This window comes from Agrobacterium sp. K11, from assembly GCF_059429395.1.
This window is the reverse complement of sequence record NZ_JCAHRB010000005.1, coordinates 1-54889: the sequence shown is the minus strand read 5'-3', so window position 1 is coordinate 54889 and position 54889 is coordinate 1. Positions and strand designations below refer to the sequence as shown.

Below are 54889 nucleotides of genomic sequence, written 5' to 3'. Positions count from 1 at the left end.
AACCAGGGTCAGGTCTACGAGAGCTTCAATATGGCCGCTCTCTGGAAGCTGCCGATCATCTATATCGTTGAAAACAACCGTTACGCCATGGGCACCTCGACCGCCCGCGCCACCGCACAGTCGAACTATTCGCTGCGCGGCCAGTCCTTCGGCATTCCCGGCATCCAGGTGGATGGCATGGATGTGCGCGCCGTAAAGGCCGCCGCCGATCAGGCGCTGGAACATTGCCGCTCCGGCAAGGGTCCGATCATTCTGGAAATGCTGACCTACCGTTACCGTGGTCACTCCATGTCCGACCCGGCGAAATACCGTTCGAAAGACGAAGTGCAGAAGATGCGCTCCGAACATGACCCGATTGAGCAGGTCAAGGCACGGCTTCTGGAGCAGGGCTGGGCAAGCGAAGACGAGTTGAAGGCCATCGACAAGGATGTCCGTGATATCGTCGCCGATAGCGCAGACTTCGCCCAGAACGACCCAGAGCCGGATGTATCCGAGCTCTACACCGATATTCTGCTCTGATCGGGAAAGGGAAACCCATGCCAGTAGAAATTCTTATGCCCGCCCTTTCCCCGACCATGGAGGAAGGCACGCTTTCCAAATGGCTTAAAAAGGAAGGCGACAAGGTCACTTCCGGCGACGTGATTGCCGAGATCGAGACCGACAAGGCAACCATGGAAGTGGAAGCTGTGGATGAAGGTGTTATCGGCAAGCTGCTGATCGACGCCGGCACCGAAGGCGTCAAGGTCAACACGCCGATCGCCGTTCTCATCCAGGAAGGCGAAAGCGCTGCCGACATCTCTTCTTCCGCCAAGAAGGAAGAGCCGAAGGCTGAAGCTGCAAATTCCGATTCGGATGCCGCAGGCGGCAAGACCCGCGAAGCATCCGAGGAGCCGAGCGCTGCCAAGGAAGCCGCAAAGGTTCCGGCAGCACCTAAGATCGAAGTCGCTGCCGATCCGGATATTCCTGAAGGCACCGAAATGGTGATGACGACGGTGCGTGAAGCGCTGCGCGACGCCATGGCCGAAGAAATGCGCGCGGACGAAAAAGTCTTCGTCATGGGTGAGGAAGTCGCCGAATATCAGGGCGCCTACAAGATTACCCAAGGCCTGTTGCAGGAATTCGGCGAACGCCGCGTTATCGACACCCCGATCACCGAGCACGGTTTTGCCGGTATCGGCGTCGGTGCGGCAATGACGGGCCTGCGGCCCATCGTCGAATTCATGACCTTCAACTTCGCCATGCAGGCGATCGACCAGATCGTCAACTCGGCTGCGAAGACGCTTTACATGTCGGGCGGCCAGATGGGCGCACCGATGGTGTTCCGTGGCCCCTCGGGTGCTGCTGCCCGCGTTGGCGCTCAGCATTCGCAATGTTACGCCGCATGGTACAGCCATATTCCGGGCCTCAAGGTCGTCATGCCCTACACGGCAGCGGACGCCAAGGGTCTCCTGAAGGCAGCCATCCGCGATCCGAATCCGGTCATCTTCCTTGAGAACGAAATTCTCTACGGCCAGAGCTTCGAAGTGCCGAAGCTCGACGATTTCGTGCTGCCGATCGGCAAGGCGCGCATTCACCGCAAGGGCAAGGATGCGACGATCGTTTCCTTCGGCATCGGCATGACCTACGCAATCAAGGCGGTTGCGGAACTCGAAAAGCTCGGCATCGACGTCGAACTGATCGACCTTCGCACCATCCGTCCGATGGATCTGCCCACCGTCATCGAATCGGTCAAGAAGACCGGTCGTCTGGTCACCGTCGAGGAAGGCTTCCCGCAGTCATCGGTTGGTGACTTCATCGCCAATCAGGTCATGCGTGCCGCTTTCGACTATCTCGATGCGCCGATCCTGACGATTGCCGGCAAAGACGTTCCGATGCCTTACGCGGCAAACCTCGAAAAGCTGGCTTTGCCGAACGTCGATGAAGTCGTTCAGGCTGTCAAAACCGTCTGCTACAAGTAAGGGGAGGCGTTTCGATGCCGATAAACATCACCATGCCTGCCCTTTCTCCCACCATGGAAGAGGGCAATCTGGCCAAGTGGCTGGTCAAGGAAGGCGACAAGGTCGCACCCGGTGACGTGATCGCCGAGATCGAGACCGACAAGGCAACCATGGAAGTGGAAGCCGTCGATGAGGGCACGGTCGCCAAGCTCGTGGTTCCCGCAGGCACGGAAGCGGTCAAGGTCAACGCCCTGATCGCTATCCTCGCCGCCGATGGCGAGGATGTGGCTGAGGCAGCAAAGGGCGGCAATGCTGCTCCTGCCGCGTCCCAGGCCAAAGCCGAGGCTCCGAAGCAAGAAGCTGCGAAGGCCGAAGCGCCAAAGGAAGAAGCTGCGCCAGCCAAGGCTGAAAAGCCAGTTGCCGACCAGTCCTCCGCACCTTCCACCCCGGCCCCGGTTGCAAAATCCGGCGAGCGCATCTTCGCTTCGCCGCTTGCCCGTCGTCTCGCCAAGGAAGCCGGTCTCGACCTCACGGCCGTGTCCGGTTCCGGCCCGCATGGCCGTATCGTCAAGACTGACGTGGAAAAGGCTGCCGCTTCTGGTGGTGCGAAGGCTGCTCCTGCCGCCGCAGCATCCGCAGGCGCACCGGCTGCCGCACTTGCCAAGGGCCCGTCCGAAGAAGCTGTTCTCAAGCTGTTCGAACCCGGTTCTTACGAACTGGTGCCGCATGACGGCATGCGCAAGGTCATCGCCAAGCGTCTGGTCGAATCCAAGCAGACCGTTCCGCATTTCTACGTTTCCGTGGATTGCGAACTGGATACGCTTCTGGCGCTGCGCGCCCAGCTCAACGCCGCCGCTCCCGAAAAGGACGGCAAGCCCGCCTACAAGCTTTCGGTCAACGACATGGTCATCAAGGCGCTGGCTCTCGCGCTACGCGATGTGCCTGATGCCAACGTCTCCTGGACGGAAAGCAACATGGTCAAGCACAAGCATTCGGATGTCGGCGTTGCCGTTTCCATTCCGGGTGGCCTGATCACGCCGATCATCCGCAAGGCGGAAGAGAAGTCGCTCTCCACCATCTCCAACGAGATGAAGGACTACGGCAAGCGCGCCAAGGAGCGCAAGCTGAAGCCCGAGGAGTATCAGGGCGGCACGACGGCCGTGTCCAACATGGGCATGATGGGCGTCAAGAGCTTCTCCGCCGTCATCAACCCGCCGCATGCCACCATTCTGGCAGTCGGCGCGGGCGAACAGCGTGCTGTCGTGAAGAACGGCGAGATCAAGATAGCCAATGTCATGACGGTTACGCTCTCTACCGACCACCGTTGCGTCGATGGCGCGCTCGGAGCCGAGCTGATCGGCGCCTTCAAGCGCTACATCGAAAACCCGATGGGCATGCTGGTTTGATCGGAGAGTGAGATGGTAAAGTCGGTCCTCTGCTTTGGCGATTCCCTGACATGGGGATCAGATGCGGAAACGGGTGGCCGGCACAGCCATGACGATCTTTGGCCGAGCGTCTTGCAAAAGGCGCTCGGGCCTGATGTGAAGGTGATCCACGAAGGGCTGGGTGGACGAACCACCGCCTATGATGATCATACCGCTGATTGCGATCGCAACGGCGCAAGGCTCTTGCCGACGCTTCTGCACAGCCACGCGCCGCTTGATCTGGTCATCATCATGCTCGGCACCAACGACTTGAAACCGTCGATCCATGGCTCGGCCATCGTCGCGATGAAGGGTGTGGAGCGGCTGGTCAAACTGGTGCGCAACCATGTCTGGCAGGTGCCGGACTGGGAAGCGCCGGATGTTCTGATCGTCGCGCCGCCGCAACTGTGCGAAACGGCCAACCCCGTGATGGGCGCTATCTTTCGCGATGCGATCGATGAATCGGCGATGCTCGCCCCGGTCTACCGGGATTTGGCCGACGATCTCGATTGCGGATTTTTCGATGCGGGATCAGTTGCCCGCACGACGCCCGTAGACGGCGTTCATCTCGATGCTGAAAACACGCGGGCTATCGGGCGCGGGCTGGAGCCCGTCGTTCGCATGATGCTCGGACTTTGACAACAATTCTCGTTTCGGAACGGCATGCCGTGACCCGATAGGACAAGGCAGGATACCTATGGCTCAATCTTATGACGTCATCATCATCGGTTCGGGACCGGGCGGTTATATTGCCGCGATTCGCGCAGCCCAGCTCGGCATGAAGGTTGCCGTGGTCGAGCGCGAGCACCTTGCAGGCATCTGCTCCAACTGGGGCTGCATTCCCACCAAGGCGCTGCTGCGTACTGCCGATGTCTTGCATACGGCTCAGCACGCCAAGGAATACGGCCTGACGCTCGAAGGCTCGATCAAGCCTGATGTCAAGGCGATCGTTGATCGTTCGCGCGGCATCGCGCACCGCATGAACAACGGCGTCGGCTTCCTGTTCAAGAAGAACAAGGTCGATATCATCTGGGGCGAGGCCAAGATCACCAAGCCCGGTGAAATCGTAGTTTCCAAGACCCAGAAGAAGCCCGTCGAACCGATGGGCCCGGTTCCGAAGAACACGCTGGGCGAGGGCACCTATACCGCCAAGCACATCATCGTCGCCACAGGCGCCCGCCCGCGCGCGCTTCCAGGCATCGAACCGGATGGCAAGCTGATCTGGACCTATTTCGAGGCAATGAAGCCGGAAGAACTGCCGAAGTCGCTGCTCGTCATGGGTTCCGGCGCCATCGGCATCGAATTCGCCAGCTTCTACCGCACCATGGGTGTCGACGTTACCGTCGTTGAAATCATGAGCCAGGTGATGCCGGTCGAAGATGCGGAGATCTCTGCCTTCGCCAAGAAGCAGCTGGAGAAGCAGGGCATCAAGTTCCATCTGGAAACCAAGGTTGCCAAGGTCGAGAAGGCTGCGAATTCGGTTACTGCGACGCTCGAGAAGAAGGACGGTTCGTCCGAGAAGATCACCGCTGACCGGATGATTTCGGCTGTCGGCGTCGTCGCCAACATCGAAGGCATCGGCCTTGAGGCCGTCGGCGTGAAGACCGATCGCGGCTTCATCGTCATCGACGGTTACGGCAAGACCAACGTGCCTGGCGTCTACGCCATCGGCGATGTCGCCGGCCCGCCGCTGCTCGCCCACAAGGCCGAGCATGAGGCCGTGATCTGCGTTGAAAAGATCGCCGGTCTGCCGAATGTTCACCCGATGGACAAGCTCAAGATCCCCGGCTGCACCTATTGCAATCCACAGGTCGCCTCTGTTGGTCTCACCGAAGCCAAGGCGAAGGAACTGGGCCGCGATATTCGCGTTGGCCGCTTCTCCTTTGCGGCCAACGGCAAGGCCGTGGCGCTCGGTGAAGATCAGGGCATGGTCAAGACCATCTTCGACAAGAAGACAGGCGAGTTGATCGGCGCGCACATGGTTGGTGCGGAAGTCACCGAACTCATTCAGGGCTTCGTGGTCGCCATGAACCTCGAGACCACAGAAGAGGAACTGATGCACACGATCTTCCCGCATCCGACCATTTCCGAGTCGATGAAGGAAAGCGTGCTCGACGCCTACGGACGTGTGCTGAACGCATGAGTGCCCCGTGATGCCCGGCATTGTCTAACCATGCCGGGTGTCCCATATGTCTCAACGCTGGTTCTATAAGGGAGCGCGGGAATGGAAAATATCGGCTGGATTGCGGCAATCATCATCGGCGGTCTTGCCGGCTGGCTCGCCGGCAAACTCATGGATATGCGTTTCGGCATCTTCATGAATATTGTTCTCGGCATCGTCGGTTCGGTGGTTGCCGTTGCGGTGCTGAGAACCTTCGACGTTTTCGTGCAGGACAGCAGGCTCGGTTATTTCGTAACGTCCTTCATCGGCGCCAGCCTGTTGTTGTTCATGGCTAAGCTGGTACGGCGCTGACTAGGCTTCGTGCCCGGAAGGGGCTTACGCTTTTTCTGGAATTGTTCTAAAGCATCGCGTCAATAAATGTGATGATCGCGGCAAGCGATAGAAACAGGTTTCTTATGGTCACTATTCTCGACAGGACTTCGTCCGAAGAAAAGCGTATCCGCCACCCGGAAAAGGCCCATCGGCCCGATACCGAAGTCATGCGCAAGCCGGAATGGATCCGCGTCAAGGCGCCGACATCCAAGGGCTACCACGAGACGCGCGAACTGGTGCGCAGCCACAAGCTGGTGACGGTGTGCGAGGAAGCCGGCTGTCCAAATATCGGCGAATGCTGGGACAAGAAACACGCGACCTTCATGATCATGGGTGAGATCTGCACCCGCGCCTGCGCCTTCTGCAACGTCGCGACCGGGAAGCCCAATGCGCTTGACATGGACGAGCCGGAAAACGTCGCCAAGGCCGTCAAGCAGATGGGCCTCAGCCACGTCGTCATTACCTCGGTTGACCGCGACGATCTTGCCGATGGCGGCGCGGAGCACTTCGAAAAGGTGATCTGGGCGATCCGCGCTGCGTCTCCCAACACCACCATCGAAATTCTGACCCCGGACTTCCTGAAGAAGCCCGGCGCGCTGGAGCGTGTCGTCGCGGCGAAGCCCGATGTCTTCAACCACAATATGGAAACCGTTCCCGGCAATTACCTCACGGTTCGCCCCGGTGCGCGTTATTTTCATTCCGTGCGCCTGTTGCAGCGCGTCAAGGAACTGGACCCCACCATGTTCACCAAATCAGGCATCATGGTCGGCCTTGGCGAAGAGCGCAACGAAGTGTTGCAGTTGATGGACGATCTGCGCAGTGCTGACGTAGACTTCCTTACGATTGGCCAGTATCTGCAGCCGACACGCAAGCACCACAAGGTTGAGGCGTATGTCACGCCGGAGGAATTCAAGTCCTATGAGACGGTCGCCTATACCAAGGGCTTCCTGATGGTCTCCTCCAGCCCGCTGACGCGTTCTTCCCACCATGCGGGCGACGATTTTGCACGCCTGCGCGCAGCCCGCGAGAAGAAGCTTCTGGCCGCTGCGGAGTAAGTGGGCGGGGCGGGCAATTTCTCTCACGCGTCATCCTTGGGCTTGTCCCGAGGATGACGTTGCTGCTTTCACCTGAAGTCATGCCACAACCTTCTCCGGCCGATGCGCGCGCATGCACAGGATGACGCTCAGCACGACTGAGCAAATCGCCAGGACTTCCACGATTGTTGGCCCACGACCTTCCCAGAGGAAACCATAGAGCAAGGCAAAGAGCGTCTCGAACAGGATCATCTGTCCAACCATGGTGAGCGGCAGCAGGCGGCTCATGCGGTTCCAGAGAGCATTTCCGAGAATGGATGCGGTGAAACCGAGACCGGCGGCGATGGCCGCAAAATGCAGCCAGTCCTCGGAGCTATGGCTTTCCCCGCCGAAAGCAAAGGCCGGTATGGCGAGCGCCAGCGCCAGCCCTCCGGTCACCACACCCGTCATCATGTTCCAGTCGTCGGCGCTGACATCGTGAAGGCGTGACAGCCAGCGGGCATTGCCAACCGCAAAGGCCGTCCATGAGGCGAGCGCGCCAAGCGCACAGGCCAGCCCGATCAGGCGGGATACATCCAGCCCCGCATCGCTTTCCGTCAGCGACTGCCAGGATATGCCGATAATGCCGATTGCGCCAAAGGCGAGCGACGGCCACAGACGCTTGAGCGATACCGCGCCATGATCGCGCGTGCCGATGATGGTGACGGCAACCGGCAGGAATCCGATGATGATGGACGTGAAGGCAACGCCGCTCAGTTTCACCGCCGTTGATATGAAGACATAATAGGCGATGTTGCCGATCATGCTCAGCCAGCCGAGCGCGATCCATTCGCGCGCGCCGAAATGGGCCGATACCCGTTTCAGGCGCGGTCCGATGATGATGAGCGAAATCAGCCCGTATGTCAGGTAACGGGCCGTTGACAGTTGCAGGGCGGAAAAATCCGGTACGAGTTTCGGGGCGAGAAAGATCGCACCCCAGAGAGCGCCCGCCATCATGCCGTAGATAACACCGAGGCTTGTCTTGTTCATGTCATGTCACATCCGCATTCACGATTGCCCGCGATGTGCCACAGCCACGTACGGCTGTCTTGACAAAAACTCCTGAGAGAAGAGGTGCTGTGCTTTCAGTGAATTCCGAAGGCCCGGCGATAAGCGGCAGGCGTTTTGCCCATCGCGTTGCGCATGGCGCGCGTCAGTGCCGTCTGGTCGGAGAAGCCGGCCCGCAAGGCAATTTCCGCAATCGGCAATGTGGAGTGGCGCAGCAATGCGCAGACCTTGTCCATGCGCAGCTCTGCAAGCCAGCGGTGAGGAGGGAGGCTAAACTCTTCCAGAAACAGCGCATGCAGGCGGCTATCGCTGATCGCGGCGCAGGATGCGAGCGTCTCGATGGTCCAGGGGAAAAATGGCTCCGCTCTGACGATCTCGCCCAGCGCATGCAGGCGGTGGCGGATATCGGTCTTTTCAGTCGCAAGGCTGTCGATCAGGAGCGGTGCCCAGAGGTTGGCAATATCCTCACGCGGCCCATCCGATCCGATGACGCCGCGCATGTAAGCGATCAGCTGCCGTGTATCCCGTGCGATATCGAGAAACGGCTTGTGGACAAATCTCTCCAGCACCCGTTCGGGAACAGCAGTTTCGTCGATATCGACCACCAGCGACCGGTTGATCGTCGTCGCTTCCTGTGTGTGCGATGTGTTGGGATGAATGAAGACCGCGCGCCCGGTGGACAATTCGTCCTGTAGCCCTGCTACATCGATCCGCAGACATCCCGAGACCGGAAGAACGATCTGCACGAAGCCGTGCCGTTCCTTCGGTCTTTCCTGCGTATAGGTTCTGATATCGGCGGATGCGGCGATCATGAGATTGTCATTTCCATCGTGCAAAGAAACGGCCGCCTCGAAAAGCGGCCGGTTTCAGTCCTGATTATGACATCGTCTTGAAGATTGGGCCAGCCGGCTTTATCGAGCCGGCGTCTAACATTCTTCCTTGGCGGTCGATTCGCCGCGTTTGCGCTTGCGCAAAACCGGCTTGTTCTCTCTCGCCTCGCATTTCGCAACGTCGATGAGATAGGCAAGCATCGGCATTTCGTTCATCGATGCAAGTTGCTTGGCGGATTCGAGAAGGTTGATGATGTTGGAAAAATCGTCCATCGGCTCACTCAGTGGCTCAAAGCGGGTTATGTGGGTGTGAACCCAGGGATGAATAAGCGCGGTGAAAATGGGAGGTTCCAGCGCCGTTGCATCCCATGGGTGTAATATTAGTCGCAAATAAATAGCAATCCCTGCGAGGGGGTTGCAATAGTTAAATTTCCGTAACATCGGACGCCGCGGCCATGCCGCCGCAGAGTAATAGCCGCGCTATTTAAAAATGGCATGGTGGCGAAGACGAGGTTTATTCGATGCCGAACTATCTTGAAAACGTGGAGGACGCGGCTGCGATTATCGCATCTGCGCAGCGTATTTCGGTCGTTGGTTGCTCCGGAGGCGGAAAATCGACGCTTTCCCGGAAGCTCGTAAGACGCTTTAGATTTGAATACATTTCCATGGATCGCGATATTTTCTGGTTGCCCGGCTGGCAGGCACGCCCGCGCCAAGAACAGCGGCAGAGGATCGCCGCCATCGTCACCAAAGACCGGTGGCTGATGGACGGCAGCAATCCATCGTCTTTCGACATGCGTCTGCCGAGATCCGACATCGTCCTTTGGGTGCGCATGCCGCGCTGGCTTTGCCTTTGGGGCGCCATCACTCGGATTGCCAAGGGGTATGGCAAGGCGCGTCCTGAAATGGCTGAAGGGTGCCCCGAAAGACTGGATCTCGATTTCCTGCGCTATATCTGGAATTTCGAACGCCGCCACGCCCCGATCTTCGAGCAGAATTTCGCGCTTTATGGTCCCAACGTGCCGGTATTCCAGCTTAAAAGCCGAAAACAGCTTCGCCGCCTTCTTGATCTTCTTGTTATCGAGGATTAACTCCCGCTCATGCCACAGTTCGAAACGCATCGCCTTGTAAAACACTCGCCCGACCGCATGTACGACCTCGTCGCCGATGTGGAGAAGTATCCGCAGTTTCTGCCGCTTTGCGAAGCGCTGGTCATCCGCTCGCGCAAGGAGCGGGACGGCAAGACTCTGCTGGTGGCTGATATGACGGTGGGCTACAAGGCCATTCGCGAGACCTTCACCACGCAGGTGCTGCTGAACCCGGCAGAGCGCGCTATCGACGTGAAATATATCGACGGCCCGTTCAAATATCTCGACAATCGCTGGCGTTTTGAAGCCTCCGCAGAGGGCGGCTCGGCCATTCATTTTTTCATCGAGTATGAATTCAAGAACCGGCTGCTCGGTGCGGTCATGGGATCGATGTTCGACAGGGCCTTCCGCATGTTCGCCGAAGCCTTCGAGACCCGCGCCGATAAAATCTACGCGGACCCAGCCTGATTGAGGGTAATCAGCATCTCGAGCGCCGTTCTGATGGTTGCAAGACGGATTTCCGTGCGCCCGATCTCTCCGTAGTGCATTTCATGGTGCAGGATTTTACCGCTGCGCGCCCTGGCGGCCAGATGCACCAACCCCACCGGTTTTTCAGCCGAACCTCCGCCCGGACCGGCAATGCCGGTCACGGCTACGGCAAAATCCGCCCGGGAACGAAATAGCGCGCCATGCGCCATTTGCAGCGCGGTCTGTCGGGATACGGCGCCGAAATTCGCCAGCGTCTCAGTTCCAACCCCAAGCATGTCCATCTTGGCCTGGTTCGTGTAGGTGACGAAGCCGCGATCGACGACGGCAGAAGAGCCGGCGATTTCCGTTAGCGAACCAGCAATCAGGCCGCCCGTACAGCTTTCCGCCGTCGAGACCATGAAGCCGCCGGCGGTAAAGTCAGAAATGATCCGCCGCGCCAGTTCTTCTATATCCGCAGGAAACAGGCTCATAGCGGTCTGCCCTTGTAGACCACAGTGGCAGTGGCAATCGCAGCAATACCTTCGCGGCGGCCGACGAAGCCAATCGTCTCGTTGGTGGTCGCCTTGACCGAGCAGCGCTCCAGCGCGATGCCGAGAATGTCGGAAAGCGCCTCACGCATGGCCTGCCGATGCGGTCCGATGCGCGGCGCTTCGGCAATCAGCGAGACATCGGCATTCATGATCGTGCCGCCATTGCCGCGGACTACCTTGGCCGCGTGTTCGAGGAAGATGCGCGAAGCGGCACCCTTCCATTGCGGATCGGAAGGCGGGAAGTGATCGCCTATGTCGCCAGCGCCGCAGGTGGCGAGCAGAGCATCCGTCAGCGCATGCAGCGCCACATCGGCATCCGAATGGCCTTTGAGTTTCTGGTCGTGTTCGATGAAGACGCCGCACAGTGTCACACCGTCTCCTGCTTCCAGCTGGTGCACGTCGTAACCATTGCCGGTGCGCACGTCAGGCAGTCCGTAGGAGAGCTTTTCATCGGCCATGGCGATATCCCGTTTGAGAGTGAGTTTCACATTGTCGACCGAGCCTTCGGTCAGCGTCACAGGCAGACTTGCCCACTCGGCGATCGAGGCGTCGTCGGTAAAGTCGGTTTTTCCGGATGTGGCAGCAGCGCGATGCGCGGCGAGGATTTCGCCATAGCCAAAGCTTTGCGGTGTCTGCGCCGCATAAAGACCCTGCCTTGAAACCGTCTCCACGACGGAATCGCCTGCGCCACGCTTCAGCGTATCAGTGACGGGCAGGGCAGGCAGAACGCCGACAGCACCCGCCTTGTGCAGCGCCACGATGCGTTCCAGCATGTCCACGGCGATGAAAGGCCGCACGGCATCGTGGATCATCACATGTGTGAGGTCTTGCGCGGCCAGAGCTTCCAGACCAGCGAGCACCGATTGCTGCCGGGTTGCGCCGCCCGTGACTGTGACGATCCGCTCCCCGGCATTCAGCCGTTCAAGGATTGGTGACAGGAGTGCCGCATCGTCGGCATGGATAACGACCACGATAGGATATGTGCCTGCCCAGGCAAGAAAGGTCGACAATGTATGCTCGATCACGGCCTTGCCACCGATCGGGCGATATTGTTTCGGCCCTTCCTCGGGGGAGCCGGCTCTTTCTCCGCGTCCTGCGGCGACAACGACGATGCCGAGTTTCATAGTACTTTCCTGCATTGGTCTTATGCTTTGTGCGCAACCCTTAATGGTTGACAGTCCTGCTCTAGCGTTTCAAAACCCGAATGGCCAGCCCGATAAGCCGCCCACCCGCACCCACATGCCGCAGGATCGGTCATCCCGTTTGTTCAAACCTGCACAAATTGCCGCCGCCAGCAAAACAGGCAGGCAGGCCACGCGCAAATAAAAGGTGCAACCCTGTAAAAGTGCTTGGCAACTGCGCAAACACTGTCTAAAAATAATGCATATAACTCTTCTGCACGAAAGATCATCACTTGCCCCTTCCGGAGTTGTCAGTCCCGTTCAGCATCGGCTCAGTCGCGATCCGTAATCGCGCGGTGCTGGCGCCTATGTCGGGCGTGACAGATTTGCCTTTCCGTCAGCTCGCCTGGCGTTACGGCGCGGGCCTTGTGGTGACTGAAATGGTCGCAAGCCGGGAACTTGTCGCCAATCGTGGGGAATCCTGGGCGCGGCTGAAAAATGCCGGGATGGTTCCGCATATGGTGCAGCTCGCCGGGCGCGAAGCGCATTTTATGGCGGAAGCGGCAAAAATTGCGGCTGACAATGGCGCTGGCATCATCGACATCAATATGGGTTGTCCGGCCAAGAAGGTGACGGGCGGGTACTCCGGTTCAGCCTTGATGCGGGATCCTGATCATGCGCTGTCGTTGATCGAGGCGACCGTCGGCGCGGTCGATGTGCCCGTGACGCTGAAGATGCGGCTCGGCTGGGATGAAAACACCATCAATGCACCCGAAATTGCTCGCCGCGCTCAAGCCGCTGGCGTCCAGCTCATCACCATTCACGGCCGCACCCGCATGCAGTTTTACGAAGGTCGGGCGAACTGGGATGCCATTCGCGCCGTGCGCGAGGTGATTTCCGTGCCGCTGATCGCCAATGGCGATGTCGAGACCGCCGAAGATGCGCGTGAAATCCTCAGCCGTTCCGGCGCGGATGCCGTTATGGTCGGTCGCGGTGCACAGGGTCAACCCTGGCTGCCGGCGGTACTGGCCGGACATGCAGCGCCGCAACGCGCCGATATTGCCGATATCGCCGTCGAACATTACGACATGATGCTCGAATTTTATGGAAGGGAAGCCGGTCTTCGGCATGCCCGCAAACATCTGGGCTGGTATCTCGACCGTTTCGCGACGGAGATCGCCACTACCGACAAGGCTAAAATCATGACATCGCGTGATACGGGGGAAGTGGCTGATCTGCTGCGCTCCGCCCTTTGCGACAATGCGGGCGAAGAAGCCGCAAGGAAGGCCGCATGAGCGCTGATAAACACAGCCCGGCAGATGCGAACCCGCTCGCTATGGCGGTTCTGAACGCGGTGCAGAATCCCGTTATTCTGGTGGATGCCGAAGGTTTCATCGCTTTTGCCAATTGGGAAGCAGAAGCTTTTTTCGGGGCCAGCGCCTCCCATCTCGCTCGCTACCGCGTCTCCACCTTCATTCCCTTCGGCAGTCCGCTGCTTGCGCTGATCGATCAGGTGCGGGAACGCCGCGCGCCGGTAAATGAATATCGGGTCGATCTGAGCTCCCCCCGGCTTGGACAGGACAAGCTCGTCGATCTCTATGTCGCGCCTGTTGTCAGCGAGCCGGGGTCTGTTGTCGTCGTCTTCCAGGAACGGTCGATGGCTGACAAGATCGACCGGCAATTGACCCATCGGGCTGCTGCACGATCTGTCACCGGCCTTGCCTCGATGCTGGCGCATGAGATCAAGAACCCGCTTTCGGGCATTCGTGGTGCCGCGCAGCTTCTCGAGACATCGGTTGCCGATGAGGACCGTGCGCTGACGCGGCTGATCTGCGACGAGACCGATCGTATCGTCTCGCTGGTTGACCGCATGGAAGTGTTTTCCGACGAGCGTCCGGTGGACCGCGTGCCGGTCAACATCCATTCGGTGCTCGACCATGTGAAGGCCATAGCCAAGGCTGGCTTTGCCCGCAACATCAAGATTTCCGAGAATTATGATCCATCGCTGCCGGCGGTTTATGCCAATCGCGACCAGCTGGTGCAGGTCTTTCTCAATCTGGTGAAAAACGCGGCGGAAGCCGTCGGGAATCAGTCGGAGGGCGAGATCGTGCTGACGACGGCATATCGTCCCGGCATGCGCATGTCCGTGGCCGGCAGCCGCGAACGCATCTCGCTGCCGCTTGAGTTTTGCGTGCATGACAATGGGCCGGGAGTGCCGGCCGATCTCCTGCCGCATCTCTTCGACCCCTTCATTACCACCAAGACGAATGGTTCGGGCCTGGGTCTGGCGCTTGTCGCCAAACTGATCGGCGCCCATGGCGGCATTGTCGAATGCGACAGCCAGAACCATCGCACGACTTTCCGCGTATTGATGCCCGTCTCGCCTGAAGTGGCGCTGGACGACCGCATCTTGCCGAACTCGACAGGAAATGACAGATGACAGCTACTATCCTCGTCGCCGATGATGATGCCGCGATCCGCACCGTGCTTAATCAGGCGCTCAGCCGTGCCGGTTACGATGTGCGTATCACGTCCAATGCCGCAACGCTCTGGCGCTGGGTTTCTGCCGGCGAGGGCGATCTGGTCGTTACCGATGTCGTGATGCCCGATGAAAACGCCTTCGATCTGCTTCCGCGCATCAAGAAGGCTCGCCCGGACCTGCCGGTTCTGGTGATGAGTGCCCAAAACACTTTCATGACCGCGATCAAGGCCTCGGAAAAGGGCGCTTACGATTACCTGCCCAAGCCCTTCGACCTGACAGAGCTGATTGCCATCATCGGCCGCGCACTGTCGGAGCCGAAGCGCAAGCCCGCCAAACTGGACGACGATATGCAGGACGGCATGCCGCTCGTCGGCCGCTCGGCCGCCATGCAGGAAATCTACCGGGTTCTCGCCCGCCTGATGCAGACCGACCTGACGCTGATGATTACCGGCGAATCCGGCACCGGCAAGGAACTGGTGGCGCGCGCGCTGCATGATTACGGCAAGCGCCGCAACGGCCCCTTCGTCGCCATCAACATGGCGGCAATTCCGCGTGATCTGATCGAATCGGAACTGTTCGGCCATGAGAAGGGCGCCTTCACCGGCGCGCAGAACCGCTCGACCGGCCGTTTCGAACAGGCCGAGGGCGGCACGCTGTTTCTCGACGAAATCGGCGATATGCCAATGGACGCCCAGACGCGGCTGCTGCGCGTATTGCAGCAGGGCGAATATACGACGGTGGGCGGACGCACGCCGATCAGGACCGATGTTCGCATCGTCGCCGCCACCAACAAGGACCTGAAGCAGTCGATCAACCAGGGCCTTTTCCGCGAAGACCTCTATTACCGCCTGAACGTCGTGCCGCTGCGGCTACCGCCGCTACGCGACCGCGCTGAGGATATTCCCGATCTTGTGCGCCATTTCATCCAGACGGGTGAAAAGGAGGGGCTGGAAGGAAAGCGCTTCGAGACCGAGGCGCTGGAAGTCATGAAGGCCTATGCCTGGCCCGGCAACGTGCGCGAACTCGAAAACCTGATCCGTCGCCTGATGGCGCTTTATCCGCAGGAAGTCATCACCCGCGAGATCATCGAGCAGGAATTGCAGTCGGATGTTCCAGACAGCCCGCTCGACAAGATGGCGGTCCGCACCGGCTCGTTGACCATTTCGCAGGCGGTCGAGGAAAACATGCGGGATTATTTCGCAAGTTTCGGCGAAGGCCTGCCGCCGCCGGGTCTCTACGACCGTGTTCTGCGCGAACTGGAATATCCGCTCATTCTAGCCGCCCTGACGGCGACGCGCGGTAACCAGATCAAGGCTGCCGATCTTCTTGGCCTCAACCGCAATACGCTGCGCAAAAAGATTCGCGAGCTTGGCGTTTCCGTGTATCGCAGCTCCCGCCCCAGCTGAGAATGTTGACAAGGCCGCGGTTGTCGTTGCATTTTCGCCACATTGTGTTGCTTGGAAAACACTAGGATGGAGAGGGATTCGCCGGCACGAGGCGGATTCGCCCATTTTCATGAATGTGGTGCTGGCTAGCCAGCGATTGGGAGAAATGCATGCGGAAACCCGCCGCCGAAAAAGCCGTTGCCGAAGACGCAGCGGGAATGGTGGTAGCCGATCGCAGGATGTCTTTCGCTCTGCCGGGGCTGGTGCTTGCCGGTGTCGCCCTTGTTTGCGCCATACTGACGCTTTTCGTGCTTCTGGGCGTAACACCGATTGCGCCGACATCGAATGTCGTCATCGCCTCGGTCGTCATCAATTCGGTCTTTGTGATCGGACTGATCTTTCTCATCGGTCGGGAAATCAACCGCCTGCTGAAAGCGCGGAAAAAGGGCAGGGCGGCGGCACGATTGCATGTGCGCATCGTCGTGCTGTTTTCCATCGTTGCGATTACACCGGCCGTTCTTGTCGCCATCTTCGCCAGTCTGACGCTGAATGTCGGTCTCGACCGCTGGTTTGCGCTACGTACCCAGTCGATCGTCGATTCCTCCAGCAATATCGCCCAGGCCTATATGATGGAGAATGCCGGTTATCTTCAGGGACAGACCCTGTCGATGGCCACCGACCTCGACCGCAATCGCGCGCTCTTTTATCTCGACCGCACCGGCTTCGTCGATCTCATGACCCGTCAGGCCAAGGGCCGTGGTCTTCTCGGCGCATTCCTGGTGCAGGAAGACGGCGACGCCGTCGCGCAAGCCGATATCAAGACGGAAAAGCCGCTTCCGGCCATTCCGCACGATGCGCTTGAAAAGGCCGCCGCTGGTCAGCCAACCCTTATTCCGCCTGGCATCACCAATCTCGTCGGCGCCATCATCAAGCTCGAGGGCATCAGCGGTACGTTTCTTTATACCGTGCGTGCCGTCGATCCCAAGGTGATGGGCGCGATGCGGCTGATGGAAGAGAACCGCGCCGAATACAAGGCGATGGAGGCCGGCCGTGCGCCGTTGCAGATTGCGTTTGCAATCCTTTATCTCGGTTTCGCGCTGATCGTGCTTCTGGCGGCGATCTGGACCGCGATTGCGGTGGCCGACCGTATCGTGCGTCCTATCCGTCTCCTCATCAGCGCCGCAGACAGTGTCGCCACCGGAAACATGCATGTGCTGGTTCCCGTTCGCGCCATCGATGGCGACGTTGGCCGCCTGTCGCGCACCTTCAACAAGATGGTCTCGGAACTGCGCAGCCAACAGGAACAGATCATTGAAGCGAAAGACGACATCGATGATCGCCGCCGCTTCATCGAGGCCGTATTGTCGGGCGTTACCGCCGCCGTTATCGGCATTGATGAAAATCGCAGGATCACCATCGTCAATCCTTCGGCTGAAGAATTCGTGGCGCTTTCCTCCGACCAGCTGATCGGTGCGCAACTATCTGATATCGCGCCTGAAATCGAAGAGGTCGTGACCGAGGCCAACACCTGGTCGCGCGGCAATTTCCGCAAGCAGATCAACATCATGCGGCGCGGCACCGAACGGACGCTCAATGTGCAGGTGACCCGTGAGGATGCACGCGACAGCCGCGACAGCTACGTCATCACGCTCGACGATATCACCGATCTCGTCATTGCCCAGCGCTCGACCGCCTGGTCCGACGTCGCGCGGCGTATTGCGCATGAGATCAAGAATCCTCTTACACCTATCCAGCTTTCCGCTGAGCGCATCAAACGCCGCTTCGGCAAGCAGATCGACGAGAACGATCGCGCCATCTTTGACCAATGTACGGACACCATCGTCCGGCAGGTTGGTGACATCGGCCGGATGGTGGATGAATTCTCGGCCTTTGCGCGCATGCCGAAGCCCACGAAGGAAAAGTCGGACCTCCGTTCGATCTTGAAGGACGCGGCATTCCTGCGCGAAATAAGCGCCGCAGACACGAAATTCTCGACGGAATTTGGCGATGTCCCGCTGGAGGGCATGTTCGATGCCCGCATGCTGGGACAGGCGTTCGGCAATCTCATCAAGAATGCAACGGAAGCGATCGAGGCGGTGGAAGGCGAAAAGCGGCCAGGTAAAATCCTGGTGCGCGCATCCTTCGACGAGGCCAATTCGCGGTTCGTGGCCGACATCATCGACAATGGCAGAGGCCTGCCCGTCGAAAACCGTCACCGCATTCTCGAACCCTATATGACGATGCGGGACAAGGGCACGGGCCTCGGCCTCGCCATCGTCAAGAAAATCATCGAAGAGCATGGCGGGTATCTGGAACTCCACGATGCCCCGCCGGAGTTCGACCATGGCCACGGTGCCATGATCAGAGTGCTGCTGCCCTATATCGAGGCGGTCGGCGGCAAAAATAACAAGGAAGCAGCATATGGCGTCTGATATTCTGGTCGTGGATGACGAGGCGGACATTCGCGAAATCGTAGCGGGTATTCTTTCCGATGAAGGCCACGAGACGCGTATGGCGTTCGACAGCGACAGCGCGCTGGCCGCCATTTCCGAACGCGTGCCGCGTCTCATCTTTCTCGACATCTGGATGCAGGGGTCGAAGCTCGACGGTCTGGCCCTGCTGGATGAGATCAAGAGCCGCCATCCCGATATCCCTGTTGTGATGATTTCCGGTCACGGCAACATCGAAACCGCCGTCAACGCCATCAAGCGCGGCGCGTTCGATTTCATCGAGAAACCGTTCAAGGCAGACCGCCTGATCCTGATTGCCGAACGCGCGCTGGAGAACTCCAAGCTGAAGCGGGAGGTGCAGGAACTCAAGAAGCGCACTGGCGACGCGGTTGAACTCGTCGGCGCGTCGCTTGCGGTTTCCCAACTTCGCCAGACCATTGACCGCGTGGCGCCCACCAACAGCCGCATCATGATTCTCGGCCCCTCCGGTTCCGGAAAGGAGCTGGTGGCGCGCATGGTGCACAAGAAATCCTCGCGTGCCACAGGACCTTTCGTTGCGCTGAACGCTGCGACGATCACGCCGGACCGCATGGAAATCGCCTTGTTCGGTACCGAAGGTCTGCCCGGGCAGCCGCGCAAGGTGGGCGCTCTGGAAGAAGCCCATCGCGGTGTTCTCTATCTCGATGAAGTCGGCGAGATGCCGCGCGAAACCCAGAACAAGATCCTGCGCGTGCTGGTCGATCAGCAGTTCGAGCGTGTCGGTGGCGGCAAGCGGGTAAAAGTGGATGTGCGCATCATCTCCTCAACCGCCCATCACCTCGAAAGCCTGATCGCCGAAGGCCAGTTCCGCGAAGATCTATACCATCGCCTCGCCGTGGTGCCAGTGAAGGTGCCGGCGCTGTCCGAGCGGCGTGAGGATATTCCTTTCCTCGTCGACATGTTCATGCGGCAGATTTCCGAACAGGCCGGCATCCGCCCGCGCAAGATCGGCGATGACGCCATGGCCGTTCTCCAGACGCATGACTGGCCGGGTAACATTCGCCAGCTCCGCAACAATATCGAGCGGCTGATGATTCTGGCACGCCCCGAAGGCGGTGAGGCACCAATCTCGGCAGACATGTTGCCGGCGGATATTGGCGACATGCTGCCGAAGATTTCGGCGCAAGGCGATCAGCACATCATGACCCTGCCGCTGCGCGAAGCACGTGAAATGTTCGAGCGGGACTATCTGGTTGCCCAGATCAACCGCTTCGGCGGCAATATTTCGCGAACGGCGGAATTTGTCGGCATGGAAAGATCGGCACTGCATCGCAAACTGAAATCTCTCGGCGTATAAGAGACGAAGGCCCAAGTCGTCGTAATCGATTATTCCGTCAGAGAGACAGCATGAAAGTCATCATTTGCGGCGCAGGGCAGGTGGGTTACGGCATTGCCGAACAACTGTCGCGCGAGGATAATGAGGTATCGGTCATCGATACCTCCGCGACCCTCATTACCGCCATTACAGAGACGCTGGATGTGCGCGGTTATGTCGGCCATGGCGCCCATCCCGACATGCTGGCAAAGGCGGGGGCGGACCAGGCCGACATGATCATCGCCGTGACCCTGCATGACGAGATCAATATCGTCGCCTGCGAAGTTGCGCATGCGCTGTTCAGCGTTCCGACCAAGATCGCCCGCATCCGCGACCAAAGCTATCTGAAACCGGAATATGCCGATCTGTTCAGCCGCGAAAACATGTCGATCGACGTGACGATTTCGCCTGAAGTCGAAGTCGGCAAGATGGTACTCAGGCGCATCGCCTTTCCGGGTGCCACCGATGTCGTGCGTTTCGCCGACGACACGGTCTTCATGCTGGCAATCGAGTGCATGGAGGACTGCCCGGTCATCAACACGCCGCTGCAGCAGCTTTCCAACCTCTTTCCGGACCTTATCGCAACCGTGGTGGGTGTCTACCGGAACGGCATCCTCAAGGTCGCGCACTCCTCCGAGCAGCTGCGCGTCGGCGACCTCGCTTATGTCATCTGTCAGCGCCAGCACGCACGCCGCACCCTTGGCCTCTTCGGCCATGAGGAGCAGGAGGCGCAGCGCATCGTGATTGCGGGCGCCGGCAATATTGGCCACTTCGTCGCGCAGAAGATCGAGGAGTTGCAGCCTAAGACGCGGGTAAAGATCATCGAGGCGGATCGCGACAGGGCTATTGCCGCATCGGAACAGCTCAGCAACACCATTGTCATGCATGGTTCGGCGCTGGACCAGAAGATTTTGCTGCAGGCCGATATTCAGGATGCGGATCTGATCGTGACGCTCACCAACAGCGATCAGACCAATATACTGGCGGCGGTGATGGCCAAGCAGCTCGGCTGCAAATCCAACCTTGCATTGTTGAACAGCTCGTCCTTTCACGAGGTTGCGGATTCACTCGGTCTCGACGCCTATATCAATCCCCGGGCCGTTACCATTTCGCGCGTTCTCCAGCATGTGCGCAAGGGCCGTATCCGGTCGGTTTATGCCGTTCAGCGCGGCTCGGCGGAGGTAATCGAGGCAGAGGCGTTGGAGACTTCGCCGCTGGTCGGCCAGTCCTTTCGTGACATCGATATGCCTGATGGCGTGCGCATCGGCGCGATCTATCGCGACGGTGTGGTGATCCGCCCGGACGGCAGCACGAAGATCAAGGCGAAGGACCGCGTCGTGCTGTTTGCATCTGCCGATGCGGTGCGCAACGTGGAACAGCTTTTCCGGGTTTCGATACAATATTTCTGACTGTTTCGAATCGAAAAAGCAGGTCAATACTCGTACTCATTCGGCTGTTTTCGCCGTTGCGGAACAGGACACGATTTGATACCAGAGTTGCAGGTCGGCCAAGCGGGGGACTAGACTCGGCCGGCTTATTATTGATTGATTATTTTCCGGTATCCCTGCCGGCAAAAAAGAAAGAAGCGGCGCCATGGCGGAACGTTCTCAAAACCTTCAGGATCTTTTCCTCAATACCGTTCGTAAGCAAAAGATTTCGCTCACGATTTTCCTGATCAACGGCGTCAAGCTGACGGGCGTTGTCACCTCCTTCGATAATTTCTGCGTGCTTCTGCGCCGTGACGGTCACTCGCAGCTTGTTTACAAGCATGCGATCTCCACCATCATGCCCGGCCAGCCGATGCAGATGTTCGAGAGCGAAGAAGGCGCAGCCTGATCAGGCTCCCTCAACGGTATCTTCGATATAAGCCGACCTGAACCGGGAACATTTCCGGTTCAATCAGGTTAATCCAGATAGTCGTCCGCACTGATGCGGTCGGCTGCAATGTCATTTCTTGATAAGGCTGAACCCATTACGACGCGCGACACCTCGAACGAATCGATCATCCCCGAACAGGAAAAGCACCGCGACGACATGCGTGCGGTGGTCATCGTGCCTGTCCTCAAGCAGCAGCGCGAAAGCCGTGATGCGGTGGCGGGTCCGGTTTCTCCTGTACGGTCTGTTGAGGCCAAGCTTGAGGAAGCAAAGGGGCTGGCGCTCGCCATTGATCTTGAGGTGACGCAAGGTCTTGTCGTGCCGGTCAACCAGCCGCGTCCGGCGACATTGTTTGGAACCGGCAAGATAGAGGAAATCGGCCATCTTCTGGATGAAACCAATTCCGGTCTGGTGATCGTCGATCATCCTTTGACCCCGGTGCAGCAGCGCAATCTTGAAAAGCAGTGGAATGCGAAGGTCATCGACAGGACGGGCCTGATCCTCGAAATCTTCGGCCGCCGTGCCTCCACCAAGGAAGGCACGTTGCAGGTCGATCTTGCGCATCTGAACTATCAGAAGGGCCGCCTCGTCAGAAGCTGGACCCACCTTGAACGCCAGCGCGGAGGCGCGGGCTTCATGGGCGGTCCGGGTGAAACGCAGATCGAGGCCGACCGTCGGCTGCTGCAGGATCGCATCGTCAAGCTCGAGCGCGAGCTGGAGCAGGTCGTGCGCACCCGCCAGCTTCACCGCGCCAAGCGCCGCAAGGTGCCGCACCCGATCGTGGCGCTGGTCGGTTATACCAATGCCGGCAAGTCCACCCTCTTCAATCGCATTACCGGTGCTGGCGTTCTGGCGGAAGACATGCTGTTCGCAACGCTCGATCCGACCTTGCGCCGCATGAAGCTGCCGCATGGCCGCACGGTTATCCTGTCCGATACCGTCGGTTTCATCTCCGATCTGCCGACGCATCTCGTCGCCGCTTTCCGCGCAACGCTGGAAGAGGTGCTGGAAGCCGATCTTATTTTGCACGTGCGCGACATGTCCGATCCGGATAATGCCGCCCAGTCGGCCGATGTGCTGCGCATTCTTGGCGATCTCGGCATCGACGAAAAGGAAGCCGAAAAGCGCATCATCGAGGTCTGGAACAAGGTCGATCGTCTCGAACCAGAAGCGCATGACGCCATCATTGAACGTGCCGAGGGCCGCTCCGATATTCGTGCCGTTTCGGCGGTCACGGGCGAGGGCGTCGATGCCCTGATGGACGAGATTTCCGGCCGTCTGTCAGGTGTCCTGACGGAAACGACCGTAGTCCTCTCCGTCGAGCAATTGCCGCTGATCTCCTGGGTCTACAGCAACTCCATCGTGGATAGCCGTGAAGACAATGAGGACGGTTCGGTTTCGCTTGATGTTCGCCTTTCGGAAGCGCAGGCCACCGAGCTGGAACGGAAGCTTGGAAAGTCGACCATCCGCGAGCGGGAAGACTGGGAGCAGTAAACGCTCCCAGAACGATTGCGGTATATTCCCTTATACTCAACGTCATCCTTGGGCTTGTCCCAAGGATCTAGACACACAGATACAATCAGGACGTCGCAGATGCTCGGGGCAGGCCAGAGCGTGACGCAGGAGAGGTCTAGATTTTCGTCACCACTGTCGAAAGCACCGGGCGCTCTGAATTTTTCGGCATATCTGGGTTATCAGGACGAAACCATATCCAGCGAGCGTTCGATGCGTTTTGCCGCCTGCCACAGGTCTTCCATTCTCTCAAGGCTCGCTTCCTGAAGCGTTTCGCCATTTTCGGTGAGCGACGTCTCGATGTGATTGAAACGCCTCCGGAATTTCGTGTTGGTGCCGCGCAGCGCGTCTTCCGGATCGGCCTTGACGTGACGGCCGATATTGACCAGCGCGAAGATGAGATCGCCAAGTTCATCAGAGACCTTCTCCGGCTTTCCCTCCGCTAGCGCTTCACGCAGTTCGGCGATTTCCTCCTCGATCTTGTCGAGAATGGGGGCTGGATCCGACCAATCGAAACCGACACGCGCAGCCTGTTCCTGCAACTTCAGAGCCTCGGTCAGAGCCGGCTGGCTACGCTGCACACTGCCTAAAAAGCCGGCCTTGAAATCCTCGGTGATACCGCGGCGGGCGCGGCGTTCCGCACGCTCGCGCTTTTCCTCGGCCTTGATCTGGTCCCATTGCAGCTTGACGCTGTCAGGCGTATTGGCGGCGGAAACGGCAAAGACGTGCGGATGGCGGCGGATCATTTTGGACGTCACGGCCTCAACCACGTCACCAAAGGCGAATTCGCCCCGTTCCTCGGCGATGCGGGCATGGAAAACCACCTGCAGCAACAGGTCGCCCAGTTCTTCGCAAAGATCGTCCATATCCCTGCGCTCGATGGCGTCGGCAACCTCATAAGCCTCTTCGATGGTGTAAGGCTTGATCGTCTCGAAGGTCTGGACGACATCCCAGGGGCAGCCGGTTTCCGGCTGGCGCAGGGCTTCCATGATCTCGATCAGGCGGGAAATATCCTTCGAGGCTTCCATAGTCTTTCAAACCTTCGTTCTTTATTTTCATACATATCCAGGCGGAAAACCGTCTAGAAATGCTCTAGTTCAGCGGAATATCGTTGCCGCTCTTCGATGACTGATAGCTGGTGGAAAGCTCGTCATAGGCAGCCTTGATGCGGGCCGTCTGCGCCTTCAGCTCGGTCTTCAGCGGATCGTCTTCGCTCTCCACCAGATCGGCAATGAAGAAAGAGTTCCAGAAGGCGTTGCTGCGGCGATACCCGCCCGGCTCCAGCCCGAAAACTTCCTTGAGGATTTTCAGGTCGTGCGGAATGGCGAAAGCGTCGCGCGAATCCTCGTGGCTGAAAAAGGAGTAGAAATTGTCGAAGCCGGCCCAGGTGATGGCGGACATGCACATGGTGCAGGGTTCATGGGTGGAAAGGAAAATCAATTCCTTGGTGTTCGGCTTCTCACCCAGCTCGTAAAACCGCTTAAGCGCGTGCACTTCGCCATGCCAGAGCGGGTTTTCCAGCTCGTTATTCGTCTCCGCGATCACCAGCGACAGGTCGGATTTGCGCAGGATCGCCGCACCGAAAACCTTGTTGCCGAGGCTGACGCCGCGTGCCGTCAGGGGCAGGATATCGTGTTCGATGACATCGAGAAGACGGGCGGCAATTGTCGAGCTGGTCAAGGGTCTGATCCTTCGTACCGCCTCAGGGTGAAGCGGTTTTTGCATGGAGAAATCGACGAAAATAGTCCCTTCTTGTTCGGCGCGAGGGCCTGGTTTGTCAAGGGATTCTCATGGGATTTCGAGGCGTTCGACAGGGTTGATAAAGGTGCGCCGGTTAGTTTTCCTCAAAAACAGGGGTGTTCGAGAAATAAAAATCCAGGTGTCGGAAAGGCTTGAATTTCTGTTTCTTCAATCTTGCGCCGCAATGCGGGATAAATGCCCGATGCACAACGAACATGATTTTTCCGCTTCTGGCGATCGCCTTTCGACCTTCCCCGCGTTCTTCCGGGTTGAGGGACGGCAGGTCGCTGTTTTCGGCAATGGCGACGAGGCCTTTGCGAAGGTAAGGCTGCTTGCCAATACCAATGCACATATCATTGCTTATGCCGACGAGCCGGAAGCGGATTTTGCGCGCTATATCAGCGAAAACGGCATCGATCATCGGGCCTTGAGTTTCGCAGGCCCACTGATTGAAGGCGCGACGCTGGTTTTTGCCGCCACTGGAGACGAGGCACTGGACCGTGAGATCGTTTTGGCTGCGCGCGCCAAGAAAATCCCCGCCAATGCGGTGGATCAGCCGGAGTTCTGCGATTTCTTCACGCCCGCACTCGTCGCCCGCGCACCCGTCGCCATCGCCATTGGCACCGAAGGCGCCGGCCCGGTTCTTGCCCAGATGATCCGTGCACGCATCGATCAGATGCTGTCTCCGTCGCTGGGCAAGCTTGCGCGTCTCGCCGTGCAATATCGTGACGCCGCCGAGCAGAATGTTCCCAAGGGCGCGTTGCGGCGCAATTTCTGGCGCCGGTTCTTTTCCGGTGCTGTCGCAGATGCCGTCGCTCTCGGCGATACATCATCCGCCCGCCATGCCGCTGACCGTTTGCTGCAATCGCCCGAGCGCAGCGAAGGCCGCGTCTGGCTTGTGGGCGCTGGTCCCGGTGCTGAAGATTTGCTGACGCTGCGCGCGCAGCGCGTGCTGATGGAAGCGGATGTGATCGTCTATGATGCGCTAGTGCCGCAGGCAATCGTTGACATGGGGCGCCGCGACGCCGAGCGGCTGTCCGTCGGCAAACGCAAGGGGTGCCACAGCAAGTCGCAGGATGAGATCAACCGCCTGCTGGTGCGTCTTGGTAAAGACGGCAAGCGCGTCGTGCGCCTCAAATCCGGTGATCCGCTGGTCTATGGCCGGGCGGGAGAGGAAATGGCGGCGCTGCGCGATGCCGGTATCGGTTACGAGATCGTTCCGGGCATCACCTCCGCCTTCGCCGCTGCTGCGGATTTCGAATTGCCCTTGACGCTGCGCGGTGTCGCTTCGTCGCTGATTTTCACCACCGGCCACGATCTGACCGGCGATGTCCTGCCGGACTGGGCGCGGCTTGCCGTCTCCGGCGCTACCATTGCTGTCTATATGGGCCGCAGCGTTGCCGCGTCGGTCGCGACGAGGCTGATAGAGGCAGGTCTCGGCGTGGAAACGACCGTAGCCGTCATCGAAAATGCCAGCCGCGCGGATCGCCGCCTGCTGCATGGCACTTTGAACGATCTGCCCGACCTCGAACATCGCGACGAACTGACCGGTCCGGTCATGGTCATCATCGGCGATGCGGTGGCGGGCGCCAATTTTGACAGGTCCGAGGCGCTGGCGCTTGTTGCGCGGCCAGCGAACCTTAAAAGGGAGTATGCAAATGGCTGACAAGGTTTTGACCGCCAACCGCTTGGGCGATGGGATCGCTGTATGGCTCGATGCCAATGGCGAATGGACGGAGAACCTGCAGGACGCAATCGTCGCCCGCCACGCAGAGGCCGTCGCTTCGTTCGAGGAAATCGGCAAGCGGGATTTTTCCGCCAACAAGGTCGTTGACGTGAATGTCATCGACGTGGTGGAGGAGAATGGCAAGCTTTGGCCGACGCGGCTTCGTGAGCGAATTCGCGCCGCTGGCCCGACCATGCACTATGCCAACGGCTTCAAGCCGGCCGATGCAGCATTCATCGCAGTCTGAGGAAGAATATGTACCGTTACGACGAGTTCGATCATGCATTTGTTGAAGGCCGCGTGGCACAGTTTCGCGATCAGGTCGAGCGCCGGTTGTCCGGCGAGCTTGCCGAGGACGCGTTCAAGCCGCTGCGCCTTATGAACGGTGTCTATCTCCAGCTCCATGCCTATATGCTGCGCGTCGCCATTCCCTACGGCACGCTGAATTCGCAGCAGATGCGGATGCTGGCCCATATCGCCCGCAAATATGACCGGGGTTACGGCCACTTCACCACCCGCCAGAACATTCAGTACAACTGGCCGCGCCTGTCCGACACGCCCGATATCCTCTCCGAACTGGCAAGCGTGGAAATGCATGCGCTGCAGACCTCGGGTAACTGCATTCGCAACGTGACCGCCGACCATTTCGCGGGCGCCGCCGCAGACGAGGTCGCCGATCCGCGTCCTTATGCGGAAATCTTGCGTCAATGGTCTTCCGTGCATCCGGAGTTCTCGTTCCTGCCGCGCAAGTTCAAGATCGCTGTAACGGGCGCCGAGCGCGACCGCGCCGCGATTCAGGTTCACGATATCGGCCTGCATCTGAAAAAGAACGACAAGGGCGAGATCGGTTTTGCGGTCTATGTCGGCGGCGGGCAGGGCCGTACGCCGATGATCGCCAAGAAGATCCGCGACTTCCTGCCGGAAGAAGACCTGCTGTCCTATACCACGGCCGTCATGCGCGTTTACAACCTGCACGGCCGCCGCGACAACAAGTACAAGGCGCGTATCAAGATCCTCGTGCATGAAACCGGCGCAGAAGAACTGGCCCGCCAGGTCGAGGTCGAATTCGCGGAGCTGAAAAACACGGAATTGAAGCTGCCGGATGCCGATATTGCAGCCATCACCGCCTATTTCGCACCGCCAGCATTGAAGGACCGTCCTGAAGGCTGGGAGAGCCTGGCGCGCTGGAAGCGGGCGGATGAGGGTTTTGCCCGTTTTGTCGAGCAGAACGTCCAGCCGCATAAGCATCCGGACTACGGCATGGTGACGATTTCCCTGAAGCCGATTGGCGGCATTCCCGGCGATGCGACCGACGAGCAGATGGAACTCGTCGCCGATATCGCCGCCGAATACGCGTTTGACGAAATCCGCATCAGCCACGAGCAGAACATCATCCTGCCGCATGTGGCACTGGCCGATCTCGAGCCGGTCTATCGCGCACTTGTAGGAGCCGGACTGGCGACTGCCAATGCCGGGTTGATCACCGATATCATTGCCTGTCCCGGGCTGGACTATTGCGCGCTTGCCAATGCGCGCTCCATTCCGGTGGCGCAGGAAATCTCCACCCGTTTTGGCGCGCCGGAACGTCAGGCGGAAATCGGCGAGCTTAAGATCAAGATTTCCGGCTGCATCAATGCCTGCGGCCACCACCATGTCGGCCATATCGGCCTTCTGGGTGTTGAGAAGAAGGGTGCGGAACTCTACCAGATCACGCTTGGCGGATCGGGTGATGAAAACACCTCGATTGGTGAGATCATTGGCCGCGGTTTCGAGCCGGAAAAAGTGACCGACGCGGTGGAAACCATCGTCGACACCTATCTGGGCTTGCGTCTTTCGAAGGAAGAAACCTTCCTCGAAGCATATCGCCGCGTCGGACCGCAGCCGTTCAAGGATGCGCTCTACGGTTCCGCCGCTGAAGCCGCCTGAGGAGATTGCCATGACGAAAATCTGGAACCGCGACGGCTTCGTGGAAAACGATCCCTGGGTGATCGAAACGGAAGAAGTGAAGGCAACTGCCGAGCAGAAACCGGTGCTGTCGCTTGCTGATTTCCTTGTCCGTGCGGCTGAAAGCAATGATGTCGGCCTCGGCGTTCTGATTGCGCCTGCCGACGATGTCACCCGGCTCGAGCCCTATCTCGACCGTATCGACCTTGTCGCCGTCAGCTTCCCGGCCTTCAATGACGGGCGTGGTTTCAGCCATGCCTCGTTGCTGCGCAGCCGTCTTGATTTTGCCGGCGAGGTGAGGGCGGTTGGCGATGTTCTGATCGACCAGGTGCCGCTGATGCTGCGCACCGGCTTTACCAGCTTTGCGGTGACGAACGAGACGGCGATCCGCCGCCTCTCCGAAAATCGCCTGCCGGAAATCCCGGTCTATTACCAGCCGACGGCCCTTCCGGCCAACGGTGGAGAGGCCTATAGCTGGCGCCGCCGTGCGGCCCAATGACGCGTTGCGCGGAAATATGAGTTTTAGATGCATATTTTCTGCGCGCATGGCAGTATTGATATTCTCATGCCTTCAAACCGCGGCAAAAATGGTATAATTGCCCGGTCGAAGAATGTCGCTTATCGAATGAATGGACGGAACCTGAAATGAACGCGCCAGCCAAGACGGAAGATTTCGCGATCAAGATACCTGATGGTGTTTACGCCGAGACAGTTTTGTCGGTGGAGCACTATACGGATCACCTGTTCCGTTTCCGCATGACGCGTCCGGCCGGCTTCCGTTTCCGTTCCGGCGAATTCGCCATGATCGGCCTGATGGTCGGCGAAAAGCCGATCTACCGCGCCTATTCCATCGCCAGCCCTGCCTGGGACGAGGAACTTGAATTCTTCTCGATCAAGGTTCCGGATGGCCCGTTGACCTCGCATCTTCAGGCGATCAAGCCCGGCGATACCGTGCTTATGCGCAAGAAGCCGACAGGCACTCTGGTTCTGGATGCGCTGACACCAGGCAGACGGCTCTATATGTTCTCGACCGGCACCGGCATCGCACCCTTCGCAAGCCTGATCCGCGATCCCGAGACCTATGAAAAGTTTGAAGAGGTCATCCTCACCCATACCTGCCGCGATGTGGCCGAACTGAAATACGGTTTCGATCTGGTCGAGGAAATCAGGAACCATGAATTCCTGAACGAGATCGTCGGCGACAAGCTCAAGCACTATGCGACTGTCACGCGCGAGGATTATCCCTTCAAGGGCCGCATCACCTCGCTGATTGAGAACGGCAAGCTGTTTGCGGATCTGGGTGTTCCCGCACTCGATCCCGCTATCGATCGCGGCATGATCTGCGGTTCTTCGGCCATGCTGAAGGACACGAAGGAGCTTCTTGAAAAGGCCGGCCTTAACGAAGGTGCGAACAACAAGCCTGCCGAGTTCGTCATCGAGCGTGCTTTCGTCGGATAACCGACACTTGCGCAAGTTGGATGAAGGAGGCCGTTAGGCCTCCTTTTTATTTGTACGGTTTACTGAGGCAGTGCTTCGTCGGCCTGCTTCGGGGCGATCTCGTTTCGGTAGATGAAGAAGAGAGCGATGGCGATGGCCGATATGCCGCCGCCGACCAAGTGCGAAAGGGCGTAACCGCCTTTGGTGACCAGCCAGCCGGCAACGACGTTGCTGAGGGACGCACCAATGCCCTGCACCATCATGACGCTTGCAAGGCCGACATTGAACCGGCCGGTTCCCTTGAGAATGCGTTCGGCGGCCACAGGCGTCACGATGCCCAGAAGGCCGGCACCGATACCGTCAAGCAGCTGTACCGGAAAGATTACCCAGAAATCCGTGAAGGCGGATGCCAGCAGACCGCGGATCGGAAGGGCGGCAAGCGCGATCAGGAACACCGTCGCAAGACCGAAGCGACGGATCAGCCACGGCGCCAGGGCCGCAACGAAGATCATGGCAAATTGCGCGACGCCAGTAATGATCGCTGTCGTGCGAAATGGTGTCTGCAGTTCGATGGCAAAATTCTGCGCGATAAGCCGCCCCATCGGCGCGTTGCCGAAGTGGAAGATGAGAAGAATGATCGCGAGGAATATCAGACCGCGTTCGTGAAGCAGCACGTTGATGCCTGAGGGCCCCGGTTCGCCCTTGTCTTCGCCAAGGCCTCGCGCCACCTTGTGGTCGATCCTGTCGGGGTCGATGGCGGCGGCGGCAACAAGTGCGCCGGCAGCCGTCAGAAGCATCAGTCCGATGACGCCATGCAGGCCGAAGAAGGAAACAGCAACGTAAGTGGCGAAGAGCGATGCGAAATTGCCGCCATGGTTCCAGAATTCGTTTCGCGATATCTGACGGGAGAACAGGCGTTCACCGACCAGACCAAGCGTCAGTCCGGCCAGAGCCGGTCCCACGACGGCGCCGACAACCGCAGTCATGATCTGGCCGGTCCAGACGATCCACGCATCGGGAAAAATCAGCGTAATCAGCGCTCCGACGGTCACGAGAACGACGGGGATGGCAATCAACGTTCTTTTCCACGTCGTGCCGTCCACCAACGCGCCGCAGAGCGGTGTGGCAAGCAGACCGACGAGGCCGCCGACCGTGGCGATCATCCCCAGCGAAAGCGAAGACCAGCCCTGTGTCGCCAAAAATGCATCCAGAAAAGGCCCTAGCCCGTCGCGGGCATCGGCCAGAAAGAAATTAAGCGCCGCAAGGGCAAAAAGCGTGCGGTCTGACATACCACCGCTGCGAGGCAGACCGCCGGAGGGGAGGCTGCCGCGCGGTGCCAAAACGCCGATCGTCGTCATGAAATATGCTCCGAAAAATACGCGGTAGGTGATCAGAAATTGATCGACGCTGGCGAGAAACATCTATGCCTGCATTTGGTTGCATCGGCACGAGAGAAACATGAGCCTCTCGAATTTTTTGACAGTTGCTAAATAAACGGGAGGAACGTTTGACGGTGCAAGCGAGTTAGTCTTCGTGAAAAATTGGATACGCGCCATGAAAACGACGGCTATCACGAGTTTATTTTTTGCAGGGCTGCTCGGTGTGCAGCCGGCATTAGCGGACGAACGCGAATTCCTCTCGTCGCTGAAAGGTACATGGGCGGGCAAGGGAACCGTGATCACCCGCATTGGCACGCCGCCGATCAACGTCAATTGTACGCTGAATTCCAAAACGGGGACCTCGTCGCTCAATATGTCCGGCACATGCCGTGGGCTTCTGGTGGTCAGGCGCGCAATTGCAGCCGACCTGTCGGAGAAAGGTGGACGTTACAGCGGCGCCTACACCGGACCCTCTGGCCGCCCGTCTGCCCTTTCCGGTACGCGACAGGGAAATGCAATCAATCTGACGGTTCGCTGGAACCGCGACATCAACGGCGACCGCGTCGCAGCCATGACAATCGAAAAAGTCGGGCAAAACGGCCTGCGGCTTCGCACCACCGACAAAGACGGCAGGACCGGCAAGACTGTGGTGACGAGCGATATCCGGCTCGTGCGCTGACCAAACCGTGAGATGAAGACAACGACCGATAAGGCGGCTTAAGCCTCTAGCTGAATTCGAGCAGCAAGGGGCAATGATCCGAGACTTCTGGCTGTCTCACCACATCAAAGTGATCGACCTGCACAACCGGATTGACCAGCATGTAATCTGCAAAACGGTTTTGTTTGGCATAGTGCGAGGTGCGCGTGTCTGTGAAACCACGTGTTGTGACGAGTTCGATGAGATCCAGTTCCTTCAATACCGTGAAGGTGTCGCTCTCAGGCAGAACATTAAAATCGCCGCAGACGATGATCCGGTCACCATCCTCCGCGATGTCTTTGACGAGTTTCACGAGGCGTTTTGCCTGCATCAAACGGGCGGGAATATCGTGTTTACCGTTGGGGTCACGCAGCCCATGCATATGGGCGATGACGGCTGGCTGGCCGGTCGTGAAGTCGAAAACCCTGACAGCATGGCCCGTGCGCGAACGCGGGTGATCTCCGTACCCATTCGCAGAAAAGCAGCCGTGCACGAAACCTTGAGCCTGCGCAACAATCGCGATGGATTTACGCACGAAAGTCGCCAGCCCCCATTGAGAGGGATATCGTGTCTCCCCGTGCCAGAGGTCACCCTGTGCCGCCGGGCAAAAGATTGCCAGATGATCGGGTAGGGCTTCTTCGACATCGCGAAGAAAGTTCGCCCTTTGCGGCAGATCCCTACCGTCATCGCGATAGCTCAGCCAGTCCTCTTCGGCTGCCGGTGTATGCACCACTTCCTGCAAACATAGAATGTCGGGATCGGACGCGGAGATATAGGGAACAAGCTCGTCATGGAGCTTTCCGCCCCAACCATTCAGGCAAATCAAACGCATTCAAACTCCATCACCGCTTAAATTGCAGCATCCGGTTTAGCATGGAACGGGTTACGATCAATCGCATGTGACGTGGTCGCCCGGTCTTGGGGCTTGTGTCCGGAACGAAAAAGGCCCGGATCGCTCCGGGCCTTCATAAGTTCGTTCGTACCGATGCCTTTATTCGGCGGCCTCGGCATAAGCCTCCATCGGCGGGCAGGTGCAGATGAGGTTGCGGTCGCCATAGACATTGTCAATGCGGTTTACCGGCGACCAGTATTTGTCGATGCGGAAGGCGCCGGGCGGGAAGCAACCCTGTTCGCGGCTGTAAGGACGATCCCACTCGCCGACGAGATCTTCCACCGTGTGCGGCGCGTTCTTCAGCGGATTGTTGGTCTTGTCCGCACGGCCTTCCTCGATGTCGCGGGCTTCCTCGCGGATCGCCAGCATGGCATCGCAGAAACGGTCGATTTCCGCCTTGGTCTCGGATTCCGTTGGCTCGATCATCAGCGTGCCGGCAACCGGCCAGCTCATGGTCGGCGCATGGAAACCGCAGTCGACGAGGCGCTTTGCAACGTCGTCCACCGTCACGCCGCAGCTGTCTGCCAGCGGGCGGGTGTCGATGATGCACTCATGCGCCACTCGTCCCGTTTCGGACTTGTAGAGCACGTCGTAAGCGCCCTTCAGCCGTTCGGCGATGTAGTTGGCGTTGAGGATCGCAACCTTGGTCGCCTGCGTCAGCCCTTCGCCGCCCATCATCAGGCAGTAGCTCCAGGAAATCGGCAGGATCGACGGCGAGCCGAAGGGGGCAGCCGAAACCGCACCTTCACGACCGTCCGTCGTCGGATGGCCGGGAAGATAGGGAGCAAGATGCGCCTTGACGCCGATCGGCCCCATGCCCGGACCGCCGCCGCCATGCGGGATGCAAAAGGTCTTGTGCAGGTTGAGGTGGCTGACGTCGGAACCGATATCGCCGGGACGGGCAAGACCAACCATGGCGTTCATGTTGGCGCCGTCGAGATAGACCTGACCACCGTGTTTATGGGTGATCTCGCAAATCTCGCGAACCGTCTCCTCAAACACGCCATGGGTGGACGGATAGGTGATCATGCAGCACGAGAGGTTTTCCGCATACTGCTCTGCTTTTGCTCGGAAATCGTCGATATCAATATCGCCATTTTCCCGCACTTTCACCGGCACCACTTTCATGCCGACCATCTGCGCGGAGGCTGGATTGGTGCCATGCGCCGAGGTTGGAATGAGGCAAACGTCGCGATGTGCGCCGCCATTGGCGATGTGGTAGTTGCGGATGGTCAGGAGCCCCGCATATTCCCCTTGCGCGCCGGAATTCGGCTGCATGGAGAAGGCGTCGTAACCGGTGACTGAGCACAGCTTTTCCGAGAGGTCATCGATCATTTCCTTGTAGCCGAGCGCCTGATTGGCTGGCACGAAGGGATGGATGTCGGAAAATTCCGGCCACGTGATGGGCAGCATTTCCGCAGTTGCGTTCAGTTTCATGGTGCAGGAACCGAGCGGGATCATCGAGCGGTCGAGCGCGAGATCACGGTCCGAAAGACGGCGGATGTAACGGGTCATCTCGCTTTCGGCACGGTTCATGTGGAAGATCGGATGCGTCATGTACTGGCTGGTGCGCAGCAGTTCCTTCGGCAGGCGATATTCCAACTCGAAATCCGAGATCGAGAAATTGCCGCCGAATGCGCGCCAGACCGCCTCAAGCGTCGCGGGACGCGTGCGCTCGTCAAGGCTCATGCCGATCTTGGTCGCGCCGACCTTACGCAGGTTCACACCTTCCGCAACGGCCGAGCGCAGGATGACGCCCTGCATATGGCCGACTTCGACGGTGATGGTGTCGAAGAAGGTTTCCGGCTCGATGACGTAGCCAAGCTTCTCCAGGCCCTTGGCCATCAAAACGGCCTTCTGGTGGGTCTGCTGCGCAATCGCCTTGATGCCCTGCGGGCCATGGAAGACGCCATACATCGACGCCATGACTGCAAGCAGCACCTGCGCGGTGCAGATGTTGGAGGTAGCCTTCTCGCGGCGGATATGCTGCTCGCGGGTCTGCAGCGACAGACGATAGGCGCGATTGCCGCGCGCATCGACTGAGACGCCGACCAGACGGCCAGGCATGGAGCGCTTATGTGCATCCTTGACGGACATGTAAGCCGCATGCGGACCACCATAGCCGACCGGAACGCCGAAACGCTGCGAGGTGCCGATGGCGATATCCGCACCCATTTCACCGGGTGACTTCAACAGCGTCAGCGCCAGAAGATCGGCGGCAACGGCAGCGATGGCACCCGTCTGGTGCAGGCGGGAAATCAGGCCCGAGAAATCGCTGACATGACCGTGGGTGCCCGGATACTGGAAGATCGCGCCGAACACGTCGACAGGATCGAGATCGGTAAATGGATTGCCAACGATAACCTTCCAGCCGAGTGGCGCCGCGCGTGTCTCGATCAGCGCGATGGTCTGCGGATGGCAATTGGCATCGACGAAGAAGGCGGTCGCCTTGGACTTCGCGACGCGCTGGCACATCGCCATGGCTTCGGCAGCGGCAGTCGCTTCATCGAGCAGCGATGCATTGGCGACATCGAGGCCGGTCAGATCGCAGACCATGGTCTGGTAGTTCAGCAGCGCCTCAAGACGGCCCTGGCTGATTTCTGGCTGGTAAGGCGTATAGGCTGTGTACCAGGCCGGGTTTTCCAGAATATTACGCTGGATCACCGGCGGCGTGATTGTACCGTAATAGCCCTGGCCGATCAGCGAGGTCAGCACCTGGTTCTTGTTGGCCGTCTCGCGCAGGCGGTCGAGCGCCTCGCGTTCGGTCAGCGCTGCACCCCAGGTCAGCGGCACCTTCTGGCGGATGGAGGAGGGAACGGTGGCGTCGATCAGGGCATCGAGGCTCTCGTAGCCGATGACCTTCAGCATCTCCGCCATTTCCGACGGCGACGGCCCGATGTGACGCCGGTTGGCGAAATCATAGGGCTGATAGTCGGTGAAATGGAATTCCGTGGGCGTCGTCATTACGCGATCAGCTCCTTGTAGGCTGCCTCGTCGAGCAGCGTATCGGCATCCGCGGCGTTGGAGAGCTTCAGCTTGAAGAACCAGCCGGCACCCTGCGGATCGGAATTGACCAGCGAGGGATCGTCGACGATGGCCTGGTTGATTTCCACCACTTCGCCATCCAGCGGACAATAGACATCGGAAGCCGCCTTGACGGATTCAACGGTCGCCGCGTCGCCATTCTTGGAGAAGGTGGCGCCCACTTCCGGCAATTCGACGAAGACGAGGTCGCCAAGCTGTTCAGCGGCGTGGCTGGTAATGCCAACGGTGGCGATATCGCCTTCGAACTTCAGCCATTCGTGTTCTGCGGTAAATTTCAGCATCGTATTCTCTCCGGAGATGGGATGAAGATTATCGTTTGTAGGTAGGCTTGATGAAGGGCAGGGCAGCGACGGTGACGGGCAGATATTTGCCGCGCACTTCCGCAAAGATCGCCGTGCCGGGAGCAGTATAGGCCGCAGGGACGTAACCCATGGCAACGGGACCTTCGACCGACGGACCGAAGCCGCCGGAGGTTACTTCGCCGATTTCCGTCTTGCCTTCGGCATCCGCGAAAAGCTTGGAATGACCGCGCACCGGTGCCTTGCCCTCTGGCTTCAGGCCGACGCGACGGCGCGATGTGCCGTCCTTGAGTTCACCGAGAATACGCTCCGCCCCAGGGAAACCGCCTTCGCGATCACCGCCGGCGCGGCGCGCCTTCTGGATCGCCCATTCAAGCGAGGCTTCGATCGGGGAGGTCGTTGTATCGATATCGTTGCCGTAGAGACAAAGGCCAGCTTCAAGACGCAGGCTGTCGCGTGCTCCAAGCCCGATCGGCTCGCAATCAGGGTGCTCAAGCAGGGCCTTGGCGATCTCTTCCGCCTTTTCGGCAGGCACGGAGATTTCAAAACCATCCTCGCCGGAATAACCGGAACGGGAAACGATGCAGGGAACGTCGTGCAGGGGAACTTCCAGCACGTCCATGAACTTCATTTCGGAAACACCGGCCCAAAGCTCGGCCAGAACCGCTTCCGCGCGTGGTCCCTGAAGCGCAATCAGCGCACGATCATCCAGAAGGGTAATGTCGCAAGTGTCAGAAAGATGCGCCTTCATATGGGCGACATCGGCGTCCTTGCATGCCGCGTTGACGACGACGAAAAGGTGATCGCCGCGATTGGTGATCATCAGATCATCGAGGATGAAGCCGTTTTCATCGGTGAAGAAACCGTAACGCTGGCGGCCTTCCTTTAGGCCGAGAATGTCAACCGGCACCAGTTTTTCAAGCGCGATTGCAGCGTCGGCATTGTTGCCCGACTTCGCCTTTACGATAACTTGGCCCATGTGGGACACGTCGAAGAGGCCAGCAGAGGTACGGGTCTGAAGATGTTCCTTCAGCACGCCCGCCGGATATTGCACCGGCATGTCGTAACCGGCGAAAGGCACCATGCGGGCGCCAAGGGAAACATGCAGGGAATGGAGCGGCGTGATTTTAAGCTCGGCGGTATCGTCCAAGGACGCCTCCAGGGTTGCGCGAAAGATCGCGCGGGCTCAGGTCATGACGCAAAAAACGCGCCGGGTTCAAGAGCCCCCTCTGTCCTTGTCGCCTGAGATTGTTATCCCTTCGGCGAGCCGTCCTTATGAAAGGTGGCTTCTCTCCAGAGTTCCGTCGTCACCGGTGGTCCTTTTGCCTGAGAGTTTCCGGGGCGGTTGCTCCTTCGGCACCGCAATGAAGCGGTTTCTCCCAACGATGATGCGAGGCTCATTATCTTCGAAGCCCGGTCATTGGCAAGGACGAAATGACGCATCTGAACAGATTTTTGCTCCATCTGCGCCATCGCTGGCTAGATACACGGCGAGTTCCAAGCATGAAGCGTGCCGTCAGTCTGATTTTTTCTCCGGCAGACCCTTGCGCTTTGTCGACGCCAGTTCATCAAGTTCCTTTTCTGTCATGGACTTCTCCATGCTTTTTGAAGCACCTTGTAAACTGGATTTCTTGACTTCACCGCGTTTGGCGGCCAGCGCCGCACCTGCGGCTTTCTGCTGGGCTTTCGATTTGGCTGGCATGTCGGTACTCCTTCCGAAACGATCCGTATTGGAAAGGAAATGCCGCCCTGTATCGATTGTTCCTTTGAGCGGTTGGGCCTGCGGCAAATTTCCCCTTTGAAATCGGAAAGAAAGAGGGGTATCGCCAGAAGATGGACGCAAATCGAAAACGACCGCTGACAAGGGTGGAGAAAATGCTTCGCATTTTCTGCGCGCTTTTGATGTTGTCGCTTGGTTTTGCCCACAAGCCCGCGCTCGCCGCGGCACCTGCCGTTCTTCTGGATGAGAGCTACCGGCTGCCGGACGGCACCTTTGCCGAAATCTGCCTTGGCCACAGCGGCAGGGTAAATGCCTCGCACCCCAATGACGGCCCTGCCCATTCAAGCGATGCGATCCTGTTTTGCGAGGCCTGCCTGCTGGCCTCGTCCATTCTCTTGCCGGTGCCCGATGCGGCCGGCTGGCTGAGGACGGAATTCGCTTGGCTCGACAATCGCCTGACCGCGGAATGGGGCTTTCACTCGGTCCAGACGATCCGCAAACCGTCCGCACGCGGCCCGCCATCCCTGTCCGCCTGATCTCTTCGTTTCACAGGATCATCGCCGCCGGGTGGCGGCACGGAGCAGCTGCCCGGGCCAATGGCGCCGCAGTCGCAAGGACAAACAAATGAAAACCACCAAGATCATCACCTGCACCCTGTTCGTCGCCTCCGTCTCGACGGCGCAGGCCTTCGCCCATACGACCTTCGTTGACGGTTCGGCCGAACAGGAAAGCACAATCGTTGCCGCACTTCAGGTGCCGCATGGCTGCGATGGCGGACTTGCCACCACGGAAGTGCAGATCAAGCTGCCGGAAGGCTTCATCACTGCCAAGCCGCAGCCCAAGGCCGGTTGGAACCTTGAGGTCATCAAGGGCGACTATCAGAAAGCCTACAAGAACCACGGGAAGGACATCAAAAGCGGTGCGGTCGAAATCCGCTGGAAGGGCGGCAATCTGCCGGATGAATTCTATGACACCTTTGCCGTTCAGGGAAAAATCTCCGGCATAGAGGCCGGGCAGGACCTTCCCTTCAAGGTAACGCAGCTCTGCGGCGACAAAGGCAAGGTTTCCTGGGACGAGGTGGCGGCCGCAGGCGTCGATCCGCATTCGTTGAAAAGCCCGGCGCCGACCATCCGCGTTACCGCAAAAGCCCATGCCGGCGGGCATGACCATTCCGCTATGGCCATGGATATGGATATGGACGTGGTGAAGGCTGGCAGTCTCGAGCTTTCGGCTGGCGCGACAAAGGCCATGCTGCCCGGTCAGCCCGTGGGCGGCGGTTATGTGACGATCAAGAATACCGGTTCCAGCGACGACAAGCTGATCGGCGTCGAATCCTCCGCCGCCGGCCGTGCGGAAATTCACGAAATGGCCATGGTCAACGACGTCATGAAGATGCGCAAGCTGGATGACGGCATCGTCATTCCCGCCGGCGAGACAGTGGAGCTGAAGCCCGGCGGCCTGCACATGATGTTCTTCAACGTGAAGAAGCCGTTCGCCGAAGGCGACAAGGTGCCGGTGACGCTGATCTTTGAAAAGGCTGGCAAGGTCGAGATTGTGCTTTCCGCAGGCTCGGCTAAGGGTGGTGACGACAAGAACGCTCACCAGCACAACTGACGCAAAAAAGAGGCTGCCGGAACGCAATACTCATCCGGCAGCCTCAGCTTGTTCGACCAATATTATTTTGTAACAGTCAGCTTGGCCTGCATACCCGCTTCGTAGTGACCTTTTATGTTGCATAAGAGGAGATATGTGCCGGGCGTAAGCTTTGCCTTGAGCTGACCATCGCCGCCCGGCTTCAGGTCGGCCACTTCGCCAAGACTTTTAAGCTGTTTTTCATCGACACGGTGTTTCGCGGTATTGAGCGGTATTTTTTCGTCTGCAGACTTCAGCTTGACGAGCACCATTTCGTGCTGCTCGCTCATGGCATCATTATGCACATGAAACACGGCTTCACCGGCTTTGACCGTCGTCTGGTCCATCACGAGTGTCATTGGTCCGCCACCTTCACCGCCTTCGGTGACCTTGATGGTCGTGGCCGCGAAAGCCGGCGCCGAAACAAGGAGCGCGATCGTGGTGGCTGCGACGTGACGGGCAATAGAAATCATGATCTTCCTCCAGTTGGTACCGAAGGACTAAAATTTGAATCTGACAACAACCTGAACGGGCGAAATGCGCACCAAAAAACTTATGAATCGATTTAATAAGTATGGATATCGAATTGATATTATAAGTTTTTATTGGATTGATTTTCCTCGTAGGCCTGCACGGCCTGATCGAGTGTTGTCTGGCGGGCGTTGCGATGGCTGGCGCTTGTCAGGAAATAGAGGGTCAAGGCCGGCGGCTTGATGGCGGTGAGCAAGGCTCTCAACTGGAAATCGTCTCCCTGTTCGGCCTTGCGCGCCAATTCGTGAATGGCTTCCTCAACCTCGCTTCTGCGCGATACACGCTGCGACGGCTTCACGGCCTCCAGTGCGTAGGCCGCAGTGTTTGCAGAAACGGAAAGAACCTGTGTCATCCAACCTCCGGCCATCCTTCGCCGACCCGTAAAACCGCAGATTAGCAGCTGCGTCTTGTTGGAAGCCTAAATCGCGGACGTGCAATTTAATCGAGTTTTAATCGAAAAAAGGTCGGGACGAGGGGGTTTCACCACCCGTGGCTATGTTCTAGAAAACGTCTTCAACAGACCCGTCGGGTATTTCTCCGGAGACATTCCCCAAATGCTGAATATCGCTCTTGTCGCAGCAGGCGGCGCAATCGGTTCGGTTTTCCGCTATCTCGTGGGTCTGTTGAGTGTGCGCCTTGTCGGCATGACTTTCCCTTGGGGAACGCTGGCGGTGAATGTGGTCGGATCCTTTCTCATCGGTTTCCTGGTTGAGCTTGTTGCAAGGCGGCTGAACGCGTCCATGGAGATGCGTCTGTTTCTGGTCACCGGCGTTCTCGGTGGCTTCACCACCTTTTCGTCCTTCTCGCTGGATGCGGTAGCGCTTTTCGAACGTGGCGCGCTCGGCCTTTCAGCGGTTTACATCACGGCAAGCCTGGTGGTTTCCATCGCGGCGGTTTTCGCCGGGCTGGCCTTGGGCCGCAGTTTGTTCTAAAGGCTTGCTCCAAACGGTGCGCCGGATAACAGGGCGCGCGATCAAGACAGAGAGACTGGAAATTTCATGGCAGGTATCGAGCATATCAAGGTCGAGGCCGACGAGGCCGGTATGCGCCTCGATCGCTGGTTCAAGATTCACTATCCGGGTCTGGGGTTCGGGCAGCTGCAAAAGCTTCTGCGCTCCGGACAGGTGCGTGTGGACGGCGGCCGGGTGAAGACGGACGCACGGGTGCAGCCGGGGCAGATGGTGCGTGTGCCGCCTGTTGATTCCGACCTCAAGGTCAAAAGCGGACCAATCGGATCCAGGGACCTCAAACATTCGGCAGACGGCGAACTTCTGGCGCGCATGCTGCTGCATGAGGACGACAAGGTTCTGGTGTTCAATAAGCCGGCCGGCATTGCCGTGCAGGGCGGCTCGGGCGTCAACCGTCACATCGACGGGCTTCTGGAAGCATGGACCAGCCCGAAGGGCGAAAAGCCGCGTCTGGTGCACCGTCTGGACCGTGACACGTCGGGCGTGCTGGTGGTGGCCCGCACCCGAGGTGCTGCACAAAAGCTGACGGCCGCTTTCCGCGAGCGCGATACCAAGAAGACCTATTGGGCGCTGGTTCGCGGCGTACCGCGCAAGCATCAGGACAAGATTTCCACCTGGCTGGTCAAGGAACAGACCCCCGACGGCGACCGCATGCGCATTGCCAAGCACGGCGAGGAGGGGGCAGATCACGCCATTTCCTATTACCGTGTCATCGATACCGCCGCGCAGAACCTCGCCTGGCTGGAAATGGAGCCCTATACCGGCCGTACCCACCAGCTGCGCGTTCACGCACTGCATATGGGGCACCCGATTATCGGCGATCCGAAATATTACATCGATGATCCGAACTGGGATTTTCCGGGCGGTGTACAAAAGCGTCTGCACCTGCATGCACGCCATATCGACATTCCGCACCCGAATGGCGGCCGGCTTCGCGTCAGCGCGCCTTTGCCACCGCATATGGTACAGACTTGGAACCTGCTCGGCCTCGACGTGGCCGATGGCGACAGGGAAGGCTGATATCAGATGAAACTCGTTCTTTTCGATTGTGACGGCACGCTGGTCGACAGCGCCGGCCTTATCCATGCCGTCATGGTGGATACCTTCGCCGATTTCGGAAAGCCACGGCCTGATATTGCACAGACCAAGGCAATTATCGGCCTGACGCTCGACATCGCCATCGCCCGCATGCTCGGTAAGGCGCATGTGGATGACGAGGCGCGCGCGATGACTGAGCGCTATCGGGAAATCTATCACCCGATCCGCGCCCGACCTGGCATGATCGAGCCGCTGTTCGACGGTATCGCGCCCTTGATCGACACGCTCGCCAGGCGGGATGAGGTGCTGATCGGCGCGGTCACCGGCAAGGGCCGTCGCGGGTTGACCCATATTCTCGAAACGCATGGTTTTGCCGAGCATTTCATCGTGTCGCGCACGGCGGATGATTGCCCTTCCAAGCCGCATCCGGCCATGGTGATGGAATGTTGCCATGAAACCGGCATGGTTCCGGCCGACACTGTCGTCATCGGCGATGCTATCTATGACATGCAGATGGCAAAGGCCGCCGGCGCAAAGGCCATCGGCGTTGCCTGGGGCTACGCCTCGGTCGATGATCTCTGGAAGGCAGGCGCAGACGCCGTCGTCAGCCATCCGAGCGAAATTCCGGCCCATGTTCCCGCCGATATTCTTGAATGATCCTTTCTATTCGACTGATGAGGACGTGCCATGCGTGATCTCCTGAACGACCTTTCGGAAGGCCTCAGCCACCCCGATCCGATCCTTCGCGCCCAAATCCAGATGCAGCGGCCCCTGCCGAAACGTTTCTATAAGGACGTTACCGTTGCTGACGTGGAAGACGGCGGCTTCACCATCCATCTCGATGGCAAACCTTTGCGCACGCCCGCCAAGAAGCCGCTTGTCTTGCCATCGAAGGCGCTTGCGGACCTGCTTCGCGATGAATGGGATGCGCAGAAAGAAGTGGTGAACCCGGTCGTCATGCCGGTCTCGCGGCATGTGAACACCGCCATCGACGGCATCGCCAGCGACACCCAGGCGGTTTTCGAGGACATACTGCGCTTTTCCTCTTCCGATCTCCTGTGCTACCGCGCAGGTCAACCGGAAGCGCTTGTGGCGCGGCAGGCGGACCATTGGGATCCGGTGATCGACTGGGCGGCCAATGTTCTCGGCGCACGCTTCATTCTCGTCGAAGGAGTCATGCATCGCGATCAGCCTCGGGAAGCCGTTGCAGCCTTTGCCGTGACGCTCAAAAAATACGATACGCCGATCGCGCTTGCCGCCCTGCACACCATGACGTCGCTGACCGGCTCCGCCATTCTGGCGCTGGCACTGGCGGAAGGGCAGCTGACGCTGGAGGAAACCTGGGCGCTGGCCCATCTTGACGAGGACTGGACCGCCGAACATTGGGGCGAGGACGAGGAGGCGCTGGAGCGCCGCGCCACCAGGCTCATCGACATGCGTGCAGCACTCAACGTTCTGGAGGCGTTGAAGAGCGCGCCTTAACGCTTTTCTAACCCTGATGACCGAATATGCGGTTACCTCACGTTAGGGGAGCCGCAGATCATGAACACTCGATTGAAACGCCTTGGCATTGTTGTGCTGGCGTGTTTCACGCTCATGTCTTTCAGGCTGGAACCGGAGGCGACCAATGCCGACCGGCTGCTTTATGATGTGCGCGGCGCCTTTGTAGCGGCACGGCCGGATGTAGCGCCAGCATTGATGCAATCCATTCATGCGCAACTACAGAATGCCATCAAAACGACGGCACGCGGCGAAATCAGACCGCGCGTTGTGCTGACCATTCGCCTCGCATCCGTCACCCGCGGCCCCTTCCTGTTTGGAGAACGGGCATCGGCCCGTGTCATCGTTCGTGCGGCCGCCGTGGCGACGGGCGAGGTGATCGCCGAGGCCAAATTCACAGCCACCGTCGTCAGCTTCGACAATCAGTCGATCGAGCAGGATCTCGCTTACGGCGTCGCGGAGCGCGTGATCCGCGAGTTCCGGCTGAGCCGACCCGGACCGACAACGCTGGCGACGGCGTTGTTTCCGTGAACAAGTATGGTTTCCAGATAGAGTTTAAACTGGTTTCACAAGAAGGCCGGTGGCCATGGACTGGAAAGCCTCGACAGCCTTCGGCAGCACCCTCACGGGATCGTCACTGGCGGCGATCCATAGCGCAGCATTAAGTGCAGCGCCGCTTAGAAGCCGGGCAGCAGCTTCCGCATCGACTGACTTGATGATCCCCTGTTCGATGAGGCTCTGAACCGTTCCCTTGGTCGTCTGCAGACAACTGCTCTGGCTAGGCCACTGCGACGGATCACCCAATACCGCAGGCCCGTCGAGCAGAACGATGCGTTGTACTTCCGGATCAAGCGCCATTTCGATATAGGCGGCGCCCTCGGCGAGCAAACCTTGCCAATCGTCCTCGGCCAGTGCCCCGATCTCTTGAGCGCGAGACGCCATTTCAGAATCGATCTGATCGACCACCGCCGCCAGCAGCCCACGCTTATCTCCGAAATTGTGATAAAGCGCCCCACGCGTCAGACCAACCTGAGCAGTCAACTCGTCCATTGATGCGGAAGAGTATCCCTTTTCGGCGAAAATCTTTCGTGCAGCCGCGATCAGTTTTACGCGATTTTCCTCCATCGTTTCCGCGCGTCGTTTCGCCATTCTCTCCTCAATTTTACATACGTGACGTATATGGGTTGACATACGGCATGTATGCCACCAAATTCAAATACGCACCGTATATCAAATAAGGCGTTGTGTGAAGCGCTCGAAGCGTAACGTTCCGCCCAGAGAGTGCACTTGATTACAAAGAAGAGAGATTTAAAAATGGCGAAGCGCGAAGCAATCTTTCCCGCAAACAGACATGCTCTTTACGAGGAGCACGGCTATTCGGCGGCTATCCGATCCGGGGACCTTCTGTTCGTTTCCGGGCAGGTGGGCAGCCGTTCCGATGGAACGCCAGAACCCGATTTTGAACGTCAGGTACAATTGGCTTTCGAAAATCTCAAAGCCACGCTGCATGCAGCGGGCTGTACATTTGATGATATTGTCGACGTGACGACATTCCATACGGACCCCGAAAAACAGTTCGGAACCATCATGGCCGTCAAGCAGCAGATTTTCAGCACGAAGCCTTACCCGAACTGGACTGCAATAGGCGTGAACTGGCTCGCGGGCTTCGATTTCGAGATCAAGGTCATCGCCCGCATTCCTTTGGATGCATAAATCTCCGAAAGCCATGGCGAAGACGGCGTACTGAAAACGCCGTCACGTCGCTGTTCAAGATGTCGGACGAATCCAAACCGCGCAGGTTAAGCTTCCCCTTTCGCAGCCTTAGCCAAGTCGCTCGGCATGCCATTTCAGATGGTCATCCATGAAGCTGGAGATGAAATAATAGGAGTGGTCGTAACGCTCGTGCATGCGCAGCGTCAGGCCGATATCGGTTCCTTTGATCGCCTCTTCGAACAGCCAGGGACGCAGGCCTTTTTCGAGGAAACTGTCGGCCTTGCCCTGGTCGATCAGGAATTCCGGAAAACGGGCGCCGTCTTCGATCAGCGAGCAGGCATCGTATTGCCGCCATGCGGCACGATCCGTTCCGAGATATTTTTCCAGCGCCGGTTCGGACCAGTCGGCAGAAGAGGGGGCGACGATTGGGGCGAAGGCGGAGCAGCTCTTGAAGCGGTCTGGGTTCTTAAGCGCAATCGTCATGGCGCCATGGCCGCCCATCGAATGACCGAAAATGCCCTGACGGCTCAAATCCGCGCGGAAATGCTGGCCAATGAAGGCTGGCAGCTCTTCCGTCACGTAGCTGTACATATGGTAGTGCTCCGACCAAGGCTCCTGCGTGGCGTCGAGATAAAAGCCCGCGCCCTTGCCCATCTGCCAGTTGGTCACTTCATCAGGCACATCGTTGCCACGCGGGCTGGTATCAGGGCAAACGATAATCAGCCCGAGTTCGGACGCCATGCGGCGATATTCGCCTTTTTCCATGACATTGGCGTGGGTGCAGGTGAGGCCGGAAAGATACCACAGAACCGGGCACGGCTCGCTGATCGCCTTCGGCGGCACATAGACTGCAAAGGTCATCTCGCATTTCAGGGTTTCGGATGGGTGCGAAAATACGCCCTGCATGCCGCCAAAGGCCGTATTTTGCGAGATGATATTCATGAAGCCATTCCTTTATGAAGAGTTTTTTCCGGTTCAGCCCGCAAGCGCGACCGCAGCATTGACCGCCGCTGCTACCAGAACCGTGTTGAAGAAGAAGGAGACGATGGAGTGCAACAGCGTGACCTTGCGCATCGGTGTCGTGGTTACAGCAACATCCGAGGTCTGCGCCGTCATGCCGATGACAACAGCGAAATAGAGGAAGTCGTAACCGCAGGGTTCCTTCGTTGCCGGGAAATCCATGCCGCCTCTATGCTTGCGCTTGCCATCAACGGTTTCCGGACGCCAGTAAAGATGGGCATAGTGCAAGGCGGTCATGGTGTGGATTGTCAGCCACCCGAAAATCACGGAGCCGAAGGCGAGCAGCAGCGTCCAGACGGTTTCGCCGGAATGGTTGAGTGCCTGGAAAAGTGAAACGACGGCGACGGTGGCAGCGATCAGCGTAATGGCGATGATGGCCATTGCCGGCAGGTCATCACTATCGGCATGCGCTTTCAGGTGCTGGGCCGTTAATTTCGGAAGCCGAAAGGCCACCAGCCCGAGATAGGTCAGGAAAAACAGAATGGCTGCAATTTCGATGGCGAGCGGCCGTGCGAATGCCAGCGCCAAGCCGAGGCCGAAGGCGCCAACAAAAAGAGCGACGAAGAAAGGCTTATGGCGGCTGTAGGTGTTGCTCTGCGGATTGGCCGGGGTCATGGGCTGCGCCTTCCTGTTTACGCGGTCATTTTTTGACACGGCGGCAGAAACGGTCAAGCGTCTCCAGAAAAGCAGACCGGTCGCGCGGCGAGAAAGCCGCGTTATATCCCTTGCTCTCACCGGTTTCGCGCAGGTGTGCGCCAAGGTCGCGCATCGCAGTTGCCATGCCGATGTTGGTTTGGTCGAAAACGCGGCCGGTCGGTCCCGTCACCAGCGCGCCCCTGGCAACGCAACGCCCGGCGAGCGGCACATCGGCGGTAATGACGATATCGTTTTCGCCCGCACGCTCCGCAATCCAGTCATCCGCCGCATCGAAACCGGCCGATACGATCACGTTTTTCACCATCGGATCGCGCGACGGGCGCAAACCGGAATTGGCAACGAATGTCACCTCCAGCCCATGCCGTTCCGCCACCTTGAGAATCTCGGGTTTCACGGGGCAGGCGTCGGCATCGACATAGATTTGCGGGGTCTGCGACATGGGCACTCTACGAGGATCATTTATGCATCGCTTTTAAGGGCAAACGCTGCGATTACCAAGCCCGCCATCTGTGAAAATATGGCGACAGGCAGGGTAAGGAATACGCTTGCGACCTTCACACAAGTCCAGTACGTTCACTTTATGTTCCTGATGTGAGGTATTCCCGATGCTGGAAGAATTCATCGTGCAGGCCAAGTCCGCCACTTATGTGGGCGGCGGCAACAAATCCTCGACGCCCACCCGCATCGGCTCACACGACCTCGGCTTTCGAAGTGGCGACTGGAACTACATCGATAGCTATTTCGGCGGAACCGACTTCATCGGTCAGGAGGTCGTCTGGCATCAGGGAATTCCACTTTGGGCCATGAATTATTACGGCCGCGTCATCCGCCCTGAGCTAATCGACGGCACGGTGGCGGGCAGGGTGATCCAGCGATCGCTTTCCACGCTATACAGGGAAGGGCGCTTCCTCGGCGGCTTCACCCACGAGGTCGAAGACATGATCTATGTCGATACCAATGAGGGCGAATTCCGGTCTTTTACCGGCGTGGAGCGCATATATCGGGACAGCGTTGAGGTGTACCGGCTCGACTACCACGGCGGCGTGATAAAGCCGTAGCCGCGCCGCGAATAAGATCAAACAGGGACGATGGAGATCCATCGCCCCTTTATCGATTTCAAATCAGCCGGGCTGCTTCGTCTTGCGCAGGTATGGAAGAACTGTGTCATAGGAGCCGAAACGGGCAATCGCATCCTCGTTGGAGACGGCGGCGGTGATAATGACGTCTTCGCCCTGTTTCCAGTTTGCCGGTGTCGCCACCTGATGTTTAGAAGTCAGCTGGATGGAATCGATCGCGCGAAGAATTTCGTCGAAGTTGCGCCCGGTGGTCATCGGGTAGGTGAGGACCAGCTTGATCTTCTTGTCGGGACCGACAACGAAGACGGAGCGCACGGTGGCGTTGTCGGCCGGCGTGCGGCCTTCGGAACTGTCTCCAGCGCCCGCGGGCAGCATGTCATAGAGCTTCGCGACTTTCAGGTCCTTGTCGCCGATCAGCGGATAATCGACATTAAAGCCGGTCGCGGTGCGGATGTCGTTTTTCCATTTCTCATGGCTTTCGACCGGATCGACCGAAATGCCGATGATCTTGACGCCGCGCTTTTCGAATTCCGGCTGCAGGCCGCCCATCGCGCCTAGTTCCGTGGTGCAGACCGGCGTGAAATTCTTCGGATGTGAAAACAGGACCGCCCAGCCGTCGCCGATCCATTCGTGAAAGCTCACCGGACCGTGTGTGGTCTCGGCGGTGAAATCGGGTGCGATGTCGTTTATACGCAGGCTCATCTGATAGTTTCTCCCTAATGATTTAAATTGAAATCCTGAAGGTTTTGGCAATCCGCGTCCGGCGCAGGAGCTTAGAGTTTTTGCGTGAAATGGCCAGCCCTTTCCACGGCAAACGGCACGCTAATGACCTGTCATTGAAACGTACAAGGATTGTTTTCGTTCTGGCAAACGCCTATTCTGACGCGCTGCCTTTTCCGGTCGGCGCAAAAAGCTGATGCTCGACCACAATGAGCCAATAGTCTCCAAACAGACGCGATGGGGAACAGCAATGACGATCACGATTACCGCTTTTGAACGCTCGCCCGATGGCGGCAAGGGTCTGGCCCGCGACATGCGCGTGCGCTGGGCGCTGGAGGAAGCTGGACTGTCCTACGATGTTCGCCTTCTCTCCTTCAAGGCGATGCGGGAACCTGCGCATCTGGCACTTCAGCCATTCGGACAAATCCCGACCTATGAGGAGGGCGACCTCGTACTGTTCGAATCCGGCGCGATCATTTTCCACATCGCGGAGCGCAATGCCGGCCTGTTGCCGCGGGATGTGAATGCGCGGGCACGGGCGATAACCTGGATGTTCGCCGCGCTCAACACGGTGGAGCCGCCAATCGTTGACCGCTCGATTGCCCGATTTCTGGAGGGCGACAAGAGCTGGTACGAAGAGCGCTTGGCGATGATCGATAAAAATATCAGCAAGCGGCTCGGCGAACTCTCCCGCTCCCTCGGTGACGACGACTGGCTCGACGGTGCGTTCAGCGCTGGAGATCTGTTGATGATATCGGTGCTGCAAAGGATAAAAAGCTCAGGCATCCTCGACGAATATCCAAACCTTTCAGCCTATGTGGCTCGCGGTGAGGCGCGTCCGGCCTATCAACGCGCCTTTGCCGACCAGCTTGCCGTCTTCAAGGCCGCCTCGACCGCTTGAACGTCGGTGAATAGCGAGGGCCTTAGGTAAGAACCCACTACACTGTCTGTAAAGGATCGCCCGCCCTCAAAGGCTCCCGCAGCCGCTTCGGTGATTGTTGTGCCTCTATCGCGGCCGGTTCTACTTCTTGATTGAAACGGAAATCTGCGATAGCAATAAAATTGAGGTACGTACATCAAATTGAAAACCGCACAAATGCGGACAAAGAATAACAATCGATATGTCAGCAATATCCAGGCGTTTTCGTCTGGTGAAGCTGATGGGAACAACGGGGCAACGTCACAAGGGTGAGGTATGATGACGGCGTTTGAACTTGATCCGGAATTTGCAATAACAGATGAGCCATCGCTTCGAGGATTGTTCGAGGCCACCCACGCGCTGGCGATATTGAAGTGTCAGGACACCATTGGCGAGCATGCGCGGGAATTTATCAGACGCTCTCCGTTCCTGTGCATAGGAACGCAGAATTTGGCGGGAAGTGCTGACGTAAGCCCTCGCGGCGACCCTGCGGGGTTCGTCAAGATTCTTGATGAACGCACACTCGCGATACCGGATCGACCGGGTAACAATCGTCTGGATACGTTGACCAATATCATTGCCAATCCAAGCGTCGGGCTGTTGTTTGTCATACCGGGATTTGACGACACGTTGCGTGTGAACGGGCAGGCAAAGCTCGCAACCGACCCGGAACTTCTGAGAAGCATGAGCATCAATGATCGTGCGCCCAAACTCGCGATTGTCGTCAGGGTGAGTGAGGTTTTCATGCATTGCGCCAAGGCGTTTCGGCGGTCTCATTTGTGGAGCCCGGATCATTTTCAGGATCGCTCCGAGATGCCGTCGCTCATCAAAATCATCCTTGACGAAACGACGGGGGCGCCCAGCAACAAGGATGAGATGCGGAAATTGGATGACGATCTGGAAAAGGACTACCAGAGAACACTTTATTAGCTATTTTCGAGGGGAGGCGGTGCGGCCCATGTTATCAGCAGCAGCCCTGAAAGGGATCATGCGCCGAAGCGTTGGATCTTTGCGGACGAAATGGTGCCACAGCGCCGCTGCCACATGAAGAACGACGATAACTGCGGCAAGATAGGCCAGAGTGGCGTGAACCTTAGTCCAGAAGGCCTCGGCTTGGTCGGAGATCGCCATGGGTAGTCCCGGCACGACGACAAGATCGAAGACGTAACTGGGGATCTGCAGAGGAGACGTCGACGCGACGGCCCAACCGGCAAGGGGAACGGCAAGAGTAAGGAACAGCAGCGCGGCGTGAGCCGACCGTGCGGCCAACCTCGAAGCCATCCCTTCACCATCCAGAGCCCGCGGTTTCCTGCTGAAAACCGACCAGATGAAGCGGGGGGCGGCGAGGGCCAGAACCAGAAACCCAATCGACTTGTGATACTGAAAAAGATTGAACTGAAGCACCGGATCGATGTCGCGGCTCATGAGATATCCCAGCGCAAGCTGCGCGAGGAATAGGAGCGCGATTGTCCAATGGAAAACGATCGCCACCAAACCAAAGGAGGCGGACGTGTTTCGCCATCTTCTTACGCCTCTCGTCGCTCTATCGGAATGACCCTTGAGATATTGCATCGGCTAACTCAGCTGTTGATAGGTGTCTTTGGCAATAGCGTCCATGCGGTCGGACGGCAGGCCGCCGACCAGGGCGCAGCGTATTGTTTCGTCATCCCAGGACACTGTTTCCAGCGCGTCGACATTGGAGCGCCGCATGGCGGTATCGCTCGTTTCAGCCGCGGCCACGATGTAAAGAGTGACACGCTGCCCACTTTTGTCTTCGTACATCAGCTGAGCTGCGGCGCCTTCGGAACTGGGCAGCACCCGGCCGCCGACAAGGGACAAGCCATGGCGGGTGAGGTCCGGCACGTTCAGTTTACGGTCGAGCCGTTTTGACAGCCATTTCGGCAGACTGGAGGCGTTCTCGGCATCAGCCCGAACTTCGACAGGGTGCAGAACCTCGCTTGCAAACAACTTGTGCGCCTGCGTCGCATCCGCCACGATGGAATGGGCAGGTGCATCGACCTCCGACACAAGTCCGCGCCCGAACCAGCCACCTGTCAGTCCAACTGCCAGAACGAGAACGGAAGCCGCTGCCAGATTGCGCCAATTTGCACGCTCCGATCGCAAGCGCCGCTCCATCCGATAAACATCGAGGCGATCAGGTAAAACATCGACATCAGCAGGACGATAGAGAGCCGTAAGTGTCGCATTCTGCCGCTGCCATATCTCGACCTTGCGCGCATCGGCCGGATTGGAGGCGAGGTGGGAACGAACGACATCACGTCGCTGGTCTTCGAGCTGCCCATCGACATAGGATATCAGATCGGCTTCGGTTATCTGCGGCTCGTTGCCAGTCATTTTATCACCTTGAGATTTGGCTGGTCTTCCTGGGTCATGCGGGCCAAGGCTGTTCGGGCACGCCCCAGACGGGACATCAAAGTGCCCAACGGAATTTCCAGAACCTTTGCCGCTTCCGCATAACTCAGACCTTCGACGACGACGAGGAGGAGGGCCTCACGGTGCTCGCCTGACAGCTTTTCGATGGCACGTGCCATTTCGGCAAGCGCGATCCGGCCCGTCTGCGGCGCCGGCACAAACATCTGTTCGGCAACATCATCAATCGGGATTTGCGAGGGCCGGCGGTTTCTGCCTCGCAGATTGTTGCGGTAAACGTTGACCAGCACACGGTACAACCATGGACGTAACGGCCCCTGCGGCCGCCATAGCGCCTTTTTGCGGATGGCTCTTTCCAGGCAGTCCTGAACGAGATCGTCAGCCGTGTCACGGTCGTGCGTGAGCGCATTCGCGTAACGTCGAAGCGCCGGTATGCAACTTGTGATCTCGTCAAGAAAATCAGGCATAGGTGCTATTCCTTGGCAACGTGCCAGACGCCACCAACACCATCACCCGTGACATCGCCGGGCTTCTTGTCCATCTGCCAATGATATAGCGGCTTTCCATCATGCGACCACTGCATCGTGCCATCCCTGCGGGCGAGTGGTCTGTAGTCGCCATCCGCCTTGTCGGTTTTGGCAGCCGCAAGCGGCGGCCATTTCTTCGCGCAGCCGTCATAGCAGGCTGACGAGCCATTGCCATCATTGTCGAACGTATAAAGGGTCATGCCCTTGGCGTCAGTCAGGATCGTGCCCTTTGCCGTCGCCGTTTCAACCACCGCGCCACCGGCGTATGGTTCGGCAAGCGCGGCAGTGGAGGCGAGCGCGAGAGCGCCTGCCAGAATGAAATGATGTTCACGCATGAGATCGTCCTTTGAGAGGTAACGGTGCGGACACCATGTCCGATACAAGACAGAACACCGGCCAGCGACAATTAATCCCGTCCCACCGATTTTTTGACGTTCCGTCGTTTTTATCTGACGCCCTTCAAATCTATGTCGAAGGCAACCGTGTTCGAATAGAGCGGCACGCCAACGCCCATGCCATAGGGCAGGCGGGGGATATTTCCGGTGACATGGAAGGTAACAGAACCCTTTTGCTGCTCAACGAATGTTGCGTGAAACGTCTCGGCTCTGGAGACGCCTCGGGCCGTGAGCACGCCTTCAACGACCGCGCTGCGCGGCCCGTCCTGCGTAACGCGGTTGGAGCGAAACACGATCTGCGGATAGGCGGCGATGTTGAAAACCGCGCTGGACCGCAGGAAATTTTCCACCCGTTCCTGGCCTGTCTTCACGCTGGAAGGGTTCAAACTGATTTCCACATAGGACTTGGACGGTTGGTCCGGATCGATATCGAAGCGGCCGGATATATCGGGAATAGTGCCGTTGATGCCCGGACCGGCAACCTGTGCAATCGAAAATCCGATGCGCGAGGCGGGATCGATACGGTAACGTCCGGCGGCGGACGAAAACGGGCTTGCAGATACAGGCATGCAGGCCAATGTGGCAATAACGAGTGTGATGGAGTAAAGGTGCTTCACGGCGCAGGCTCCTTCATGAGTACGTGGTCGTACCCGTGAGAACACCGCTGGCGACTATTTAATCCCTATCAGTTCCGACAGATCATCAAAATCTTTGCCGCATCAGCCAATGCATGGGCATTTCGTCAGCAATGTCTTTCATGGGTTCAAAGCCCACTCACGGAAGATTTTCTTGGCGGTGATGGCATTTTCTGGAGCACTGCTTCACCTTGGCTCGAAAAATAAAGGATAGGTGCTTTCTCTAAATCCTTTGCTCGCTATGGTGCTCAAGCGATGTACAGAGTGTCTAGGCGGCGCTGATGAAGGTGAGGCGCTCAAGACCATAGAAAGCTTCATCTGGCTGCTACATACGATGTCAAAGCTGGTTAGAGGCGCGACTTCGCCAGCTGTTTAGAAACGCGACACAGGCACCGACGGTCAGCCCCCGATCCGACCGGCTGGGCCGGGTTGCAAGGAAGGAGCGGGGGCGGGTGAGGGAATGCCTATTCGGCTTTAGCTTCCTCAGCAGGGTGCATAATCTGCCTTGGCAATCAACAGGCATTCCGGGTATGAGATCAAACCCTAAGTGCAGGATAATCCCACGATGACTGCAAACGGCGACGGGCCTCTTTTACAAGGTCAAGGTAGTCTGCCCTGAAGGGTGCAACCAGCTGCTTTTCGAGACCGGCAAGCAGTCCGTGCAGCACAGCGCATTCGGCAGGGCTCTCGAAACAGGACGCGCTTGGCGTGGGAGCGCTGCTCTCTTTGCACCAACGAGAAAGAAGCTCAAAAAGAACCAGAGCTTCGTCTGGAGCAAGGTGGATTTGTGTATGATCGGAAGAAGTTTGTTGTTCGTCTTTCATAACGCGAAACTCGCATGCGCCGCTGACGTCTGCAATAGACCGCTGGCATTCAACGTCGCCAGTTCATTCCGCCGCTTCCATCCGCGCCAGCGCCTTCTGCCTTTTGGCAATCACCTCCTGGTCGTTCATGAAGTCCGTCCGCCGGTCGGGCTTGCGGCCGCGCTTCCGTGCTGTAGTAGCCGTCATAATCTGGCAGTTCACGGTCATGAAACGTGTTGCGCTTGATCTCACGGTAAATGGTCGAGCGATGACGGCCAAGCTGACGCGCCATCTCGTTGACGGGAACCTTTGCCGCCACCAGATGATGAAGACGGCGGCGATCGGCAAGGGTGATCTGCGTATAGCATCGGGACATGCCAAAATCTCCAAAGTGAAGCCATTGAAATCATTGGCATGTCGCACTTGAAAATAG

At 58.5% G+C, this 54889-nt stretch carries 60 protein-coding genes, 1 pseudogene and 1 riboswitch (1 of these 62 cut by a window edge); of the genes and pseudogenes, 34 read left to right on the top strand and 27 right to left on the bottom strand.

Features of this window, described 5'->3' with window-relative positions:
• The 7 genes from pdhA to lipA form a co-directional block, all read left to right on the top strand.
• Nucleotides 1-519: the end of a pyruvate dehydrogenase (acetyl-transferring) E1 component subunit alpha gene (gene pdhA, locus AC5SEO_RS13130; RefSeq protein WP_003512874.1), read on the top strand. Its footprint begins 525 nt before the window's first position; 519 of the gene's 1044 nt are visible here — the last part of the coding sequence; its start codon lies off the left edge, out of view; the stop codon is at nt 517-519.
• Nucleotides 520-536: 17 nt separating this feature from the next.
• Nucleotides 537-1958 (top strand): pyruvate dehydrogenase complex E1 component subunit beta, encoded by a 1422-nt coding sequence (locus AC5SEO_RS13125; RefSeq protein WP_003512876.1) that lies wholly within the window; start codon nt 537-539, stop codon nt 1956-1958.
• Nucleotides 1959-1972: 14 nt separating this feature from the next.
• A complete protein-coding gene (locus tag AC5SEO_RS13120; protein ID WP_112289926.1) occupies nt 1973-3343 on the top strand; it encodes a pyruvate dehydrogenase complex dihydrolipoamide acetyltransferase in 1371 nt (456 codons plus the stop codon).
• 12 nt (nt 3344-3355) lie between these two features.
• Complete coding sequence (locus AC5SEO_RS13115; protein ID WP_003512881.1) at nt 3356-4000, top strand: SGNH/GDSL hydrolase family protein; 645 nt, start codon at nt 3356-3358, stop codon at nt 3998-4000.
• A gap of 58 nt (nt 4001-4058) precedes the next feature.
• Complete coding sequence (lpdA, locus tag AC5SEO_RS13110) at nt 4059-5504, top strand: dihydrolipoyl dehydrogenase (RefSeq protein WP_174068325.1); 1446 nt, start codon at nt 4059-4061, stop codon at nt 5502-5504.
• Between the two features lie 81 nt (nt 5505-5585).
• A complete protein-coding gene (locus tag AC5SEO_RS13105; protein ID WP_003512885.1) occupies nt 5586-5834 on the top strand; it encodes a GlsB/YeaQ/YmgE family stress response membrane protein in 249 nt (82 codons plus the stop codon).
• Nucleotides 5835-5938: 104 nt separating this feature from the next.
• The gene (lipA, locus tag AC5SEO_RS13100; RefSeq protein ID WP_003512887.1) at nt 5939-6910 is read left to right on the top strand and encodes a lipoyl synthase; all 972 of its coding nucleotides are present in this window, start codon (nt 5939-5941) and stop codon (nt 6908-6910) included.
• A gap of 78 nt (nt 6911-6988) precedes the next feature.
• On the opposite strand, the gene AC5SEO_RS13095 is transcribed toward lipA, so the two are convergent.
• The 3 genes from AC5SEO_RS13095 to AC5SEO_RS13085 all read right to left on the bottom strand — a co-directional run bounded on the left by AC5SEO_RS13095 (nt 6989) and on the right by AC5SEO_RS13085 (nt 9039).
• Entirely contained in the window at nt 6989-7918 is a 930-nt protein-coding gene (locus tag AC5SEO_RS13095) for a DMT family transporter (RefSeq protein WP_003512889.1), read from the bottom strand.
• 95 nt (nt 7919-8013) lie between these two features.
• Nucleotides 8014-8748 carry a helix-turn-helix transcriptional regulator gene (locus tag AC5SEO_RS13090; protein WP_003512891.1) on the bottom strand — a complete coding sequence of 245 codons (735 nt, stop codon included), beginning with the start codon at nt 8746-8748 and terminating at the stop codon, nt 8014-8016.
• A gap of 114 nt (nt 8749-8862) precedes the next feature.
• Nucleotides 8863-9039, bottom strand: coding sequence for a hypothetical protein (locus tag AC5SEO_RS13085; RefSeq protein ID WP_003512893.1), 177 nt, complete (start codon nt 9037-9039; stop codon nt 8863-8865).
• 248 nt (nt 9040-9287) lie between these two features.
• Here AC5SEO_RS13085 and AC5SEO_RS13080 point away from each other — a divergent pair, with 248 nt between their 5' ends.
• Together AC5SEO_RS13080 and AC5SEO_RS13075 are read left to right on the top strand one after the other, a co-directional pair.
• Complete coding sequence (locus AC5SEO_RS13080) at nt 9288-9857, top strand: P-loop NTPase family protein (RefSeq protein WP_003512895.1); 570 nt, start codon at nt 9288-9290, stop codon at nt 9855-9857.
• A gap of 9 nt (nt 9858-9866) precedes the next feature.
• Nucleotides 9867-10322, top strand: a complete 456-nt coding sequence (locus AC5SEO_RS13075; RefSeq protein ID WP_003512897.1) for a type II toxin-antitoxin system RatA family toxin — start codon at nt 9867-9869, stop codon at nt 10320-10322.
• On the opposite strand, the gene AC5SEO_RS13070 is transcribed toward AC5SEO_RS13075, so the two are convergent.
• Nucleotides 10304-10813, bottom strand: a complete 510-nt coding sequence (locus tag AC5SEO_RS13070; RefSeq protein ID WP_038490894.1) for a CinA family protein — start codon at nt 10811-10813, stop codon at nt 10304-10306. The genes AC5SEO_RS13075 and AC5SEO_RS13070 overlap by 19 nt on opposite strands.
• On the bottom strand, nt 10810-11997 hold the full coding sequence (locus AC5SEO_RS13065) for a bifunctional 2-C-methyl-D-erythritol 4-phosphate cytidylyltransferase/2-C-methyl-D-erythritol 2,4-cyclodiphosphate synthase (protein WP_113291505.1): 1188 nt from the start codon (nt 11995-11997) through the stop codon (nt 10810-10812). Before AC5SEO_RS13065 ends, AC5SEO_RS13070 begins: the two co-directional genes overlap by 4 nt.
• Before the next feature lie 305 nt (nt 11998-12302).
• Here AC5SEO_RS13065 and dusB point away from each other — a divergent pair, with 305 nt between their 5' ends.
• The 8 genes from dusB (at nt 12303) to hflX (ending at nt 23034) form a co-directional block, all read left to right on the top strand.
• Nucleotides 12303-13289, top strand: coding sequence for a tRNA dihydrouridine synthase DusB (dusB, locus tag AC5SEO_RS13060; RefSeq protein ID WP_255610144.1), 987 nt, complete (start codon nt 12303-12305; stop codon nt 13287-13289).
• Nucleotides 13286-14434: a two-component system sensor histidine kinase NtrB gene (locus AC5SEO_RS13055; protein WP_003512904.1), complete on the top strand. Its 1149-nt coding sequence runs from the start codon at nt 13286-13288 to the stop codon at nt 14432-14434. Before dusB ends, AC5SEO_RS13055 begins: the two co-directional genes overlap by 4 nt.
• The gene (gene ntrC, locus AC5SEO_RS13050; RefSeq protein ID WP_003512914.1) at nt 14431-15882 is read left to right on the top strand and encodes a nitrogen regulation protein NR(I); all 1452 of its coding nucleotides are present in this window, start codon (nt 14431-14433) and stop codon (nt 15880-15882) included. Before AC5SEO_RS13055 ends, ntrC begins: the two co-directional genes overlap by 4 nt.
• Before the next feature lie 149 nt (nt 15883-16031).
• Nucleotides 16032-18293 carry a sensor histidine kinase NtrY-like gene (locus AC5SEO_RS13045; protein WP_003512916.1) on the top strand — a complete coding sequence of 754 codons (2262 nt, stop codon included), beginning with the start codon at nt 16032-16034 and terminating at the stop codon, nt 18291-18293.
• On the top strand, nt 18283-19647 hold the full coding sequence (gene ntrX / locus AC5SEO_RS13040; protein ID WP_003512918.1) for a nitrogen assimilation response regulator NtrX: 1365 nt from the start codon (nt 18283-18285) through the stop codon (nt 19645-19647). Before AC5SEO_RS13045 ends, ntrX begins: the two co-directional genes overlap by 11 nt.
• Nucleotides 19648-19697: 50 nt before the next feature.
• Nucleotides 19698-21074, top strand: a complete 1377-nt coding sequence (trkA, locus tag AC5SEO_RS13035) for a Trk system potassium transporter TrkA (protein ID WP_174068327.1) — start codon at nt 19698-19700, stop codon at nt 21072-21074.
• A 184-nt stretch (nt 21075-21258) separates the two neighbouring features.
• Nucleotides 21259-21501: an RNA chaperone Hfq gene (gene hfq / locus AC5SEO_RS13030; protein ID WP_003496145.1), complete on the top strand. Its 243-nt coding sequence runs from the start codon at nt 21259-21261 to the stop codon at nt 21499-21501.
• Nucleotides 21502-21609: 108 nt separating this feature from the next.
• Entirely contained in the window at nt 21610-23034 is a 1425-nt protein-coding gene (gene hflX / locus AC5SEO_RS13025; protein WP_174042493.1) for a GTPase HflX, read from the top strand.
• 200 nt (nt 23035-23234) lie between these two features.
• Here the strand turns inward: hflX and mazG are convergent, their stop codons facing one another.
• Complete coding sequence (gene mazG / locus AC5SEO_RS13020) at nt 23235-24080, bottom strand: nucleoside triphosphate pyrophosphohydrolase (protein ID WP_111783090.1); 846 nt, start codon at nt 24078-24080, stop codon at nt 23235-23237.
• 64 nt (nt 24081-24144) lie between these two features.
• A complete protein-coding gene (locus AC5SEO_RS13015; protein ID WP_038490910.1) occupies nt 24145-24732 on the bottom strand; it encodes a deaminase in 588 nt (195 codons plus the stop codon).
• 262 nt (nt 24733-24994) lie between these two features.
• On the opposite strand from AC5SEO_RS13015, the gene cysG reads away from it, so the two are divergent.
• The 5 genes from cysG to AC5SEO_RS12990 all read left to right on the top strand — a co-directional run bounded on the left by cysG (nt 24995) and on the right by AC5SEO_RS12990 (nt 29920).
• Nucleotides 24995-26458 carry a siroheme synthase CysG gene (gene cysG / locus AC5SEO_RS13010; RefSeq protein WP_174042494.1) on the top strand — a complete coding sequence of 488 codons (1464 nt, stop codon included), beginning with the start codon at nt 24995-24997 and terminating at the stop codon, nt 26456-26458.
• Nucleotides 26451-26765, top strand: coding sequence for a DUF2849 domain-containing protein (locus AC5SEO_RS13005; RefSeq protein ID WP_003512933.1), 315 nt, complete (start codon nt 26451-26453; stop codon nt 26763-26765). Before cysG ends, AC5SEO_RS13005 begins: the two co-directional genes overlap by 8 nt.
• An 8-nt stretch (nt 26766-26773) precedes the next feature.
• On the top strand, nt 26774-28444 hold the full coding sequence (locus AC5SEO_RS13000) for a nitrite/sulfite reductase (protein WP_003512935.1): 1671 nt from the start codon (nt 26774-26776) through the stop codon (nt 28442-28444).
• Between the two features lie 10 nt (nt 28445-28454).
• A complete protein-coding gene (locus AC5SEO_RS12995; protein ID WP_038492802.1) occupies nt 28455-28961 on the top strand; it encodes a DUF934 domain-containing protein in 507 nt (168 codons plus the stop codon).
• Between the two features lie 146 nt (nt 28962-29107).
• On the top strand, nt 29108-29920 hold the full coding sequence (locus AC5SEO_RS12990) for a ferredoxin--NADP reductase (RefSeq protein ID WP_003512938.1): 813 nt from the start codon (nt 29108-29110) through the stop codon (nt 29918-29920).
• 59 nt (nt 29921-29979) lie between these two features.
• On the opposite strand, the gene AC5SEO_RS12985 is transcribed toward AC5SEO_RS12990, so the two are convergent.
• Nucleotides 29980-31320 (bottom strand): MFS transporter, encoded by a 1341-nt coding sequence (locus AC5SEO_RS12985; RefSeq protein ID WP_174061419.1) that lies wholly within the window; start codon nt 31318-31320, stop codon nt 29980-29982.
• A gap of 133 nt (nt 31321-31453) precedes the next feature.
• Here AC5SEO_RS12985 and AC5SEO_RS12980 point away from each other — a divergent pair, with 133 nt between their 5' ends.
• On the top strand, nt 31454-31957 hold the full coding sequence (locus AC5SEO_RS12980) for a hypothetical protein (RefSeq protein WP_003512942.1): 504 nt from the start codon (nt 31454-31456) through the stop codon (nt 31955-31957).
• Nucleotides 31958-32003: 46 nt separating this feature from the next.
• Here AC5SEO_RS12980 and AC5SEO_RS12975 read toward each other — a convergent pair whose 3' ends face one another.
• From AC5SEO_RS12975 to AC5SEO_RS12955, 5 genes are all read right to left on the bottom strand, one after another.
• Complete coding sequence (locus AC5SEO_RS12975) at nt 32004-32807, bottom strand: endonuclease/exonuclease/phosphatase family protein (protein WP_113473209.1); 804 nt, start codon at nt 32805-32807, stop codon at nt 32004-32006.
• Between the two features lie 159 nt (nt 32808-32966).
• Nucleotides 32967-35831, bottom strand: coding sequence for an aminomethyl-transferring glycine dehydrogenase (gcvP, locus tag AC5SEO_RS12970; protein ID WP_174068328.1), 2865 nt, complete (start codon nt 35829-35831; stop codon nt 32967-32969).
• A complete protein-coding gene (gcvH, locus tag AC5SEO_RS12965; protein WP_003512948.1) occupies nt 35831-36193 on the bottom strand; it encodes a glycine cleavage system protein GcvH in 363 nt (120 codons plus the stop codon). The genes gcvP and gcvH overlap by 1 nt, the downstream gene beginning before the upstream one ends.
• A 28-nt stretch (nt 36194-36221) precedes the next feature.
• Complete coding sequence (gene gcvT, locus AC5SEO_RS12960) at nt 36222-37361, bottom strand: glycine cleavage system aminomethyltransferase GcvT (protein WP_174068329.1); 1140 nt, start codon at nt 37359-37361, stop codon at nt 36222-36224.
• A gap of 154 nt (nt 37362-37515) precedes the next feature.
• A riboswitch (glycine riboswitch) is annotated at nt 37516-37603 on the bottom strand.
• A gap of 124 nt (nt 37604-37727) precedes the next feature.
• Nucleotides 37728-37913: a DUF3008 family protein gene (locus tag AC5SEO_RS12955; RefSeq protein WP_003496099.1), complete on the bottom strand. Its 186-nt coding sequence runs from the start codon at nt 37911-37913 to the stop codon at nt 37728-37730.
• Nucleotides 37914-38086: 173 nt separating this feature from the next.
• Between AC5SEO_RS12955 and AC5SEO_RS12950 the strand changes: the two genes are divergently transcribed.
• Together AC5SEO_RS12950 and AC5SEO_RS12945 are read left to right on the top strand one after the other, a co-directional pair.
• Entirely contained in the window at nt 38087-38467 is a 381-nt protein-coding gene (locus AC5SEO_RS12950; RefSeq protein WP_236771174.1) for a hypothetical protein, read from the top strand.
• Between the two features lie 88 nt (nt 38468-38555).
• Nucleotides 38556-39545, top strand: a complete 990-nt coding sequence (locus AC5SEO_RS12945; protein WP_174068331.1) for a copper chaperone PCu(A)C domain-containing protein — start codon at nt 38556-38558, stop codon at nt 39543-39545.
• 62 nt (nt 39546-39607) lie between these two features.
• Here the strand turns inward: AC5SEO_RS12945 and AC5SEO_RS12940 are convergent, their stop codons facing one another.
• Together AC5SEO_RS12940 and AC5SEO_RS12935 are read right to left on the bottom strand one after the other, a co-directional pair.
• Entirely contained in the window at nt 39608-40036 is a 429-nt protein-coding gene (locus tag AC5SEO_RS12940; protein ID WP_080798579.1) for a plastocyanin/azurin family copper-binding protein, read from the bottom strand.
• A gap of 119 nt (nt 40037-40155) precedes the next feature.
• Complete coding sequence (locus AC5SEO_RS12935; protein WP_174068332.1) at nt 40156-40446, bottom strand: hypothetical protein; 291 nt, start codon at nt 40444-40446, stop codon at nt 40156-40158.
• A 202-nt stretch (nt 40447-40648) separates the two neighbouring features.
• Between AC5SEO_RS12935 and crcB the strand changes: the two genes are divergently transcribed.
• From crcB to AC5SEO_RS12910, 5 genes are all read left to right on the top strand, one after another.
• Nucleotides 40649-41026, top strand: coding sequence for a fluoride efflux transporter CrcB (gene crcB / locus AC5SEO_RS12930; protein ID WP_013636055.1), 378 nt, complete (start codon nt 40649-40651; stop codon nt 41024-41026).
• A gap of 66 nt (nt 41027-41092) precedes the next feature.
• Nucleotides 41093-42082, top strand: a complete 990-nt coding sequence (locus AC5SEO_RS12925) for an RluA family pseudouridine synthase (protein ID WP_003512960.1) — start codon at nt 41093-41095, stop codon at nt 42080-42082.
• Between the two features lie 6 nt (nt 42083-42088).
• Entirely contained in the window at nt 42089-42757 is a 669-nt protein-coding gene (locus AC5SEO_RS12920) for an HAD family hydrolase (RefSeq protein ID WP_003512962.1), read from the top strand.
• A gap of 30 nt (nt 42758-42787) precedes the next feature.
• Nucleotides 42788-43582, top strand: a complete 795-nt coding sequence (locus AC5SEO_RS12915) for an ATP12 family chaperone protein (protein ID WP_003512964.1) — start codon at nt 42788-42790, stop codon at nt 43580-43582.
• Nucleotides 43583-43642: 60 nt separating this feature from the next.
• A complete protein-coding gene (locus tag AC5SEO_RS12910) occupies nt 43643-44131 on the top strand; it encodes a hypothetical protein (protein ID WP_013636057.1) in 489 nt (162 codons plus the stop codon).
• A gap of 24 nt (nt 44132-44155) precedes the next feature.
• On the opposite strand, the gene AC5SEO_RS12905 is transcribed toward AC5SEO_RS12910, so the two are convergent.
• Complete coding sequence (locus AC5SEO_RS12905; RefSeq protein WP_174068333.1) at nt 44156-44749, bottom strand: TetR/AcrR family transcriptional regulator; 594 nt, start codon at nt 44747-44749, stop codon at nt 44156-44158.
• A gap of 165 nt (nt 44750-44914) precedes the next feature.
• On the opposite strand from AC5SEO_RS12905, the gene AC5SEO_RS12900 reads away from it, so the two are divergent.
• Nucleotides 44915-45313 carry a RidA family protein gene (locus tag AC5SEO_RS12900; protein ID WP_065657930.1) on the top strand — a complete coding sequence of 133 codons (399 nt, stop codon included), beginning with the start codon at nt 44915-44917 and terminating at the stop codon, nt 45311-45313.
• 108 nt (nt 45314-45421) lie between these two features.
• Here AC5SEO_RS12900 and fghA read toward each other — a convergent pair whose 3' ends face one another.
• The 3 genes from fghA to AC5SEO_RS12885 are packed head-to-tail and all read right to left on the bottom strand — an operon-like array spanning nt 45422 to nt 47429.
• Nucleotides 45422-46255 (bottom strand): S-formylglutathione hydrolase, encoded by an 834-nt coding sequence (gene fghA / locus AC5SEO_RS12895; RefSeq protein ID WP_065657929.1) that lies wholly within the window; start codon nt 46253-46255, stop codon nt 45422-45424.
• A gap of 33 nt (nt 46256-46288) precedes the next feature.
• Entirely contained in the window at nt 46289-46948 is a 660-nt protein-coding gene (locus tag AC5SEO_RS12890) for a DUF1345 domain-containing protein (RefSeq protein ID WP_013636061.1), read from the bottom strand.
• Nucleotides 46949-46973: 25 nt separating this feature from the next.
• Nucleotides 46974-47429 (bottom strand): YaiI/YqxD family protein, encoded by a 456-nt coding sequence (locus tag AC5SEO_RS12885; RefSeq protein WP_003512976.1) that lies wholly within the window; start codon nt 47427-47429, stop codon nt 46974-46976.
• Nucleotides 47430-47595: 166 nt separating this feature from the next.
• Between AC5SEO_RS12885 and AC5SEO_RS12880 the strand changes: the two genes are divergently transcribed.
• Nucleotides 47596-48048 (top strand): DUF5680 domain-containing protein, encoded by a 453-nt coding sequence (locus AC5SEO_RS12880; RefSeq protein WP_174068334.1) that lies wholly within the window; start codon nt 47596-47598, stop codon nt 48046-48048.
• A 63-nt stretch (nt 48049-48111) separates the two neighbouring features.
• On the opposite strand, the gene AC5SEO_RS12875 is transcribed toward AC5SEO_RS12880, so the two are convergent.
• Complete coding sequence (locus AC5SEO_RS12875; protein WP_003512980.1) at nt 48112-48768, bottom strand: peroxiredoxin; 657 nt, start codon at nt 48766-48768, stop codon at nt 48112-48114.
• A gap of 268 nt (nt 48769-49036) precedes the next feature.
• On the opposite strand from AC5SEO_RS12875, the gene AC5SEO_RS12870 reads away from it, so the two are divergent.
• The gene (locus AC5SEO_RS12870; RefSeq protein WP_174068335.1) at nt 49037-49687 is read left to right on the top strand and encodes a glutathione S-transferase family protein; all 651 of its coding nucleotides are present in this window, start codon (nt 49037-49039) and stop codon (nt 49685-49687) included.
• 297 nt (nt 49688-49984) lie between these two features.
• Nucleotides 49985-50635: a pyridoxamine 5'-phosphate oxidase family protein gene (locus AC5SEO_RS12865; protein WP_013636066.1), complete on the top strand. Its 651-nt coding sequence runs from the start codon at nt 49985-49987 to the stop codon at nt 50633-50635.
• Here AC5SEO_RS12865 and AC5SEO_RS12860 read toward each other — a convergent pair whose 3' ends face one another.
• From AC5SEO_RS12860 to AC5SEO_RS12830, 7 genes and pseudogenes are all read right to left on the bottom strand, one after another.
• Entirely contained in the window at nt 50636-51277 is a 642-nt protein-coding gene (locus tag AC5SEO_RS12860) for a cytochrome b (protein WP_003512986.1), read from the bottom strand.
• A 3-nt stretch (nt 51278-51280) separates the two neighbouring features.
• Nucleotides 51281-52060 carry an anti-sigma factor family protein gene (locus AC5SEO_RS12855; RefSeq protein WP_003512996.1) on the bottom strand — a complete coding sequence of 260 codons (780 nt, stop codon included), beginning with the start codon at nt 52058-52060 and terminating at the stop codon, nt 51281-51283.
• A complete protein-coding gene (locus AC5SEO_RS12850; protein WP_003512998.1) occupies nt 52057-52563 on the bottom strand; it encodes a sigma-70 family RNA polymerase sigma factor in 507 nt (168 codons plus the stop codon). Before AC5SEO_RS12850 ends, AC5SEO_RS12855 begins: the two co-directional genes overlap by 4 nt.
• Before the next feature lie 5 nt (nt 52564-52568).
• Nucleotides 52569-52958, bottom strand: a complete 390-nt coding sequence (locus tag AC5SEO_RS12845; protein ID WP_003513000.1) for a COG4315 family predicted lipoprotein — start codon at nt 52956-52958, stop codon at nt 52569-52571.
• A 110-nt stretch (nt 52959-53068) separates the two neighbouring features.
• Entirely contained in the window at nt 53069-53635 is a 567-nt protein-coding gene (locus tag AC5SEO_RS12840; RefSeq protein WP_003513002.1) for a YceI family protein, read from the bottom strand.
• A gap of 554 nt (nt 53636-54189) precedes the next feature.
• Entirely contained in the window at nt 54190-54477 is a 288-nt protein-coding gene (locus AC5SEO_RS12835; RefSeq protein ID WP_075807477.1) for a hypothetical protein, read from the bottom strand.
• 145 nt (nt 54478-54622) lie between these two features.
• Nucleotides 54623-54832 (bottom strand): annotated as a pseudogene (locus AC5SEO_RS12830) (helix-turn-helix domain-containing protein); the annotation flags it as partial.
• Nucleotides 54833-54889: the final 57 nt, after the last annotated feature.

Excerpts from the sequence above, each read along its gene's own strand:
- AC5SEO_RS13125 (WP_003512876.1), top strand. The coding sequence starts at position 537 with ATGCCAGTAGAAATTCTTATGCCCGCCCTTTCCCCGACCATGGAGGAA.
- AC5SEO_RS13120 (WP_112289926.1), top strand. The coding sequence starts at position 1,973 with ATGCCGATAAACATCACCATGCCTGCCCTTTCTCCCACCATGGAAGAG.
- AC5SEO_RS13115 (WP_003512881.1), top strand. The coding sequence starts at position 3,356 with ATGGTAAAGTCGGTCCTCTGCTTTGGCGATTCCCTGACATGGGGATCA.
- lpdA (WP_174068325.1), top strand. The coding sequence starts at position 4,059 with ATGGCTCAATCTTATGACGTCATCATCATCGGTTCGGGACCGGGCGGT.
- AC5SEO_RS13105 (WP_003512885.1), top strand. The coding sequence starts at position 5,586 with ATGGAAAATATCGGCTGGATTGCGGCAATCATCATCGGCGGTCTTGCC.
- lipA (WP_003512887.1), top strand. The coding sequence starts at position 5,939 with ATGGTCACTATTCTCGACAGGACTTCGTCCGAAGAAAAGCGTATCCGC.
- AC5SEO_RS13095 (WP_003512889.1), bottom strand. The coding sequence starts at position 7,918 with ATGAACAAGACAAGCCTCGGTGTTATCTACGGCATGATGGCGGGCGCT.
- AC5SEO_RS13090 (WP_003512891.1), bottom strand. The coding sequence starts at position 8,748 with ATGATCGCCGCATCCGCCGATATCAGAACCTATACGCAGGAAAGACCG.
- AC5SEO_RS13085 (WP_003512893.1), bottom strand. The coding sequence starts at position 9,039 with ATGGACGATTTTTCCAACATCATCAACCTTCTCGAATCCGCCAAGCAA.
- AC5SEO_RS13080 (WP_003512895.1), top strand. The coding sequence starts at position 9,288 with ATGCCGAACTATCTTGAAAACGTGGAGGACGCGGCTGCGATTATCGCA.
- AC5SEO_RS13075 (WP_003512897.1), top strand. The coding sequence starts at position 9,867 with ATGCCACAGTTCGAAACGCATCGCCTTGTAAAACACTCGCCCGACCGC.
- AC5SEO_RS13070 (WP_038490894.1), bottom strand. The coding sequence starts at position 10,813 with ATGAGCCTGTTTCCTGCGGATATAGAAGAACTGGCGCGGCGGATCATT.
- AC5SEO_RS13065 (WP_113291505.1), bottom strand. The coding sequence starts at position 11,997 with ATGAAACTCGGCATCGTCGTTGTCGCCGCAGGACGCGGAGAAAGAGCC.
- AC5SEO_RS13055 (WP_003512904.1), top strand. The coding sequence starts at position 13,286 with ATGAGCGCTGATAAACACAGCCCGGCAGATGCGAACCCGCTCGCTATG.
- ntrC (WP_003512914.1), top strand. The coding sequence starts at position 14,431 with ATGACAGCTACTATCCTCGTCGCCGATGATGATGCCGCGATCCGCACC.
- AC5SEO_RS13045 (WP_003512916.1), top strand. The coding sequence starts at position 16,032 with ATGCGGAAACCCGCCGCCGAAAAAGCCGTTGCCGAAGACGCAGCGGGA.
- ntrX (WP_003512918.1), top strand. The coding sequence starts at position 18,283 with ATGGCGTCTGATATTCTGGTCGTGGATGACGAGGCGGACATTCGCGAA.
- trkA (WP_174068327.1), top strand. The coding sequence starts at position 19,698 with ATGAAAGTCATCATTTGCGGCGCAGGGCAGGTGGGTTACGGCATTGCC.
- hfq (WP_003496145.1), top strand. The coding sequence starts at position 21,259 with ATGGCGGAACGTTCTCAAAACCTTCAGGATCTTTTCCTCAATACCGTT.
- hflX (WP_174042493.1), top strand. The coding sequence starts at position 21,610 with ATGTCATTTCTTGATAAGGCTGAACCCATTACGACGCGCGACACCTCG.
- mazG (WP_111783090.1), bottom strand. The coding sequence starts at position 24,080 with ATGGAAGCCTCGAAGGATATTTCCCGCCTGATCGAGATCATGGAAGCC.
- cysG (WP_174042494.1), top strand. The coding sequence starts at position 24,995 with ATGCACAACGAACATGATTTTTCCGCTTCTGGCGATCGCCTTTCGACC.
- AC5SEO_RS13005 (WP_003512933.1), top strand. The coding sequence starts at position 26,451 with ATGGCTGACAAGGTTTTGACCGCCAACCGCTTGGGCGATGGGATCGCT.
- AC5SEO_RS13000 (WP_003512935.1), top strand. The coding sequence starts at position 26,774 with ATGTACCGTTACGACGAGTTCGATCATGCATTTGTTGAAGGCCGCGTG.
- AC5SEO_RS12995 (WP_038492802.1), top strand. The coding sequence starts at position 28,455 with ATGACGAAAATCTGGAACCGCGACGGCTTCGTGGAAAACGATCCCTGG.
- AC5SEO_RS12990 (WP_003512938.1), top strand. The coding sequence starts at position 29,108 with ATGAACGCGCCAGCCAAGACGGAAGATTTCGCGATCAAGATACCTGAT.
- AC5SEO_RS12985 (WP_174061419.1), bottom strand. The coding sequence starts at position 31,320 with ATGTTTCTCGCCAGCGTCGATCAATTTCTGATCACCTACCGCGTATTT.
- AC5SEO_RS12980 (WP_003512942.1), top strand. The coding sequence starts at position 31,454 with ATGAAAACGACGGCTATCACGAGTTTATTTTTTGCAGGGCTGCTCGGT.
- AC5SEO_RS12975 (WP_113473209.1), bottom strand. The coding sequence starts at position 32,807 with ATGCGTTTGATTTGCCTGAATGGTTGGGGCGGAAAGCTCCATGACGAG.
- gcvP (WP_174068328.1), bottom strand. The coding sequence starts at position 35,831 with ATGACGACGCCCACGGAATTCCATTTCACCGACTATCAGCCCTATGAT.
- gcvH (WP_003512948.1), bottom strand. The coding sequence starts at position 36,193 with ATGCTGAAATTTACCGCAGAACACGAATGGCTGAAGTTCGAAGGCGAT.
- AC5SEO_RS12955 (WP_003496099.1), bottom strand. The coding sequence starts at position 37,913 with ATGCCAGCCAAATCGAAAGCCCAGCAGAAAGCCGCAGGTGCGGCGCTG.
- AC5SEO_RS12950 (WP_236771174.1), top strand. The coding sequence starts at position 38,087 with ATGCTTCGCATTTTCTGCGCGCTTTTGATGTTGTCGCTTGGTTTTGCC.
- AC5SEO_RS12945 (WP_174068331.1), top strand. The coding sequence starts at position 38,556 with ATGAAAACCACCAAGATCATCACCTGCACCCTGTTCGTCGCCTCCGTC.
- AC5SEO_RS12940 (WP_080798579.1), bottom strand. The coding sequence starts at position 40,036 with ATGATTTCTATTGCCCGTCACGTCGCAGCCACCACGATCGCGCTCCTT.
- AC5SEO_RS12935 (WP_174068332.1), bottom strand. The coding sequence starts at position 40,446 with ATGACACAGGTTCTTTCCGTTTCTGCAAACACTGCGGCCTACGCACTG.
- crcB (WP_013636055.1), top strand. The coding sequence starts at position 40,649 with ATGCTGAATATCGCTCTTGTCGCAGCAGGCGGCGCAATCGGTTCGGTT.
- AC5SEO_RS12925 (WP_003512960.1), top strand. The coding sequence starts at position 41,093 with ATGGCAGGTATCGAGCATATCAAGGTCGAGGCCGACGAGGCCGGTATG.
- AC5SEO_RS12920 (WP_003512962.1), top strand. The coding sequence starts at position 42,089 with ATGAAACTCGTTCTTTTCGATTGTGACGGCACGCTGGTCGACAGCGCC.
- AC5SEO_RS12915 (WP_003512964.1), top strand. The coding sequence starts at position 42,788 with ATGCGTGATCTCCTGAACGACCTTTCGGAAGGCCTCAGCCACCCCGAT.
- AC5SEO_RS12910 (WP_013636057.1), top strand. The coding sequence starts at position 43,643 with ATGAACACTCGATTGAAACGCCTTGGCATTGTTGTGCTGGCGTGTTTC.
- AC5SEO_RS12905 (WP_174068333.1), bottom strand. The coding sequence starts at position 44,749 with ATGGCGAAACGACGCGCGGAAACGATGGAGGAAAATCGCGTAAAACTG.
- AC5SEO_RS12900 (WP_065657930.1), top strand. The coding sequence starts at position 44,915 with ATGGCGAAGCGCGAAGCAATCTTTCCCGCAAACAGACATGCTCTTTAC.
- fghA (WP_065657929.1), bottom strand. The coding sequence starts at position 46,255 with ATGAATATCATCTCGCAAAATACGGCCTTTGGCGGCATGCAGGGCGTA.
- AC5SEO_RS12890 (WP_013636061.1), bottom strand. The coding sequence starts at position 46,948 with ATGACCCCGGCCAATCCGCAGAGCAACACCTACAGCCGCCATAAGCCT.
- AC5SEO_RS12885 (WP_003512976.1), bottom strand. The coding sequence starts at position 47,429 with ATGTCGCAGACCCCGCAAATCTATGTCGATGCCGACGCCTGCCCCGTG.
- AC5SEO_RS12880 (WP_174068334.1), top strand. The coding sequence starts at position 47,596 with ATGCTGGAAGAATTCATCGTGCAGGCCAAGTCCGCCACTTATGTGGGC.
- AC5SEO_RS12875 (WP_003512980.1), bottom strand. The coding sequence starts at position 48,768 with ATGAGCCTGCGTATAAACGACATCGCACCCGATTTCACCGCCGAGACC.
- AC5SEO_RS12870 (WP_174068335.1), top strand. The coding sequence starts at position 49,037 with ATGACGATCACGATTACCGCTTTTGAACGCTCGCCCGATGGCGGCAAG.
- AC5SEO_RS12865 (WP_013636066.1), top strand. The coding sequence starts at position 49,985 with ATGACGGCGTTTGAACTTGATCCGGAATTTGCAATAACAGATGAGCCA.
- AC5SEO_RS12860 (WP_003512986.1), bottom strand. The coding sequence starts at position 51,277 with ATGCAATATCTCAAGGGTCATTCCGATAGAGCGACGAGAGGCGTAAGA.
- AC5SEO_RS12855 (WP_003512996.1), bottom strand. The coding sequence starts at position 52,060 with ATGACTGGCAACGAGCCGCAGATAACCGAAGCCGATCTGATATCCTAT.
- AC5SEO_RS12850 (WP_003512998.1), bottom strand. The coding sequence starts at position 52,563 with ATGCCTGATTTTCTTGACGAGATCACAAGTTGCATACCGGCGCTTCGA.
- AC5SEO_RS12845 (WP_003513000.1), bottom strand. The coding sequence starts at position 52,958 with ATGCGTGAACATCATTTCATTCTGGCAGGCGCTCTCGCGCTCGCCTCC.
- AC5SEO_RS12835 (WP_075807477.1), bottom strand. The coding sequence starts at position 54,477 with ATGAAAGACGAACAACAAACTTCTTCCGATCATACACAAATCCACCTT.